General features: G+C 55.4%; 49 protein-coding genes and 1 riboswitch (2 of these 50 only partly in view). Of the genes, 15 read left to right on the top strand and 34 right to left on the bottom strand.

The window, feature by feature from the left end:
* Both J7382_RS04225 and gndA read left to right on the top strand, forming a co-directional pair.
* A protein-coding gene (locus J7382_RS04225; RefSeq protein WP_209067426.1) for a gluconokinase crosses the window boundary here: on the top strand, positions 1–433 show its 3' portion. It extends 104 nt beyond the left edge of the window; 433 of the gene's 537 nt are visible here — the last part of the coding sequence; its start codon lies beyond the left edge, outside the window; its stop codon occupies positions 431–433.
* 145 nt (positions 434–578) lie between these two features.
* Positions 579–1,979: an NADP-dependent phosphogluconate dehydrogenase gene (gene gndA, locus J7382_RS04220; protein WP_209067425.1), complete on the top strand. Its 1,401-nt coding sequence runs from the start codon at positions 579–581 to the stop codon at positions 1,977–1,979.
* A 6-nt stretch (positions 1,980–1,985) separates the two neighbouring features.
* On the opposite strand, the gene J7382_RS04215 is transcribed toward gndA, so the two are convergent.
* Entirely contained in the window at positions 1,986–4,451 is a 2,466-nt protein-coding gene (locus J7382_RS04215) for a PAS domain-containing hybrid sensor histidine kinase/response regulator (RefSeq protein ID WP_209067424.1), read from the bottom strand.
* A 78-nt stretch (positions 4,452–4,529) separates the two neighbouring features.
* Positions 4,530–5,027 (bottom strand): molybdopterin-dependent oxidoreductase, encoded by a 498-nt coding sequence (locus J7382_RS04210; protein ID WP_209067423.1) that lies wholly within the window; start codon positions 5,025–5,027, stop codon positions 4,530–4,532.
* Positions 5,028–5,372: 345 nt separating this feature from the next.
* On the opposite strand from J7382_RS04210, the gene J7382_RS04205 reads away from it, so the two are divergent.
* The gene (locus tag J7382_RS04205) at positions 5,373–5,987 is read left to right on the top strand and encodes a response regulator transcription factor (protein WP_209067422.1); all 615 of its coding nucleotides are present in this window, start codon (positions 5,373–5,375) and stop codon (positions 5,985–5,987) included.
* Positions 5,988–6,005: 18 nt separating this feature from the next.
* Here J7382_RS04205 and J7382_RS04200 read toward each other — a convergent pair whose 3' ends face one another.
* The 16 genes from J7382_RS04200 to J7382_RS04125 all read right to left on the bottom strand — a co-directional run bounded on the left by J7382_RS04200 (position 6,006) and on the right by J7382_RS04125 (position 27,892).
* Complete coding sequence (locus J7382_RS04200; protein ID WP_209067420.1) at positions 6,006–8,732, bottom strand: calcium-binding protein; 2,727 nt, start codon at positions 8,730–8,732, stop codon at positions 6,006–6,008.
* 47 nt (positions 8,733–8,779) lie between these two features.
* On the bottom strand, positions 8,780–10,174 hold the full coding sequence (locus J7382_RS04195) for a nucleotide sugar dehydrogenase (protein WP_209067417.1): 1,395 nt from the start codon (positions 10,172–10,174) through the stop codon (positions 8,780–8,782).
* 244 nt (positions 10,175–10,418) lie between these two features.
* Positions 10,419–11,834, bottom strand: coding sequence for a mannose-1-phosphate guanylyltransferase/mannose-6-phosphate isomerase (locus J7382_RS04190; RefSeq protein WP_209067414.1), 1,416 nt, complete (start codon positions 11,832–11,834; stop codon positions 10,419–10,421).
* Between the two features lie 98 nt (positions 11,835–11,932).
* Positions 11,933–13,519 carry a glycosyltransferase gene (locus J7382_RS04185; protein ID WP_209067411.1) on the bottom strand — a complete coding sequence of 529 codons (1,587 nt, stop codon included), beginning with the start codon at positions 13,517–13,519 and terminating at the stop codon, positions 11,933–11,935.
* Entirely contained in the window at positions 13,512–14,903 is a 1,392-nt protein-coding gene (locus J7382_RS04180; RefSeq protein WP_209067409.1) for an HlyD family efflux transporter periplasmic adaptor subunit, read from the bottom strand. The genes J7382_RS04185 and J7382_RS04180 overlap by 8 nt, the downstream gene beginning before the upstream one ends.
* 205 nt (positions 14,904–15,108) lie before the next feature.
* Positions 15,109–16,443, bottom strand: coding sequence for a hypothetical protein (locus J7382_RS04175; RefSeq protein WP_209067407.1), 1,335 nt, complete (start codon positions 16,441–16,443; stop codon positions 15,109–15,111).
* A complete protein-coding gene (locus J7382_RS04170) occupies positions 16,440–17,465 on the bottom strand; it encodes a hypothetical protein (RefSeq protein ID WP_209067405.1) in 1,026 nt (341 codons plus the stop codon). Before J7382_RS04170 ends, J7382_RS04175 begins: the two co-directional genes overlap by 4 nt.
* A 9-nt stretch (positions 17,466–17,474) precedes the next feature.
* Complete coding sequence (locus tag J7382_RS04165) at positions 17,475–18,905, bottom strand: MBOAT family protein (protein WP_209067402.1); 1,431 nt, start codon at positions 18,903–18,905, stop codon at positions 17,475–17,477.
* A gap of 10 nt (positions 18,906–18,915) precedes the next feature.
* Positions 18,916–19,530 carry an alginate O-acetyltransferase AlgF gene (locus J7382_RS04160; protein ID WP_209067399.1) on the bottom strand — a complete coding sequence of 205 codons (615 nt, stop codon included), beginning with the start codon at positions 19,528–19,530 and terminating at the stop codon, positions 18,916–18,918.
* Positions 19,531–19,790: 260 nt separating this feature from the next.
* Positions 19,791–20,603: a helix-turn-helix domain-containing protein gene (locus tag J7382_RS04155; protein ID WP_348540000.1), complete on the bottom strand. Its 813-nt coding sequence runs from the start codon at positions 20,601–20,603 to the stop codon at positions 19,791–19,793.
* Positions 20,604–20,705: 102 nt separating this feature from the next.
* Complete coding sequence (locus tag J7382_RS04150; protein WP_209067394.1) at positions 20,706–21,662, bottom strand: substrate-binding domain-containing protein; 957 nt, start codon at positions 21,660–21,662, stop codon at positions 20,706–20,708.
* Positions 21,663–21,744: 82 nt separating this feature from the next.
* Entirely contained in the window at positions 21,745–23,016 is a 1,272-nt protein-coding gene (locus J7382_RS04145; protein WP_209067390.1) for an ABC transporter permease, read from the bottom strand.
* A 12-nt stretch (positions 23,017–23,028) separates the two neighbouring features.
* Positions 23,029–24,588: a sugar ABC transporter ATP-binding protein gene (locus tag J7382_RS04140; RefSeq protein WP_209067386.1), complete on the bottom strand. Its 1,560-nt coding sequence runs from the start codon at positions 24,586–24,588 to the stop codon at positions 23,029–23,031.
* Between the two features lie 498 nt (positions 24,589–25,086).
* Positions 25,087–26,085, bottom strand: a complete 999-nt coding sequence (locus J7382_RS04135; RefSeq protein ID WP_209067383.1) for a DUF1254 domain-containing protein — start codon at positions 26,083–26,085, stop codon at positions 25,087–25,089.
* Between the two features lie 10 nt (positions 26,086–26,095).
* Positions 26,096–27,136 carry a DUF1214 domain-containing protein gene (locus J7382_RS04130; protein ID WP_209067380.1) on the bottom strand — a complete coding sequence of 347 codons (1,041 nt, stop codon included), beginning with the start codon at positions 27,134–27,136 and terminating at the stop codon, positions 26,096–26,098.
* Between the two features lie 45 nt (positions 27,137–27,181).
* Positions 27,182–27,892, bottom strand: a complete 711-nt coding sequence (locus J7382_RS04125) for a hypothetical protein (protein WP_209067377.1) — start codon at positions 27,890–27,892, stop codon at positions 27,182–27,184.
* Positions 27,893–27,986: 94 nt separating this feature from the next.
* Here J7382_RS04125 and J7382_RS04120 point away from each other — a divergent pair, with 94 nt between their 5' ends.
* Positions 27,987–29,006, top strand: a complete 1,020-nt coding sequence (locus J7382_RS04120; protein ID WP_209067373.1) for an AraC family transcriptional regulator — start codon at positions 27,987–27,989, stop codon at positions 29,004–29,006.
* A 55-nt stretch (positions 29,007–29,061) separates the two neighbouring features.
* On the opposite strand, the gene J7382_RS04115 is transcribed toward J7382_RS04120, so the two are convergent.
* From J7382_RS04115 to J7382_RS04075, 9 genes are all read right to left on the bottom strand, one after another.
* Positions 29,062–29,994, bottom strand: coding sequence for a sterol desaturase family protein (locus J7382_RS04115; protein ID WP_209067370.1), 933 nt, complete (start codon positions 29,992–29,994; stop codon positions 29,062–29,064).
* Positions 29,991–30,383, bottom strand: a complete 393-nt coding sequence (locus J7382_RS04110; protein ID WP_209067368.1) for a hypothetical protein — start codon at positions 30,381–30,383, stop codon at positions 29,991–29,993. The genes J7382_RS04115 and J7382_RS04110 overlap by 4 nt, the downstream gene beginning before the upstream one ends.
* A gap of 105 nt (positions 30,384–30,488) precedes the next feature.
* A complete protein-coding gene (locus tag J7382_RS04105) occupies positions 30,489–32,678 on the bottom strand; it encodes a hybrid sensor histidine kinase/response regulator (protein WP_209067366.1) in 2,190 nt (729 codons plus the stop codon).
* Between the two features lie 365 nt (positions 32,679–33,043).
* Positions 33,044–34,498: a globin-coupled sensor protein gene (locus tag J7382_RS04100; protein WP_209067360.1), complete on the bottom strand. Its 1,455-nt coding sequence runs from the start codon at positions 34,496–34,498 to the stop codon at positions 33,044–33,046.
* Between the two features lie 355 nt (positions 34,499–34,853).
* Positions 34,854–35,504, bottom strand: coding sequence for an ABC transporter ATP-binding protein (locus J7382_RS04095; RefSeq protein WP_209067358.1), 651 nt, complete (start codon positions 35,502–35,504; stop codon positions 34,854–34,856).
* Complete coding sequence (cbiQ, locus tag J7382_RS04090) at positions 35,501–36,283, bottom strand: cobalt ECF transporter T component CbiQ (RefSeq protein ID WP_209067355.1); 783 nt, start codon at positions 36,281–36,283, stop codon at positions 35,501–35,503. The genes J7382_RS04095 and cbiQ overlap by 4 nt, the downstream gene beginning before the upstream one ends.
* On the bottom strand, positions 36,283–36,864 hold the full coding sequence (locus J7382_RS04085; protein ID WP_209067353.1) for a cobalt ABC transporter permease: 582 nt from the start codon (positions 36,862–36,864) through the stop codon (positions 36,283–36,285). Before J7382_RS04085 ends, cbiQ begins: the two co-directional genes overlap by 1 nt.
* Positions 36,861–37,472 (bottom strand): cobalt transporter CbiM, encoded by a 612-nt coding sequence (gene cbiM / locus J7382_RS04080; RefSeq protein ID WP_209067351.1) that lies wholly within the window; start codon positions 37,470–37,472, stop codon positions 36,861–36,863. Before cbiM ends, J7382_RS04085 begins: the two co-directional genes overlap by 4 nt.
* Before the next feature lie 7 nt (positions 37,473–37,479).
* A complete protein-coding gene (locus tag J7382_RS04075) occupies positions 37,480–38,265 on the bottom strand; it encodes a DUF4198 domain-containing protein (protein WP_058238255.1) in 786 nt (261 codons plus the stop codon).
* A 129-nt stretch (positions 38,266–38,394) separates the two neighbouring features.
* Positions 38,395–38,598: riboswitch (cobalamin riboswitch) on the bottom strand.
* A 245-nt stretch (positions 38,599–38,843) separates the two neighbouring features.
* Here J7382_RS04075 and J7382_RS04070 point away from each other — a divergent pair.
* The 10 genes from J7382_RS04070 (at position 38,844) to J7382_RS04025 (ending at position 48,737) form a co-directional block, all read left to right on the top strand.
* Positions 38,844–41,054, top strand: a complete 2,211-nt coding sequence (locus J7382_RS04070; RefSeq protein ID WP_209067349.1) for a TonB-dependent siderophore receptor — start codon at positions 38,844–38,846, stop codon at positions 41,052–41,054.
* Between the two features lie 204 nt (positions 41,055–41,258).
* A complete protein-coding gene (locus J7382_RS04065; protein ID WP_348539999.1) occupies positions 41,259–42,251 on the top strand; it encodes an ABC transporter substrate-binding protein in 993 nt (330 codons plus the stop codon).
* A complete protein-coding gene (locus J7382_RS04060) occupies positions 42,248–43,276 on the top strand; it encodes an iron ABC transporter permease (protein ID WP_209067345.1) in 1,029 nt (342 codons plus the stop codon). The genes J7382_RS04065 and J7382_RS04060 overlap by 4 nt, the downstream gene beginning before the upstream one ends.
* The gene (locus J7382_RS04055; RefSeq protein ID WP_209067343.1) at positions 43,273–44,289 is read left to right on the top strand and encodes an iron chelate uptake ABC transporter family permease subunit; all 1,017 of its coding nucleotides are present in this window, start codon (positions 43,273–43,275) and stop codon (positions 44,287–44,289) included. The genes J7382_RS04060 and J7382_RS04055 overlap by 4 nt, the downstream gene beginning before the upstream one ends.
* Positions 44,289–45,071 carry an ABC transporter ATP-binding protein gene (locus J7382_RS04050; RefSeq protein ID WP_209067341.1) on the top strand — a complete coding sequence of 261 codons (783 nt, stop codon included), beginning with the start codon at positions 44,289–44,291 and terminating at the stop codon, positions 45,069–45,071. The genes J7382_RS04055 and J7382_RS04050 overlap by 1 nt, the downstream gene beginning before the upstream one ends.
* An 11-nt stretch (positions 45,072–45,082) precedes the next feature.
* Positions 45,083–46,123, top strand: a complete 1,041-nt coding sequence (locus J7382_RS04045) for a siderophore-interacting protein (RefSeq protein ID WP_209067339.1) — start codon at positions 45,083–45,085, stop codon at positions 46,121–46,123.
* On the top strand, positions 46,120–47,130 hold the full coding sequence (locus tag J7382_RS04040) for a MotA/TolQ/ExbB proton channel family protein (RefSeq protein WP_209067338.1): 1,011 nt from the start codon (positions 46,120–46,122) through the stop codon (positions 47,128–47,130). The genes J7382_RS04045 and J7382_RS04040 overlap by 4 nt, the downstream gene beginning before the upstream one ends.
* Positions 47,131–47,135: 5 nt before the next feature.
* Positions 47,136–47,507, top strand: a complete 372-nt coding sequence (locus J7382_RS04035) for a biopolymer transporter ExbD (protein WP_058238248.1) — start codon at positions 47,136–47,138, stop codon at positions 47,505–47,507.
* Positions 47,508–47,511: 4 nt separating this feature from the next.
* A complete protein-coding gene (locus J7382_RS04030; protein ID WP_209067337.1) occupies positions 47,512–47,895 on the top strand; it encodes a biopolymer transporter ExbD in 384 nt (127 codons plus the stop codon).
* Positions 47,892–48,737, top strand: a complete 846-nt coding sequence (locus J7382_RS04025) for an energy transducer TonB (protein WP_209067336.1) — start codon at positions 47,892–47,894, stop codon at positions 48,735–48,737. The genes J7382_RS04030 and J7382_RS04025 overlap by 4 nt, the downstream gene beginning before the upstream one ends.
* Positions 48,738–48,842: 105 nt before the next feature.
* On the opposite strand, the gene J7382_RS04020 is transcribed toward J7382_RS04025, so the two are convergent.
* Together J7382_RS04020 and J7382_RS04015 are read right to left on the bottom strand one after the other, a co-directional pair.
* Positions 48,843–50,357 carry an aldehyde dehydrogenase (NADP(+)) gene (locus J7382_RS04020; protein ID WP_209067335.1) on the bottom strand — a complete coding sequence of 505 codons (1,515 nt, stop codon included), beginning with the start codon at positions 50,355–50,357 and terminating at the stop codon, positions 48,843–48,845.
* A 126-nt stretch (positions 50,358–50,483) separates the two neighbouring features.
* Complete coding sequence (locus J7382_RS04015) at positions 50,484–51,164, bottom strand: GntR family transcriptional regulator (protein WP_209067334.1); 681 nt, start codon at positions 51,162–51,164, stop codon at positions 50,484–50,486.
* Between the two features lie 163 nt (positions 51,165–51,327).
* Here J7382_RS04015 and J7382_RS04010 point away from each other — a divergent pair, with 163 nt between their 5' ends.
* Complete coding sequence (locus J7382_RS04010; RefSeq protein ID WP_209067333.1) at positions 51,328–52,344, top strand: Ldh family oxidoreductase; 1,017 nt, start codon at positions 51,328–51,330, stop codon at positions 52,342–52,344.
* A gap of 58 nt (positions 52,345–52,402) precedes the next feature.
* Here J7382_RS04010 and J7382_RS04005 read toward each other — a convergent pair whose 3' ends face one another.
* From J7382_RS04005 to J7382_RS03985, 5 genes are all read right to left on the bottom strand, one after another.
* A complete protein-coding gene (locus tag J7382_RS04005; protein ID WP_209067331.1) occupies positions 52,403–53,428 on the bottom strand; it encodes a proline racemase family protein in 1,026 nt (341 codons plus the stop codon).
* A 32-nt stretch (positions 53,429–53,460) separates the two neighbouring features.
* A complete protein-coding gene (locus tag J7382_RS04000) occupies positions 53,461–54,705 on the bottom strand; it encodes an FAD-dependent oxidoreductase (protein ID WP_209067329.1) in 1,245 nt (414 codons plus the stop codon).
* A gap of 104 nt (positions 54,706–54,809) precedes the next feature.
* Positions 54,810–55,739: a proline racemase family protein gene (locus J7382_RS03995; RefSeq protein ID WP_209067326.1), complete on the bottom strand. Its 930-nt coding sequence runs from the start codon at positions 55,737–55,739 to the stop codon at positions 54,810–54,812.
* On the bottom strand, positions 55,730–56,689 hold the full coding sequence (locus tag J7382_RS03990) for a dihydrodipicolinate synthase family protein (protein WP_209067323.1): 960 nt from the start codon (positions 56,687–56,689) through the stop codon (positions 55,730–55,732). The genes J7382_RS03995 and J7382_RS03990 overlap by 10 nt, the downstream gene beginning before the upstream one ends.
* A 533-nt stretch (positions 56,690–57,222) precedes the next feature.
* A protein-coding gene (locus J7382_RS03985; RefSeq protein ID WP_209067320.1) for a TRAP transporter large permease crosses the window boundary here: on the bottom strand, positions 57,223–57,671 show its 3' portion. Its footprint extends 841 nt past the window's final position; only the last 449 of its 1,290 coding nucleotides appear in the window; the start codon falls outside the window, past its right edge; its stop codon occupies positions 57,223–57,225.

The raw sequence follows: 57,671 nt of genomic DNA, 5'->3' as shown, positions 1-57,671 counted from the left end.
TCTTGAGGCAGACGACCTACATCCTAAATCCAACATCGACAGAATGGCGCAAGGTCTACCGCTGACCGATGAGATGCGCATTCCCTGGCTACAGGCTCTTCGGAGTGCCATATCAGAGCACCATCACCACCACCCGGACAAAGATTTGGTCGCGACCTGCTCCGCCCTGAAACGTCAATATCGCGACCTCCTAAAAACCAACAATCCACAAACGACCTTTCTGCACCTTACGGCCCCGAAGGACGTCATTTTGCATCGGATCTCCAAGAGGCAGGATCACTTCATGCCCGCCAGCCTCCTATCCAGTCAGTTTGCAGCGCTAGAGCCGCTCACCAAAGACGAAGATCATCTGCTGATTGATGGCACTTTGCCACCAGACACCATCATTGAGCGGGTTCTATCTCAGCTGCCCACTTCCGCGCATATAACATGAAGGATGTGCGGCACTGTTCTTTGCGACATCCGCCGCATTGACACTTGCCCCAGATGCAGGTCACACAAGATCAACGCAAGGTCCAAGCCGCTACCGCCAGGCACATCATCCGCGCGCCGCGCGCACTCGCAAATAGGAATGCTTCATGGAAATCGCGAACTTTGGCCTTTACGGGCTTGGGACAATGGGCGGCGCGCTGGCACAGAATATCGCAGACAAGGGCTTCCATCTGCACGTCGCCTCATACAAGCCCGAAGACACAGAACGTTTTGTTGCCAATGCAGGCGCTCAAAAACCGATGTTTACGGGGCACCGCACCCTTGCCGAAATGACTGAGACCATGCCCGGTCCCCGCGCTATCATCATGTTGATCCCTGCGGGCGCTGCCATTGATGACAGCATCGCGCAGGCCAAGCCGCATATGCGGCCCGGCGACGTTCTGATCGACGCGGGCAACTCAGATTTTCACGACACACGCCGTCGGGCGCAGGCACTGGAGGCCGAAGGGCTTGGCTACATGGGCATGGGGGTCTCCGGAGGGGAAGAAGGGGCTCGCAAAGGCCCGGCCATGATGGTGGGCGGAACAGAATCCGTTTGGAAGACCTTGCGTCCTATGCTTGAGGCGATTGCCGCGGATTTTGAAGGTACGCCCTGCGTCGATCGCGTGGGTCCAGATGGAGCAGGGCATTTTGTAAAGACTGTCCACAACGGCATCGAATATGCCGACATGCAGATACTGGCAGAAACCTACGGGCTTATGCGCAACGGCATGTCCATGACACCGCCCCAAATTGGGGACGTGTTTGCCACGTGGAACGAAGGCCGATTGCAAAGCTATCTCGTGGAAATCTCCGCAGAGGTTCTGCGCGCTATAGATCCAGCCACCGACAAACCAATTCTCGATATGATTGTGGACACGGCGGGCCAAAAAGGCACAGGGCGCTGGACGGCAATTGAAGCGCAAAAGCTTGGTGTCTCAGCCTCAACAATCGAAGCTGCAGTTGGTGCGCGTATCTGGTCGGCACATCCAGAGGCGCGCCATACCGGCCAAGCCCTGTTTGAGGTCCAGCGGGGCGAGGTCGCTTTGGATACGGCGCAGCTTGAACAGGCGATCTTGGCCGCGCGCATATTGAGCCACAGTCAGGGGTTCGGTTTGCTCTCAACTGCCTCGCAGGAATTCGACTGGTCTCTCAAACTGGCACGCTGTGCAGAAATCTGGCGCGCGGGCTGCATCATTCGCTCTCGGTTGCTCTCGGAAATAGCGCAGACCTATGAGGCCGTACCCTCGACCCAAATTCTGGCTTTTGCCCCGGCAATGGTGCCTCTTCTGGAAACAACCTTACCGGCGCTCCGGACGGTGGTTGCCGAAAGCATCAAGGCCGGACACCCTATCCCCGTTATGACAGCTGCGCTGGCTTGGTTTGACGGCATGACACAGGCCCGAGGCACCGCCGACCTTATTCAGGGACAAAGGGATTTCTTTGGCCGTCATGGTTTTGCCCGCTTGGATGGCGGCACCGGGCATCACGGCCCTTGGGACAGCTAAAACCAGCTAGGCCTCTTCTGACGCGATCCAGGAAGACCGCGCATGCCTGAGCTCTGTTCTGACCGTCTCAAGCAAATTGCTGCGCGCATCTGACCAGTCTGTCTGCGCTACATTTTGAATGTCTTGCAGCGCGCGCCACAGCGCCTGCTGCCCAAGGATCGCCGCAGAACCGGAAAGCCGATGCGCCTCCTCACGTAACCCCTCGGTCAAACCTTCAGCCACCACAAGCGCCTCAACAAAAGACTCGGCTTCCTCCAGAGCCTCTTCCAAAGCGGCCTCAAAACGCGCAACCCCAAACCTTTGCAAGAACTCTGGCATATCGCTTTGCTCGTTCTCAGCCCCCAGCGTATCATCCATGAGGTCAAAGAGCACAGCCAAACGCTGATGCACCCCCGCCTTGCTGAGCGGCTTTACCAGTATGCTATGAAAATCGGCTTGAAGAATATTCTCATGGTCCCGCGCCGCAGCATGGGCAGTCACTGCTATGGCCGGCGTCGCGCAAGACGCTCCGCCCCCCGCTCTGATCCGCGCCAATGTCTCGATACCATCTATTTCCGGCATGCTGATATCGAGCAACAACAAATCAAAACCCTTGTTTTCAGCCAGCGCAATAGCCTCAAAGCCACCGCTGGCTTCGTCCACAGCAACACCCAGATCTTCCAGAATGGCCGTCAGGATATCTCTGTTGATCTGATTGTCATCCACCACCAAACAGCTGATCCCGTCAGGCAAGTCCGGAAGGGTCTGTTCGGTATTGCGCGGGGTCATTACACGTTGTTTTTGGACAACGGGCATGGGCACACGAATGGTAAACAGGCTTCCTTCCTCCAGCTCGCTATCGGCGAAAATATCCCCGCCCATCTCCTGCACCAAGCCCTTGGTGATCGCGAGCCCGAGACCCGTCCCTGCATTCTCGCGATCATAGGCCGTATCCACCGTGACGAATTCTTCAAAGATACGATCCAAATCCTCTTGGGCAATGCCCACGCCGGTGTCCGCCACCCTGATCTCAACCATTTCCTCAGAGGCCAAACGCTCGGTTTCCACAATAACGGCGCCGTCCTCTGTGAATTTGATTGCATTGCCAACGAGATTTATCAGACATCTCTGTAAGGCTGCCTGATTGCCAGAAACATATCCGAGGTCCGGCGTTAAAACCTCGACAATCAGATCGTTCCCGCGGGCCTTTGCATGCGCACGAAGACTATCACATATATTGTTGACCAAAGCCCCAAGGTCAAAAATGCTGTCATGTGTATCGCCATTTTGGGCGCTGGCACGTGACAGATCCAACACATCGTTGACATGTGACAGGAGTAACTCCCCGGATACCGCAATAGAATTTAGGTGATGTCGCTGCTTATCACTCAAACCAGCCTGATCGATCATTTCCAAAGAGCCTAAGATACCATTGAGCGGCGTGCGCATTTCATGGCTCATCACCGTGAGAAGATCAGATTTGGCCTTTTCCCCCTCCTGCGCCTTCAAAAGGGCGTTTTGCAATTCTTCTTCCGCCTGCAATTCGCTGGTGATATCGCGCAGATAAGATACGAAGACTTTCTCTCCGCTCGCCTCTGAAATCGCAATTGAAAGTTCAACCGGGAACACCTCCCCCGATTTTCGCAGCCCTTCCAAGCGAATACGGCCTGCCCCAAGAACTTTTGCATTCCCAGTCCTCAGAAACCGTCTCATGCCTGCGCGATGCGCCTTACGCATATTATGAGGAATAACGAGTTCCACCATATCGGCGCCCAGCGCTTCCTCACGCCTGTAGCCAAACACGGTCTCGGCCGCGCCGTTAAACTCAATGATATGGCCGTTCACATCCACAACAAGGACGGCATCCAACGAGGAGGCAATCGCAGATTCAAATCGGGCGCGCGCAATCTCGCTGACATGAACAAAACGCTGCCCCTGCCGAAAAAGCGCCACCAGAATTCCAACCGCAAAGAACAATAGCACAATCAAGCATATCAACCCGATCGCAGAGGCTGAAAGCGTGGATGACAACGCCTCCCGGCGCTCTGCCTCCTGCGTTGTAAAGATACCAACGCCAGCCAGAGCCAACCCGCGCACAGCTGGTGCGATCTCTTTGATCGACACATGCAGGACATCAAGCTTTGCCATCAACGTTGCATCATCGGAGTCGATCAGAACCGCTGTATCTTCAAGAAATGTCACAACCTGCGCCAGTTGCGCGCGCGCCCTTGGGCTCGGCTCTAAGGACTGAAAAAACGACGCCTCACGGAATGTCGTGATGCGGCTATAGAAGATATCAAAGCGTTTTCTAACGATGGCAAGATCGCCGCCCTCCTTCAATTGGGCCTGTTGCGTTGCATTTTGCAGACGCAATAGTTCCACTTCCAGCTGAGACATCGTCCAGCTGATATCGTCATTTTGGGCGGTGGAAAGCGCCCGCAAGTCTGCAAAAACCGTGCGCCCCAACCCACCGATGGCAAATAGACTTGCCACCACTAGGCCCGCAAACAGAACGAAGGGCCAACGGCCAATCATAATCGGTTTGCCTACTTGTCTTATACCAACCTCAAATCACTCACCTGCAACAACCTCAATACGGTTCAGTTGCCATATACTCCGAGAATAATACTCTTCAGACTTGTATATTACATTATCATCAAATGGGTAAACGATCCACAAAGGGCCCTTATCACGCAGCGACATTTCCTGCCCGTTGCGCAGATAGGCCACAATAGGGCCACCCGAAACGGCATCCCCCGACGGAATGGTAATCGCATAATCGTTAGCAGCTGTCGCGCGAATGGTCTCTCCCTGCGCACCAACATGATCCAGCAGAACGTCCAAAGACACGCCTTCAAAGACCTGAACACCATCCGTCCAGATCGTCTCGGTTTCAAAGGTTGTTTTAGGCATCTCACGCAGGTCTTCGACCGTGAAGCTCCATGCCTGCCCCTGCTCCGTCGCGGCAACTTCGCCCGAAACCGTCAACAATGTGTCCTCCGCACTTGCCAAAGTGGGCAAGCCGACTGCGAAGACTAGGGCGATGACAAACTTTTTCACTTGGAACATAGCAAAACACTCCTGCTTTCAAAAACTGCGTTGCTTGGAGTTGTGACACAACACGCTCACAACGCCTGTGGTGCATTGGGTCACCGAACTAACCTTTGGTATAGTTTGCGTAACCGATCGCTGCAGCAGCACATCCCTTGCGTGCCCACTGTCGCAGCCAACTATGCGAACTTACCGTGAGCTATACGGTTACAGCACATGCTCTCAAAAGGCGCTGTCTGAATTCTGAAAGAGAGGTTCGCAATGCAATTTTCACACTCTTCGGGTAAGGTTGACAGTACTGGCAGTGCAACCATCGAGCCAGTAAACTCATATGATGATCGCCATATAGGACGCCCGGTATCAATGCGCATTTTATTGGCAGATGACCACGGCATGGTTCGTGAAACCATTTCGGCCTACCTCACAACAGAAGGTCGCGCAGCCGTCGTTGCCGCCTCTGACTATTTTGAAGCCATGAAGACACTTGAGCAAAAGGGGCCTTTTGACTTGGTGCTCTTGGATTTCAGCATGCCCGGAATGAACGGCCTTCAGGGGTTGACTGACGCTATTCAAAAGCATCCTGAACAAGCCTTCGCTATTGTCAGTGGCACCGCCCCCAACAAGATCGCACATGAAGCTCTTGAAATAGGAGCGATTGGGTTCCTGCCAAAAACAATGGGCGCCAAATCTCTGGTAAACGCGGTGCGCTTCATGATTGCTGGAGAGACCTTTGTACCTGCAACCGTACTTGCGGATGGTGGGGCGACTGAGGAAAGCGATTTTGCCAAACAATTCAGTCAACGCGAAAAGCAAGTGTTGTCTGGCTTGTGCAAAGGAGCCTCCAACAAGGAGATCGCTCGAGATCTGGATCTTCAGGAAGTGACAATCAAACTCCACGTCCGCACCGTATGCAAAAAGCTGAACGCAAAAAACCGCACTCAGGCGGCTTTGGTGGCAAAAGAAGCAGGCTTTGAGTAAGCCTGCTTCTCACGACAATCATCCAAAAAGAATGTTGTCATAAATAGAGAGGGCGTCATCCCCGCCATCTCTGAGGACAAGTGTTGTGCTATTGCCAAGTGCCAGATGGAGATCCTCGCCGACAACCAGAGCGTTGGAGCTAAACCAGGTGGAAAAATCCGCTTCGTCATCTGCCAGCCCCAGAGCACGCAGATCCAGCCGGTCACCCTGAGTGACATCGAAATCTGTGATGATGTCCGTTGAGCCATCCAAATCATCACTACGGAAAATGAACCGATCTGCACCAGCTCCCCCAGCAGCTTGATCTGCGCCTGCGCCCAGATAAAGGCGATCATTGCCTGATCCCCCATCCAGCGTGTCGCTGCCGGAGGCACCGGACAAATAGTCATTGTCTCTGCCGCCCTCGATCAGGTCATCCCCTCGATCGCCGCGCAAATAGTCCCGGCCATCGCCGCCGCGCAACACATCGTCATCAACGCCACCACGGAGATTATCGGCCCCCGCACCACCCTCCAAGACATCGTTGCCGTTGCCACCGGAGAGCGTATCGGCGCCCTCGCCGCCAAAAAGCGCGTCCTCACCAGACCCTCCGATAAGACGGTCAGCATCGTCTCCGCCATCCAGCGTATCATTGCCGCTTCCGCCATTCAGCGAGTCTGCGCCACTGCCCCCGTTCAAGACATCATTGCCAGAACTGCCGGAAAGCGAGTCCGCTCCCTCATCCCCATCGAGGCGGTCATCGCCAGTACCGCCACCAAGGACATCGTCGCCTTCCCCGCCGTTCAGCGTGTCTGCACCAGAGCCGCCCGCAAGCACATCATTCCCAGCGTCGCCAGACAGCTGATCATCACCCGTACCCCCGGTCAGATCATCGTCATCCGCGCCGCCGGACAGGATGTCATCCTGCCCACCTCCCACAAGCGTGTCATTGCCCGCGCTCCCAAACAGAAGATCAGAGCCGGAGCCGCCACTCAGTTGGTCATTGGCCTCACCACCATCAAGCGTGTCATGCCCTGCAGAACCGCGCAGCGTGTCGTCTCCGGCCCCGCCTAGCAGCACATCGTCATTTTCAGGAAGTGGATTGCCAAATTGGTCAAACCGCAAACCATTGCTATCATACACGGAAATCAGGTCACTTTCCCAACCAGGCCCAGCTCCTCCGTCCAGATAGTCATCGCCACTGCCGCCAAGCAGCGTGTCGCCAGCTCCGCCACCAATCAGTTCATCGTCGCCAATGCCGCCATCAAGCGTATCATTACCCGCTTCTCCGATTAGGGAGTCATCATAGGTCAGGGCCCCCTCGGTGGTTGCCACAAGTTCCAAATCGCGGATCAACACGGAAGAATTGAGATCTACCTCTACAAAGGGACTCTCTGCGGTTGGATCAGCAGCCCCGTCATTCGAATAGGATCCAGGTGCAGCCGTGATCAGATGCAAGCTCGCTTCTCCGGTATCCGGATCGATGATGACCTGATAAATACCGCCAGAGTTGCCGGTCGCATTGTTCATATCGTGGTCACCAGAGTTGCCCCCTACAAAAAGGTTGCCCTCCGCATCCATGATTGCGGCTCCAAAGGTCACCAAAGGCGCCCCATCAAGTGTGACACCCTCCACAACGGTGGAGGTCACAGGCACGGTGGTAAACTCGGGAGAACTGCTGGAAATATCCACAACCAAAAGGATCGTATCGGCCCCCTCAGCAGATGGCCGCGCGACACCGTAAAAGCTCTGTGTATTGGCATCGAAGGCTACATCGTACACCCGGTGTTGCACCAATTCATTTGGCAAGCGGTATACAGTGGCAACAGGGTTGCCCTCCGCATCAAACTGATCAACATCGATCACAGAAATACGATCCATGCTGGAGTGGAACGACCAAAGATTGCCCTGATCATCAAAATCCCCGGTCCACGCCCGATACGGCGTCTCACCAATGCGATAACTGTTCCCCTCGGCATCCAACATAATAAGATCTGAACGTGCGACTGTCTGACCCAGAGAGTCCACACCATCGCTAACGGCAATAGCATAGAGCAAATCGTCTTCAGCATTGTAGCCCATCGAGTTGACGTTCACGGTGCCTGCGACCCCTGCCAACTCATAGGTCTGCGTTTCTACATCAAAGACATGCAGCGTGCCATTCAGCACTTGATAGAGGTTAGCCTGACCATCGGCGAAGGCCGCCACCTCAACGGTCTGACCACCAATCTCCATGTCCCTTGCATAGTGAAACACCGGCCCAGTTGTATCAATTATTGGCCCACTGCCTTCGGCTTGAACCGATTGAAGCGTGATTTCAGACGTCTCATCGTCAGCGGTAAAAGACACATCAAAAGTGGAGTAGGCGCCGCTGTCAGAGGCAAATGTGCCCACAACCACACCATCAACCAACACCTCAATCGCAGCGTTTGCATGCCCCGCTGCAAAGTTCGCGGCCAGATCAAAGCTCATATTGTAGACGCCGCCCGCTTCGGTCTCGACGGTCTGCGTCATCGCTTGATGCCCGCCTTCTAATGCGGTGATGGTCCAGCTGCCGCTGTCCGCATAATCCTGAAAACCGGTGGCGCTGGACGTGCCTTCAAGCAGGTTTGCTTCGGCATAGTCGCCATAAATCTCGTCATTTCCTGCACCACCAGACAAAGTATCGTCGCCAGCCAGACCGATGATCACATCATCGGCGCTGGTTCCCGTCCTGTTGTCTGAAAGACCCGTGCCCATGATGGCAGATAGGTTACTGTTGGACATGTCGTACCCTCACTTATTCTCAAAAGTCATTGGAAATTGGCAACGGCTCACCAGCCGATGCCATCGATTGCAACGTCGCGAGGGGCGCTGCCAAACAGACGGACAACGTCAATCACTGGCACATCGCTGTGTTCTGCCACCGCAACGCGATATTCATCACTGGCGTGACACACGATCACGGCATCGGCTTCTGCCATCACCGCATCCACATCCTCACGCAGCATGTCCTTCAGCCCCGCGGCCAATTTGGCCAATCCCTGACTGCCGTATTTTGTGTAGCTGGCCAGCCCACCAAGCGGCGTGTCTTTGGTCACGGCCGCGTCATGCGCGATCAGCTCGACGCCATCCCGCTGCAGCTCGGCCATCGCTTCAAGAATTGGGCTTTCACGCAGATCATCTGTGCCGGGTTTGAACGCCAGCCCCAGAATACCCACCCGCTTTGCATTGGTCTTGCGTACCATTTCGACAGCCTGCTGGATTTGCTCGTTATTGGAGGTTTCCAGACTGCCAATCATGGGCAGGTTGACGCCCAGCGTGCTGGCAACATGCTGTACAGCGCGCACCTCCTTGGGCAGGCAGGAGCCACCATAGGCAAAGCCGGGCTTCAGATAATAAGCGGACAGATTGAGCTTCTGATCTTGTGTGAAAATATCCATCACAGCGTGGCTATCGACACCCAAAGGTTTGCAAAGGCGGCCAACCTCATTGGCAAAGCAGACCTTGGTCGCGTGCCAAACATTGTCCACATACTTGATGGTTTCAGCCACTTCGATGGTCGTCAGGATGGGATCTGCATCAACAGGCTCGTAAATGCGCCGCATGATTTCAGCAGTGGCAAAATCAGTGGTTCCGATGACGGTTTTGGGCGGATTGCGAAAATCATCAATCGCGACGCCTTCGCGCAGGAATTCAGGATTGAAGCAGATCCCAAAATCACGGCCAGCCACTTTGCCAGAGATACGTTCCAGGATTGGTGCCATAACCCCCATAGTAGTGCCCGGAGGAATGGAGCAGCGCATCGCAAAGACATGGAAGCCCTTTTTGCCGCGCAATCCCTCGGCCATCGCTTCACTTGCCTGTTCAATGTAGGTGTAATCACATCCACCATCTGCCGCCGTAGGCGTGCCAACGGATACGAAGGTCACATCCGTATCCCGCACGGCTTGCCGCAGATCCTGCGTCGCGCTGATCAGCCCGCCGGCAACACCGTCCTGCAATGTCTCGGCCAGGTCGGCCTCATGAATAGGGCTTTGACCGCGCCCGATCTGATCCACCTTCTGCTGATCCAGATCAACGCCAATCACCTCATGGCCAAGTGCCGCAAGGCACGCAGTTGAGACGGCACCAACATACCCCAGACCAACAATGCTAATGCTTGGCTTTACACGCGGGGCTGGGATGATGATTTCCGCGTCTTGAGTAGAAAACTTCCGGTATTCCATGTGTCTGTCCTCCTGATTAAGGAGAATTTAACTGAATGTTTTCATTAAACTTTAAGGCGAAGGATCAGCATTACCTCGCGAAGGGGCATGCACCTATACCTTGGGTCATAAGCTTTCGCCTTTCCCGCCCCAAAGCTCTGCTAAGCGCCGTCGCCAAATGCGAAAACCTGCATGGTTTCCCATGCAGGTTCGCCGTATCCACTGAACCGGGTAAGCAAGAAGACAACAGTGAATACGAATTTCGTCAGAGCACCTCGTCTCTTTGATAGTCGTCCTCATAGCGCACGATATCGTCCTCCCCGAGGTAGCAGCCAGATTGGACCTCAATCAGATGCAAAGGCAGTTTTCCTGGATTTTCCAAACGATGCACTGCGCCAAGCGGAATATACGTGCTCTCGTTTTCGCCAAGCAGCCGCACATCCTCGTTCACCGTCACACGTGCCGCACCACTGACAACAACCCAATGCTCCGCGCGATGTACGTGGCTTTGCAAAGACAGCTTCGCACCAGGTTCCACCATTATGCGCTTCACCTGAAACCGCTCCCCCAGAGAGAGCGTTTCATAATACCCCCATGGGCGATAACAGCGCCGGAACCCATCTGCCTGCACGGCACCTTCCGCGCGCAGCGTGTCAACCATCTCGCCCACGTCAGAACTATGGGACAGGTCAGCAACCAGAATTCCATCATCTGTCGCGACCGCCACAATATCTTTCAGTCCCATACCAACGATCTTTGTGTCTGGATCGGCGGATTTCAAAATACTCCCTGTGCATTCAAATGCGGAGGCATTGCCCGCGACAAGGTTGTCAGCGCCATCGGTCTCACACACTTCTTTCAAAGCATGCCAATCAGCCAGGTCAGCCCACCCACAGGCAAGGTGCAAAGCGGTACATTCGTCGAGGTTTTCCATCACCGCTTTGCCAAAAGGCAGATCGGCGCAGCGACCAAATGCCTTCCGATCCAACCTCCGAAACCCCAAATCCTCCCCACTCAAAGCAAGCGCTGCTTCGGCCGGACCGATTAAATCCGGAGCGTGGCTTTCAAACGCGCGCAAAATTGTATCCACGCGAAACAAATAGATGCCCGTATTCCAAAGCCAGTTCCCTTCAGCAACCATCGCTTCAGCATGGCGAGATTCTGGCTTTTCAGCATAGCGAGAGATGACAAGCGCATCGTCGTTGCCACCTTCGACCTTTAGGTAGCCGTATTCCGTTGATGCCTTGGCTGGCTGTACACCCAATGCCGCAATCAATCCTTTGCGTGCCACGCCTGCCGCCTTATTGACCGTACGCAAAAAAAGGCGTTCATCCTCTACGTGATGATCACTTGGCAAAATCAAAAGCACCGCGTCTGGCGTGTCTTTATGTGCCAGCGCCGCAACCAAAATGGCAGCCGCTGTATTGCGCGCAACCGGCTCCACGATCAACTGCCCCAAAGGTGCTTGAATGTCAGCGACCTGCTTTTGCGCCAGAAAGCGATAGTCTTCGGCGGCAATCACTGTTGGGGCAGCGAACCCCGGTGCAATCACCCTTTCCACCGTACGCTGAAACAGGCTTGGCCCGTCCATCAAGCTTGCAAATTGTTTTGGAAAGCTGCGGCGAGATACGGGCCATAGACGCGCGCCCGCGCCGCCTGCAAGAATGACTGGATAGATCATTGAAACCTCTCATTTTCGTCTAACTTCACTCTACAAAGCCAGCAATCACCCAGGATTGGGCGGAGGGTCATCTGTTCACGAAAAAGGATAGGTCCCGATCAAAAGGGCATGTCAATCAGACCAATATAAATCATCAGCAGGGTCAAGAATCCTGAGACCGCTGTCACCAGCTGGAATTTGGCAAACCCATTCCGAAGTCTTTCCACAAGGCCCGTGCCTTCTCCAGAGCTCTGATTGCCCCGATTGGACCACTTCTGTTTGGACAGATGGAAAATCATGTAGATCTTCACCGACGCGTTGATCACCTGATTGAGGTACAGAATGAAGGGCCAGGTCATGTCGGCCCGTCGGCTGTAGCCAATCAAAAACAGGCACAGCACCACGCGGGAGAACAACACCCAGATCAGGCAATTCCAAAAATACCCCGGCGCAATCATGCTGCCCAAAACGGCCAAGATGGGGCTGACCATCATGGTCCACATGGCAAGCCGTTGGTCGACCACACACCACCAAATGAAGAACGGCATCCGGCGCGGGCCCAGCGCGATCGCACGGCTGCCATTACGCAGCATATTGCCCGACCAGCGGCGAAAGTTCTGGATCATCCGCAAGAGACCGTTCTCTTTGATCACTTCAATCGTGTAGACGGTCGCATCCGGCACATATGTCATTTTGGCACCGACACTGAGCAGACGATACCAGGTCGACTTGTCGTCACCCGAAAGAAAACGAAACCGCCCCCACAGCCAGTGATTGAGGTGATCCGCCTCGATGGTACGGATGAACTTGGGATCCAGAATATGCTGTGCGCGAAAAACACTCATCCGACCGGTGAGGGTCAGCACTCGATTGGACATCGCATGGCTCTGCATCGCCAGGCGGCGCTGTGCAAACCGCATATCAAGCCACTTTGCAATCCATGTTGGCCCATAACAGATGACCTCTTCATCTGTGGTCAGTGCCTGCAGCTCCGGATCGTAAGCAAACATCGACAGCGTCTTTTTGAGCACATCCCCCCCATAAAGCGCATCCCCATCCATAAAAATCACCATGTCATCGGGGTTCGCCGCGGTCCGGCAAATGGCCCGCAGGATCAGGCCAATCGCCATACGTTTGCCGGGCTGGTTTTGACGCACAAAAACCAGCTCTGCGAGATCATCTGGAATGTCCTGCGCATAGGTCTCCACAAACTCCCGTATGATGGTTTCATCATAGGAACTGCCTGTGCCGATGTAGAGGGTGGTAGGGATACGTTCACGGCGGATCTGGCCCAGAATAGAGCCGATGACCCGCTTGGTGATCGAAGGCTCCTCATAGTAAGTGGTCATCTGGATATGCAGCCGCTTAGGGCGCCAACCTGCATCCCAGAGCGCGTCCGCCTGACGGCGCATTTCCGGCCATTTGAAACGGGCATAGATCATTGCTCGAACCGCATGTGTAAACCACCAACCAAAGCGCCAGATGCCCAGCGTACCAAGCACCACGGTGATATGCGCCGCATTTGGATCCACAAATCGATTGGGCACGTTGGTCAAAAGCCAAAACAGCGCAACAAAAACAGCCATCAAAGCGATCAAATGGGGCGCAGTCCAACGTTCCCAATAGGGTTTGATGGGTGTCTGCAAATCTCGCAGCCGCTCTGTCAGATCCTTGTCAAAAGCGTATTCCGAAGACAGATCAGCCATTGCGTTTCACCCATTCATTCACACGGTTGATGATTTTCTGCGCAAAAGGACGACGCGTTTCCAAACTCACCGGAGCATCCATCCGCAGGACTGCTTTTGTCTCTTCCGCCTCCATGCCCAAGGGGGTGACGGTCACAATAATTCCGAATTCCCCGGGGCGACGCGGATCACTGCCGGCCCGCACATCGCTGACTTCTCCGGCGATACTTTGGCGTTCTCCGGCGACGTTCACACCGATCTGAGCAGGCATGCCAATAAAAAGCGTTTCTGCATAACGCTCACTGACCCAGCCCATGGCAACGCGGGGGGCATTGCTTTCAAACACCACGGCCAGATCTTTAGGACCATAGAACTGGCCTTTGCGCACCAGCACCTCATGCACAATACCGTCAGAAGGCGCACGCACATGATTGAGGGACAGACCTCTCTTTTGCCCATCCCGCGCCGCGCGCAGGCTGCGCACTTTTGCAAGCAATGCTGTTTCAATTTCGCGCAGGCGCGCAATGGCAAAGGCGAAAGGATCAATACCTTCAGCAGCCAGCGGGTCGCTGTCACGCAGCTTGAGCCAGCGCGCCCAAAGGGTGTCAAAGCCTCGATCCCCAACAAACCGGGCATAGGTCTGGGAAAACAATGCCCCGCGTGTTTCCAATGTGAGATCAGGGCGCTCTGTTTCCAATTGCGCAATGGCGGCCTGCACATCCAGATATTCTTTCTGCGCCAGCGTCAGCTTGGCCCGAGTTTCCGTCAAAGCACCTTGAGCAATTGGATCGGTCAAACGCACAAGGATCTGCCCGGCTTCAACAGCCTGCCCCGCCTCTACATGTATAGATTTTACGTAGCCCTCATTTGAAGGCAGCCGCTCAACAATAGGCGCAACCACGCGACCATGCTGCACATCAATGCGGGTCACGCTCTTGAACAATGACGCGCCCAAAATGCTCAAGATAAGGCCGGCCACCAAAACATACATCGTGACATTGATCGCAATGCGCAGTGGGGCGGGCAGCCCTTTCTGGGAGCTCGCAGCCACCTCTTCCTCTGTTTCCCCCATGGGCACCAGATCAACAGGTGTATCCAAACTCGTGATCACCTCACCGCTGCTGGCCATTTTCCCGGACAAGAGTGACCGATAGAAAATCGCCAGAGTTTCGCGTTGGCGCCCGCTCAACCCTTCAAAAGCCACCAGCGCGCCCGCTTCTTTTTGCACCAGACGCACAGGAAAGCGCACGTCTACGCCTTGAAACGGAACACTCAGAATGCCCGTTTGCGGGCACTCTCCAGCATCTTCCGGCCACTCCAATCCTGCCAAGGACCAAGCCGAGATGCCGACTTGCTCGCCCGTTGGGGTTTCCAACGTCAGCGGCGCTTGAACTGTCCAGCTCAAATCTGCACTTGGGTTTTGATGGCGAATCTTCACGGCAACCTCGATCACTAAACGCCTTCAACCTAACGGCCCTATCCGTTTGCGACCGTAACACGCAGGTATGTGCGCCACACAAAAAGCGTGCGACACTAACCCAAAGTATATAAATCATCCTGAAATCCCGTTTCAGGGCGCACTCATAAGGATAGGAGTGCGCCCTTTGGCGCTATTTATACAAAGACACCGTTGCGTCCTGTCCGGGTTTTCCGCCCTTAAAGCGCAGCTTCATCTGTTGAATTCCTTTACGGTCATACCCATCCAAACTGACCGCCCAGAGATCAGACCGCCGCTCCGCTGGCACTTTATCTTTGCGCAACAGCTGCAGCGTTTCCTTGCTGCCGTCAGCAAGACGTAGATCAATGGCCACACGTTGCAAATCGCTCTCAGGCAGTGACACCAGCACAGCGCCTGGAGTGCCGTCATGCGGTGTGACAGTCATGTCTTTGGCCTGCGGATCAATGCCAACTGTTGCAACTGGGGTGCCCAGCTCTTCGTGGCGCAATGCGCCGAGCAATTGACGCAGGAAATGCGTGCGGCTCAAGCTCTCCGTGTAGGGCAGCTCCCATACCACCAGATCATAGTGACCTGATGTGAGTGCGCCAGAAAGCACAAGGCTTTCCAGACCGCCAATCGCCCCGCCTCCGGACACGGAGTAGTTGTCGACCTCCGCCCCAAGTGCATGCGCCAGCGCATCCGCAACCTGATAAAAATCCCTCTGGTAGCGGTCGCTAAAACTTGACCCAGCCAAGGCAACACGCGGCTTTGAATTGTCTGCTTCATCCAACAAACCTCCTTCCTCTTGCGGAAACCGCAGTGTTGGCGCGGTTTCAGGCGGTAAAATCACGCCACAGACGTTCTTCGCCATGCCATTGAGTGATCCTTTTTCCGTAACTGTTTCGCTCAGCGTAAGATCGGTCACATCGGTGCTTCCAGCTTTAGGAAAAAGGCGGGGCAAAGTAAGTGCGACCTCATCCGCCAACGCCAAAGCGCTGACTGCGGCGCCTGCCGGCGTCCAGTGAGTATCCCGGCGAAAGTAGAACTCTGCAGGGAGGGCTTCTTTCCCTTGTGTCGCCAGCAGCAGATCCGGCGCAATCAATCCAGCACTGCGAATATCGGAGATCATCGCTGAAAAGCTCGCGCTCACCTCAGCAACATCCATTTCCGCACCATTGGGGAAGTCATCCATGACCTTCTGACCTGCGACCAGCGGACGGGGCGGTGGAATCATAATGGCCAAGGGCATTTCACGTCTCGCGAACTCCTCCGCAATACTGCGCAACAAGTCCGGCACCTCCGCATGAGGCGTATAATCAAGATCCATTTGGTCATTTGTGATCAACCAGCCATCGGCCCCATTCGACAAAACAGGCGCCAGTTTCGCATATTTCTTCGGCATAAGATCTGGCGCACGAAATTCCTGACAAACCGGGCTGGCCAGAGATGCTGTCGCCCCAAGACTTCCCGAAATGCCCCAGGCAACCGTCGCTAAAATCCGTTTCATTTCGTCCTCCATGGTGTGATGTAGCGCTCTGGGATTTCCCAGATCACCAGCTCTGGTTTCGATTCCATAGCTGGCAGGGCTTCCAAAAAGTCCCGCATCGGCGCAAAAGGCCCCCGTCCAACTTTCGAATGATTGAGCAAATCCGCCTGCAGGGCTGTCTTTAAAAACCCCTCAAAATGAAAGGCGTCTCGGGCGGAAAAGCTGGTGCCCACCAATGCAACAGGCACATACACATCTGCGAACAGATCCAAACCATCTTGTGCGCCTCGCGTTGTTGCGTATTCCGCGATGGTCTCAGAAAAATATCCATCGGCATCCAACCAGTCGCCAACATTGGCAAAGCTGGTCAAATCTCCCGTGAAGGCCCGTTCACCGACCTTTTCCGTGTGAAATACGGTCGAGGGCAGAGCTTTGGCAAACATATGTGTTGCCACCAACTGTGCCACGCCCTCAGCACCTTCCGGGCTCCAGTGCGTGTCCGTCCGTAAGAACATATGCGCCTCCGAGAGCGCTGGACGCACATCAATCGCCGGCCTCCCCAAAGCAGAAATTTCAGAGAGCGCCACGTCAAAACGCGCAGCGAAACGTTCTGAACGCGCATGCGGCAGAAGATGGGCTTGCATGCGCGCTTTGTCAGGAATGAGAACCGGTATGAAATCAATATCCGCGGCGTCCAGAACCGCTTGTGTCTCTTCCAACACCGCAGAAAAATCCACGCTCTCAACGGGGTCCAAGAACTCCTCTGCGGTGAACAGAGTATGGCCCGCCCCAAGGATTGCACCCTCTGAAACTTCACCAAATGCATGCAATTTGGCAGCGGTCCAGCCCTGCGAAATGACATCCGCCAGCGGGAACCCCCGCTCAAATCGCGCTTCATAAAGCCGTTGTGCCGCCCCGTTCCCGATTTGCCAATCCATGCCCTCAAACGATGTCTGTGAGACTGTCCAAGCACCGGGACAGACCGTTGCGGCAATGAGCGCAGCCGGAAGAATGTGTGAAAAAATGCGTGTATTTACAGACATCACAACCTCCTAGAACTGAAAATAGAGAAAGGGGGACTCTGTGCGCGCCAACATGATCGCAGCGCTGCAACAGAACAGGATCGCCGTGCGTAGAGGTGCCAAATGATGCCAGAGCTGCGAGGCGGGGCGAGCAATCGCTTCAGAGGCTGTCATCTCTCGCCACATCGGAAGCAGCGCGATCATTACACCCAACACCAAAAAGATGACTTCTGTAGGACGTAACAAGAGACGTGTTTCTCCACTCAGAACCACACCATTCATTCCCGCCATGCCTTCAAACATCGACATCGCCTGCGGCAGCGTTTCGGCACGGAACACGACCCATCCCATCAGCACAAAGGTCATTGTCAGTGGCCAAGCTAACAGCTTTGGCCAAACCGTCTCTTTGTGTTTGGCACCCAGAGCACGCTCCAGCGCCATAATGCCCCCGTGCCAAAGGCCCCAGATCACAAACGTCCAGTTGGCCCCATGCCATAGTCCGCCCAAAACCATGGTCAGGACCAAATTACGATAGGTCTTCCAGGCCGGGCCACGATTGCCGCCAAGCGGCACATAGAGATAATCCCGCAACCACGCGGACAGGCTGATGTGCCAACGCCGCCAAAACTCCGTGACAGATCTGCTGATATAAGGCGCATTGAAGTTCTCGATGAAGCGGAATCCCAACATGAGACCCAACCCGATCGCCATTGCGGAATAGCCGGCGAAATCAAAGAACAACTGGATCGCATAAGCCACAGCACCCAGCCAGGCTTCAGGCAGGCTTGGTGCTGCAAGCCCAAACATCCGGTCACTCAGAGGCGCGACACTGTCAGCAATCAACAGCTTCATGGCAAGGCCAGTGACAAATCTCTGGCACCCTTTGGTGAAGTTTTCCAAACTATGGCTACGAGTCTGAAATTGGTGCGCCAGATCCTTATACCGTAGGATTGGCCCTGCGATGAGCTGGGGAAACAGCGTTGAGAACGCTAGAAAATCCACAATGCGGCTGGCAGGCGGAGCGTCGCCCCGCGACACATCCAATATGTAGCTGATGGATTGAAACACCAGAAATGACAGCCCAATGGGCAAGATGATTTCTGGCAATGTCACGGTGCCATTCGTGTTAATCCCAATCCGCTCAAACCCGCTGGTAAATGTATCGGTCAGGAAATACGCATATTTGAACCAGCCAAGGATGAGCAGGTTGCACAAAACGCCAAGGCGCACTGCCCAGCGGCGCCCATAGTCCGAAGGCAGTTTCAGCGCGTAATCCGCAGCAACATAGCTCACAACAGCGATGCCCAGAACCAGAACAAGGTAGTTTGCCTGCCACCACCCGTAAAAGACGCAACTGGCCACAAGTAGCGTCGCCGTCCGGAAACGCTCAGGCACAGCATAGTAAAGCAACAGGAATGCCGGCAAAAACGCGAAAACAAAAATCGGCGAAGAGAATACCATAACCCTACCCTCATTCTGTCTTATGGTTTGGACCAAAACTGTTCTTCACCATTCTGGCCGTTCCGTTGGAAACCCAGAATGTGAGATCCTGACCTCTGTTCAAAGCCACATCAAAATCCCCGAGAACCTGCGCATCACTGACGCGTTCTACGGCCAGGCGCACCGCGACAGGATTGACTGCGCGTATGCCAGCATCGCCCGCTTCCACCGCGCTCACGACTTCCACACCGCGCTCCGCCACCGTTAACCGGACAGCAGAAACATCGGCGTTCAACAAAATCAGGTGCACTTTGCCAGCCCCCGAACGTGCAGGCTCCTCGATGATCCGGACAGTGCCCTCTGCATTGCGAAACGCACTCAAATAGTGACCCACAGACCCGTCAGTCAGTTTGGATGCGCTGATCGGGACGTAATGACCTTTGTTCGCGGCCTCCATAGAGAAGGTGGCTCCGCTGACTTCAATTGAGCCAGTATGATCTCCGCTCGTGTCAAAAACCCTCACAAAAGCAGCGTCATCCGGGATAGCCTCTTCATAGAGCGCGGCATCCTGCGCCATGCCTGTAAGTGGCATCGCCACACAACAAGCGGCAATCGTGGCGGCGAAAAAACTGTGTCGTCCCAACATGATCTGAAATCTCCTTGCTGCCTTTTCAATAACTGGGCAGGAGACATGATCTGGGAGAGCAAAAGCATCTGAGGCTGCGCAAAAGTATGGGGCAATCTAAAAAGTTTAGATAAATGCACGGCCGGACAGTCGCTTACTCACAAGGCCAACAGTAGGAAATAGACGCCCCGCCAAAGCGAAGGGCGCGCAAATCGCCATAGCCGGCCAAATCCTGTGGCGGCCTTCGGAGCCATTCGCAATCTAATCGAACAAAGGTGGCGTTACCCCTGCGCACCCATCTTGGTAAAACCGGCGGAGGCGAGGAGGCTCAGGCGCGCATTCAACGCGCCAACGACGTCCAAAAGCCTGTCCGTGACCTTGGAAATTTCATTGTCCTGATGGCGTGCGCCAATAATTGGAACGGTCACAGCGCCAATCACATCCGTAGATGAACCAATGCGCACAGGCGCGGAAATTTCCAGAATACCGTAGGCTTGGCGGCTGGGTTTCGCACTAAACCCCTGTTGTCGACAGTCTTCGATGTCTTGCCAAAATGCAGAAAACTCATTGTCTGGAACATACTCTCCCAAAGAATGCAGCAAGCGCATTTGGTCAGATGAAGTCTCGAGCGCGGATAAAAAACAGGCCCCCGCCGACGTCATGAAAAGCTCGCCTTTTTCCCCCTCATTGAGCTTCAAGCTATAAGATCCCTCCGCACCAGAGGAGAGTGCCACACGCATCGCGTCGCCAACAATGACCCACAGATGATTGGTCAACCCCGTTTCCTCACTCAACCGCGAAAGGAAGGGCTGCGCAATGCCGCGCATCTTCACCTCGTCATTCACAGAGGCCGAAAGCGCGCCTACTTTCGCAGAAAGCTTGAAATCATCATCCGCGCCTCGCTCAATGTATCCTCGCTCTTCCAAAACCACCATCATCCGAAAAATTTCGTTTTTGGACCGGCCGATGCCTTTGGCAATTTCGGCATGGCTTAGAGCACCACCAGCCTGCAGCGACAACAGCTCTAAAATGTCCAAGCCCTTCTCAAGCGCTGGCGCAGAGTATTTTTGCAATCTGGTTGGTTTGTCTGTCACGATTAGGGAAAGCCTGTCATCCTAGAAACCGAGCGCAGGAGCCCTAAGCCCCTGCGCACAAAAAGTCGACCCCTACGCGGAGGAGTTGAGGCCGACCCTAGTTTACTTAAGTCCGTTACGCATCAGGATTTCATCTGCATTTTCAGATGTAACGGTCTCTGTGCCCATCACAACTGATTTCTCAACGCTCTCGCCGGAGAGATAGGCCAAGGCTTGGCGCAGACCCTCGGCACCCGGCGTTGGATAAAGGAACGTCGCAGCAAGTTCACCATTGGCAACCCAAGTCACGCCTTCTCCCGGAAGCGCATCTACCCCAATGAAGAGAATGTCCTTCTCACGTCCCGCATCTTTGGCGGCAAGATACGCACCATATGCCATTGGATCATTGTGGCCGTACACCATGGAGATGTCTTCATAGTTGCGCAAAGCAGTGGACATAATGTCGTAGGCTTGGTCTTGCTTCCAATCACCCGATTGCTGATCCAGCAAGAAAGTTACACCTGCCTCTCCGTCAAACGCTTCGTGGAAGCCATTCGCGCGATCATGTGCAGCCTGGGTGCCAAGCCCGCCCCATATTTCTACAATGGTGCCTTTCGCGGTGCCTGCACCACCGAGCTTGTCCAGTGCGAACTGACCCGCTGCGCGGCCAATGAGCTCATTGTCGCCCCCAACCCACTGAATATACTTATCCGTGTCTACATTGCGGTCCAGAACGAAAACAGGAATCCCCGCGTCCGTCGCCTGCTCTACAACACCGGTCAATCCAGCGGATTCCTTTGGTGAAATCAGGATCGCATCCACTTCCTGACGAATGAAATTCTCTACGTCAGCAACTTGTTTTTCAGTGCGGTCATTGGCATCCGCAATCAACAGCTCCACGTTGTCGTGAAGCGCAGCTTCAGCCCGGAGGTCTTTGTTGAACTGGACGCGCCAAGGTTCAACCGTGGTCACCTGCGAAAACCCGATCACGTAGTTGTCGGCAGCCATCAAAGCTGTAGCGCTGGTAGTCACCGCCAGTGTCGCGGCAAAAAGACCCTTGCTGAAAGTACGTCGTTGCATATTCTTCTCCCTTGTCATGAACCAGCCAAATGGCTGAATGGCAAACCCTGGTCTCCGGTCCTCCAAAACTGCGAGGCCAGGGTTACTTCTCTCCCCGCATTTTCCGTTTTGCTGCGGAAAGAAAATCTTCAACACGCCCTTCCTGCAGCAAGACCGCTGCAACGATGATGACGCCCTTTAGAATGAGCTGCGTGTTACTATCGATATTGTTGAGTTGCAGAATGTTGCTCAGGAAACCAAAGATCAGCACGCCAACAAATGTTCCCAAGATGGCTCCGCGACCGCCCATCAGGCTGGTACCGCCAATGACCACAGCGGCGATGGCGTCCAACTCCAACCCAAGACCGGCATCGGGCTTGCCTTGGCGAAACTGAGCAACATAAAGGATACCAGCCAAGGCCGATAGCCCGCCGGCAATGGCGTAGGTTACAATGGTGTTGCGTTTAACATTGATGCCTGCCAGACGTGCCGCCTCCGTATTGCCGCCAATGGCAAGGAGATAGCTGCCAAAGGTGGTAAACCGCGTCAGTACGTAAAACAGCGCCAATACTGCGAGAAAGAACAATCCCGGCACGGGCACCACACCCCAGAGCAGGCTACGCAGAACATCAAACTCCTGGACCGCATTGCTTCCGGTGTAAACGGGGTAAACTGCTGTGTCCTGCCCCGCAATCACCCTTGCAAGCCCCAAAGCACCAACCATCATGGCCAGGGTCACGATAAATGGTTGCAGGCGCCCATAGACGATCAACACCCCATTCAAACTGCCCATAACAATGCCGACACATGGCACCGCGACCAACACAGCCATCACCCCAAACTTGCCTTCAACCTGCGTCACCATCCACAGCATCACCGCAAAAGACAGCACTGCACCAACAACAAGCGCGGGCATCTTGGAGGGCGCACCGCTACCTGAGGCACTCTTGGATCGACGCATTTGCACTTGGACAAAATAGAGCAACGCCGCAACAGCAACACACAACACCACGCCCGACGCCGGGATTGAGAACATGCTCGCTGCCGTCCAGCCCTGCTGCGTCAGGAGCATCGCGCAGATCACCGTGCCCAGTGCCATGATTGATCCAACAGACAGATCAATGCCTGCAATAAAAATCACCAATGTCATGCCAACAGCGACGATGCCTGTCACTGAAACCTGCCGCAGGATGTCTGTCAGATTGCCAAGTGACAGAAAGATATTATTTCCTTTGGATGACAAAGGAGAGGTCAGCGCACCAAAAACGATCAGCGCAGCAAGACCCCAATAGAGTTTTGTCTTGCCCAGAAGCTGCATGAGAACAGCTGCGCCGGAAGTGGCTTTGTTGCCAGGGGACGTTGTGACTTCGGTCATGATATGGCCCACTTAGTGTTGTTCAAATTGCATGGAGAGGTCTTTGATCACATCTAAAGACATCTCCTCTCTGCTCAGTGTCCCAGCGACACGCCCTTCACACAGAACGATCATTCGGTCGCAGACCGCCATGAATTCTGGAATTTCGGAGCTGGCGAGTACAACAGACAGCCCCTGATCAGCGAGCTTCCCGATCAAGTCGTAGATTTCATCCTTTGCGCCAATGTCGATGCCCCGCGTTGGCTCATCCAAAAGCAATATCTTGGGACCAGTGGCCAACCATTTGCCCAAAACAACTTTTTGCTGATTTCCTCCGCTCAATCGCCCAACCACATGCTCGATCCCGGTCGCGGCGACACGTAATGTCTCAAGCACCTGCAATGCCTCAGCGTCTCGATCTCTTCCCGACAAATGTCCGAAACGGGACTTACGCGGCAACAGTGGCAGGATCACATTGTCCGCGATGGAACGGTCGAGCAGTAGCCCGTTGCCTTTACGATCTTCAGTGATGAGTGCCAGACCATGCTCAACGCCATCTGCTGGCGTGCGCAAACTCACCGTTTGCCCCTCGATTTTTATCTCACCTTCATATGACGCACCGCGCGCACCAAAGATGGTTTCAAGCAACTCGGTGCGCCCTGCGCCCAACAATCCTCCCACACCGAGAACTTCGCCACGACGGAGATCAAAGGAAACATCCTCCAGAACGCGCTTGCCCATATGTGTGGCTGACATGTTGCGGACGGACAGAACCACATTGTCCTGCGCTGGTGACTGGCGCTGTACTGGTTTGATCTCAACAGAGCGTCCAACCATCATCTGGATCAGAGCATCCGATGTGGTCTCGCTGGCAAGCCGGGTGCCAATCAGATTACCATCACGCAACACAGACACACGGTCGGAAATTTCAAAGACCTCATCCATGCGATGTGAAATATAGACAACGGCAACGCCTTGGCGCGCCAAATCCCGCACAACCTCCATGAGAATGTCGGCCTCACTTTGCGAGAGCGCAGAAGTCGGCTCGTCCATGATCAACAGGCGCGCATCCATGATCAGCGCACGGGCGATTTCCACCAGTTGCTGCTCCCCAACGCGCAAGTCCTTCACAAGCGTGTCTACATCCAGCGAAAACCCGAATTTTCGCAGAGCTTCCTGAGCGGTATGTCTCAACGCCGCTGTATCTACAAACAGCCCCCCAACCATCGGCTCCTGACCCAGCATCACATTTTGCGCGACGGTCATTTCAGGAATAAGGCTGAGCTCTTGATGCATAATGACGATACCTGCATCGTTTGCTTCTGCAGGGGTACGAAAATCTACGGGAGTACCATCAATCTCCAAAGTGCCAGCGGATGGGGGCTGCACACCGCTGATGATTTTCACCAAGGTGCTTTTTCCGGCGCCATTTTCACCCATAAACGTGTGAATTTCTCCACCCGTTATATCCAAGTCTACGTCACGCAAAACGCTCACGCCGGAAAAAGACTTCCCAATGCCGGATAGGCGCATCTCAATTTTACTGTTCTTGGCCAGGTAATCTTCCCTCGCCAACGATGAAGCCGAAATCATCTTCCCCCTCCCAAGGTTGATGTCGCTTCATATATAAATCTCCTTTACATATAAACTGTCAACGACTTTAACTCCAAACTTCGCGAATTTTTATTTTTAGGAATTAAATCAAATACTTAAGCAAGCCAAAGAGGCTTCACTAAGAACTCCTCCATTCTTGCACCCATTAAAAGGCGAGGAGTGAAATCGTCTAGTGAGACTAAGATTCTCCCCTAACGTTCCCATATTGCGGCTCGACATCTGGAACCAACATGCGCAAATACGTAAAGGTCTCCCCCCCCAGAGGAGGTTGCACGCACATCCAGAGCAGGCGAAACTCAAGCTCCCCAACAGGGTTCAAAACCTGCCCGAAATCTACGGCAGAACCAAACGCGCTAAACGTCTATGAACGGCCGCTAACTTGAGATCCCGGCCGATTTTCTCGTATGCCCCGCACTACCTTTGGCATCACGCCCCACCTGAATCGCTCTATGCGGAGCTAGAATGGATGCTCTGTATCTAGGGGACGCTTCTAAACGTCGGAAACTGCCACGACCCTGCCAAAACCTCTGGGCGCGGTTCATATAAACGAATAGCATAGTTCCAACCGGATGTGATCGGAATGCAGTTTAACCGCCCATCAGCGCATCCGCCAAAATGCAGTGTGATCTGCCCATTATCGTCAGCTTTGGCCGTGTAGTTATTGAAACTATTGACCCCCAGATCGTTGGCTTCCAAAAATCCATCCGCGTTATAGACAGTGACTGACCAAAAGGCATCTACCGGTACATCACCAACTGTCACAGCGTGCGGCGTTTCCCCATCATTTTGCTCCACGGCCCCCAGCAGATAACTGGCAGACACCGCCGGTAAGCCACCCCAACCTGCCGCGGCGCCGATAAGGTGATCAATTGCAGAAACCTCCTCTTCGCGCCCAAATGCAGCACTCGCATCAAATCCAAGAACAGCAATCTGATTCAGGGCCTGCCGCGCGCTCTTCAAGGCAACCGCATCCCACTCCGGCGCATCGAAGGGCCCATCACCCCCACCACTGACGACAATCGCATCTTGCACCGCATGCGCGCGTTCAACATCCTCGGGATCCGTCACATCTGCAAAGGTCCGAAAAGCAATAAAAGCAAAACGCGTACCGACTTCTTCCTCAGTCAGCTGATAGTGGCCCGGCTTGGTCTCAGCGAACATAAAATGGTCCTGACTGATCACATGCATTGAGACATACCGACCATCCGCCTCCGGAAGGGTCACCTCAACAGGCGCGCTCAAATCCACAACCACCGATGAATAGAGCGTGTCTTGATTCATGCGGATCACAGGCTGATTACTCGGAGTGGTAGGATCTCGCAAATGCGCAAGTTCTCCCACTTCAATGCCCATATTGGCCATATTGCTGCGGAACATATGGTCTGACTCCGCTCGCACGAAAGTCTCCACTGTGACTGTCTGCGCCAGACAAAGCGACGGCAGCATTGCCATCGCAAAACACAAGGTTTTCCGCATCACGCCCTCCTCAATTCACCTTTGCCACGCTTGGAAACACCCAACGACCATCATTCACTTCAGGGCCGGGCTGATAGAGCCGCACGGTGTAGTTCCACCCGTCCATCAACGGCAGACAGTTGAGCCTTCCATCCTCACAACCACCAAGATGAACCGTGAAACTTCCGTCATCATTGGCAACACCAGACACCGAGTTGACCACATATGCATCAAGATCGTTGGCCTCGAAAAAACCCTCAGCGTTGTAGAGACTCACAGACCAGAAGGCGCCAACGGGCACATCGGCTGGCACATCAATTTTATATGCACCAACCGGCAAGCCCGGATCGACATTCAAATAGAAGGCCTCGTCTTCCGGCAGCCCCCCAAAGCCAACTGCGGTCCCAAGAAAATGCCGCAATGGTTCTACATGCGACTTCGAGCCAAAAGTACGCAGACTGTCGGTGGCAAACCGGCCAAGTTCGATCGCGGCACGTAACACGCGCTCAAACCCCTCGCGATCATAATTAGGGGCCACAAAAGGCTCAGCAGAGCGGCTATCAATCTCAAAACCACGCTGAATCTCGTTAACTGCAGCGATATCTTCTGGGTCATTTGCGTCCACCAAAATCCGCATAAAGACCAATACATACGGCGTGTCGAACGTCTCCATATTCAGCTCGAAACGACCACCACCGTGAAACACCTCATTGATGAAATGGTTCTGATTGACGACCATGGTCGTCATATACCGGTCCCCCACGTCTGGCAGCGACAAAGTGGCACCATCACGAATATCGACCACTGCAGAGCTATAAAGTGTGTCGCGGTTCATGCGAATGGTGGGCTGGTTGTCAATTGGCGTGGGTGTCAGAAAGTGAAAGAACGTGTTCACGCCGTTGGCCAACCCTGCATAGCTTTCAAATTCATAGGCTGTCGCGGCCTGCACAAAGTTATCCACGGTGACGGCAACTGGCGCTTCCTGCGCGATCGCAGGCACCGCAGTTGCCCCCATGGCGCAAGCGGCGGTTGATACGCTTACAACCAACCGGATCAAGTGTTGCAGGTTCATGTTTTTCTCCTGATCGTTACACATCGCAAAACCAGCGCCGCATCTTCAAAACCGAAACGTCGCACCCAATACGGGACCAGATTGCACCGTGCTATATACATAGTTGTTTTCTTGGTACTTTACATCCAAATGCCGCCAGCCAAGCGTCGCCGAAAACCAATCGTTTAACGCATAGTGCCCCCCAAACAGGAGCGACCACTCATGATCAGCACCGCCAAATCCGCCACCGATTTCCAATGCTGAAAAAACCGTCCACGTTTCAGATATCTGCAAAGATCCAGTGACACCCAGAAGCGGATCAACCCAGTCCTTTTGGTCTGTAACAATGGTGATCTGGCCGTCAGTACGCACCCGCTTGACAGCATTGTCCAAATGCCAAGCGCGCAGTCCGACATAACCATCCACAAACGCATCGCTGCGCTCCATCAACCGATGGCCAAGTGCAAGTGAATACGTCGTGGTCTTTGTGTCTACGACCAGTTCTGAAAACACTGGACCATTCAACGGTTCTCGTGAGGACAAATCCGAGAATGTTGTATCAAAGAATACACTCCACGGCCCATTCTGCACTGAGGCCAGTAACATCCCAGATGACTTGAGATCCTTAAGGACATCGCCGAATGACAAATCCACATCCAACGGTAGAACGCCCACTTCCCCTTTGAGCCCCGTCAGCCATGAATAGGGGGTGATCTGCACCTCCCACACTTCAGCCTGCACCGATGATACGCTCCCCAGCAGGAGTACCAGCACCAAATTGTATGTCTTATGGAACACTTTTTGGGCCTTACCTCATGTCAGGCTCTACCTTAAACTGAGTGAACCAATCATTTTACGACAAAGTCGTCTCATGCGCAGACCAATGGTCAACGTGCTCGAATTGAAGCACATCGTCGAAGTTCTCGACACACTGGCCCCCAGATCAGTGGTCAACCGTTCCCTTGGGCAAGCAGGTTTAGATCGTGAAATGTGGCACGCGGGGCCAAGGTTCATCCCTTATGCGCCACTTGCTGTGCTGGTGGAAAACGTGGCGCGCACCCTTGGGGATCGCCATTTGGGCATTCGGATTGGCCAGCAATTCAAATACGATGCCTATGATGGCTATGCAGAATATGTGCTCGCAGCACCTTATTTAGCTGCTGCTCTTGTACGGGCCCGAAAAGCCCTGCCCCTGATACATCAGGGATCTTCTTTGATCCTCAAGCCCGAGGGCGATCAACTGGTCATTGGCTTTCTCGGAAGGATCGACACTGTCTTGGGATACCACCACATTGAACAGGCTGCTCCCTTTGTGCTGTCTCAGGTCTTCCTGCATTTTATCGGCAAAGACTGGCACCCAACTCGCATTGACCTGCCCGCCGCACCAGACAGCGCTCAACACCTCTTGGAAGACATGATCAAAAGCCCTCTGCGCACGGGCGCGCCCTACACGGCCATATCAGTAGACCGCGAGATATTGAAAACGCCCAATCCAAACCGACTGCTCGTTCAAAAAGCCATTCCTTTCGCGGAATTGGCCACCCGCATGGGCCTAAACCGGACCCCATCGATGCGTGCAGACGTACTGCAGTGTCTGTCCACACGCGGCGATGGCACAGGCATGTCCCAAGACTATGTTGCAGCCACACTTGGGATAGGTACCCGCAACTTGCAACGGCATCTACAGCAAGAAAACACCAGCTTTCGCGAGTTGAAGACAGAGTTTCTCTCACAGAAAGCAAAATCTCTGATGAGGGAGACGTCTCTTCCGATCAACACAATCGCAAGCCGGTTGGGATATGAAGAACCAAACAGCTTCCGACGTGCCTTTCAACAATGGACAGGTATGTCTCCCTCACAGTTCCGCGCCCAACATACCACGCAGAATTAATCCATTTGCCGCGCAACGGAAAAGGGCGGGAAATCTAAAGCAACTCAAGATGCGATCAAGAGATGTTCTCAAAGCCCGGCGTCCCCCTTTTCTCAGGATGCCGCTTTAGGTGCTTGGCTTTAATGGCATCTGCCATGTCCCGACTGTTATCATGTGTCCACCCCGGCGGGGCGACGCAGTACATCAACCGATCCCGAAATCGCAGCCCGGGACGTGAAGCGTCTTTCCAGATCGCCACCCACTCGTGAAATGCCACCCGCAAAGGATTGAACGTCCCAATGTTATGAACCAAGCCGTAATCGGGCTTTTCTTCATCCAGTTCGGGAACAAACGTACCAAACAGCTTGTCCCAGACAATAAACACACCCGCATAGTTGCAATCCAGATAGCGCGCATTGCGCCCATGGTGCGCCCGATGATGACTGGGGGTGTTCATCACGGCTTCAAACCAGCGCGGCGTTTTATTGATAGCCTCCGTGTGGATCCAAAACTGATAAATAAGATTCAAACCGCCACAAAAGAGCACCATGGCCGGGTGAAACCCCACCAGAATAAGCGGCGCGCGCACCACCATCATAAAGGTGAATGTGTAGGTCCAACTCTGCCTAAGTGCCGTCGTGAGGTTATAGTGCTGGCTGGAGTGATGATTGACATGACTGGCCCAAACCCACCGCACCTTATGTCCAAACCGATGCACCCAATAATAACGCAAATCATCCAGCACAAAACAAATGGCAATGATCCACCAGCTGTGCCCAAGATCAAACGGGGTGATCTCCCACAAAACCATGAAAAACCCGTAGGCCACAAAGCCCAGCGCAATGCCAGATGCAACATTGCCTGCCCCCATGATCAGGGACGTCACCGCATCGCGGGTTTCGTAACGGCCTCCTCTCTTTGTGACCGTGATCCATGCAAGCTCAATCAAAATGAGCACTATGAACAACGGCACAGCATAGGAGACCACGTCAGGGTAGCTGATACTCATGTCTGCCCCTCAATCTGCGCGGCCCAACGCGCTTGCTCAGCCCCGGACAACGGCAATCGGATCACCGGGGCGGTAAAATCATTCAATTTCAAACGAAGACCTTGTGCGTGCCTCTCAACTTTTGCATGGCGCAAAATGCGGGCACAGCTGTCATCTCCCATGGTCCAGACGACGCCAATGCTGCGTTTGGTCCGCACCAAAGCAACATAGCCGTTCTGACTCAATTCGACCTCGACAACCTCGCTGAGCGGATACTCTCGCACCCAAGCTGCGCGTGCGTCTTCCACAGTCTGAAACGCGCGGCGGCGCGACATTCCCAACACATAGGTCAGTCCAGCAATCCCGGCGATTCCTCCAATCACCAGAACCAAAAGCACATTCAACGGCATAGCTCCTCCTGTCACAAAGCTGAGCCGATTGTGCGGGATTGTCAAAACGGGATTTAAGTTCCCTTACGGCAAGAAAGCCAAGTATCTGGAGGAATTGCAGCGCCGCTACACCCTATTCGTCAAGAGCTTTGCAATCTCGGCGAATAGGGTCTTTTGCCGAATTGGCTTGGCAATATGGGCGTTACATCCAGCCTGCAAAGCTTCTTGCACATTGTGCACCATGGCATTGGCCGAGACCATCACAATAGGCGTTGGCACAAGATCCTGTCTGGCTTCAAAGGCGCGAATGAGTTTCACGGCCTCATGCCCATTCATCTTAGGCATGCGCATGTCCATCAACACCAGATCAAAAGCCCCATCGGCCTTTTGAAAAGCCTCAATCGCCTCTTCGCCATTTTCTACAAAAACAAGGTTGCATTGTGTCGGGCGCAATACCAATCGAAGTACCTTCTGGTTCACCACACTGTCTTCCGCCACCAAGACGGTTTTGCCGGAAAGATCAGGCACCAAACTTCCTGACGGCGCAGTCTGTACAGTGTTTGTTGTTGATTTCGCCGCAGGAAACGGGATGCTCAAATCAAATCGCGTGCCAGCACCGGGCGTGGAATGCACACGCAAACTGCCCCCCATGTCACGCGCGAGGGACGAACTGATCGCCAGTCCTAAACCCGTGCCTCCAAACACCCGCGTGTCGCTACTCCGGCTTTGCTCAAATCTCTCAAAAACTTCGCCCGCTGTTTCGACCGGAAACCCAATGCCAGTGTCTTGGATATAAAGCTCCAAGATCGGCAAAGCTTCATTCATCTTGACGGCGGCATGCACTTGAATGCTGCCCTTTTCGGTGAACTTCACAGCATTGGAGGCCAGATTGGAAATGATCTGACGTAGCCGCAGCGGATCCCCCACAAGCTGCACGCCCTCAGCCATATCCTCGGTACAAGCAAAGAACACTCCATGCTCTTGGGCCCTGAGCATATGCAGACGCAATGCCGACCGCACCTCTTCCATCGGCAAGAACGTGGTTTCTTCAAGCTTCAGTTTACCGGCTTCAATCTTAGAAAGATCCAAAATATCCGTCAGCAAGCCTTCCAGCATGCTGCCAGCATCATAGATCATATCCACCAATTCTCGCTGATGCTTCTCCAAGTGCTGATCCCTGGAAAGCACATCAGCCACGCCAATAATCGCATTGAGTGGCGTGCGAATTTCATGGCTCATATTTGCAAGAAATGCGGACTTGGACTGATTGGCCTCGATCGCCGCCTGCTTTGCTTGTTGGAGAGACTTCTTGCGCTCAAATTCCTCAGTGACATCAACAGCAGATCCAAAAACCTGCCCTTCAAACCGATTGGCACGGAAGGTTAAAACCCTCTCAGCTCCACTGGCATGCAAACAGGTAAACTCAAGACTGGCCCCTGGCCGCCCAACCACAATCTTTCGGAACGCATCGGTCGCCGCATGACGTTCTTCTGGCTTGATCAGGTTCAGCAGAGGCGTGTGCATCAAATCGCTCGAAGAGTACCCCAACGAGCCGCAGAAGGCCTCATTGACTCTGCGCAGGTAGCCCCGGCCATCCAAAACAAAACTCGGAGAGTTTGACACATCAAAAAATTCCGAGACAAGATGCGAGGATTGCACTTTCTCCGTAATATCCAAACGAAGCGATAAAAACCGATCAGGTTGCCCGTTTTGATCAAGCACGGGATAGATGATGGTATCAAACCACAACAAATCACCAGATTTGTTCTTGTTGCAAATCTCGCCGCGCCACACCTCACCCGAAGCGATCTTTTCCCACATCCGTGCAAAAAACTCAGGACCATGAAATCCAGAATTCATGATGTTATGACTGTGCCCCAGTAGCTCGTCTTCCGAATAGCCAGATATCTCGATCAGGTTCTGATTGGCGCTCAGAATCTTGCCATGTTTGTCTGATACTGAGAAAATCGCGGCCTCATCAATGATTGCGCGTAACTCAAACAATTCTCGCATGCGCGCTTCAATGGCAACCGGAGTTGCGGCGGAACACAGAGGGAAATTCGCCTGCGCGTCGAGTTCTTCAAAACAGCCCATGAAGGCCGTAACATGCCCACCCTCAACAATGGGTCGCCCCTCCGCCTTCACCCGCTTTCGGGATCCATCACTCAGTTGAACATCGAACTTGCATTGCCACTCATTGCCCTGATCTATGGCTTGCAACAGGCTTGATTTTAGCGCATCGCGATACTCAGGTAGGCAATACTCAAAAGCATTCTCAAAGGTTGGCTGATAAGCTGCATCAACCCCATGAAGCATTTGCGCTTCACGGCTCCACCAGACCGATTTTGAAACAAAATCGACCTGCCAAATGCCCGCAAAAGCACCCCCAGGAGCCCTTTCCACACGAATCCGACCGTCTGTATATTTTGCAAACACATTTTGTGTAGCCGTAACCACATTTCACCCCAGAGTTTTTCAGCGCGCACCAAAGCCTTTCCCACTTGAGCACACAATTTTCCATTAATGAGCGGCACATCATCCGCCATCATTCACCCACTGAACATACATTCATAGAACTTTGGCACGAAGCCGCTTCGCAACCAAAAGTTGATACATTCACTCGGAAAATTTAATAGAGCGTGCCGAAAAGACACGATCCTCCAACACACACCGGCACCGGACTATGCCACACTGGCACTGGGATGCCACTCTGACGTGCCGTCCAGTTTCTGAAGCTGAAATTCACTTACAATCTGAGACATGGCGGCGCTATCTTCACGCATTCCCGTCATGGCTGTTGCCGTTTGATCGACCATCGCAGCGTTCTTTTGCGTAACAACATCCAGATGTGAAACGCTTTCCGCAATCTCGGAAAGGGCTACGGATTGCTCTTGAGATGCTGTAGACACCTCTCCCGTCAGTTGAGCCGCATTTTCAACCTCCTTGAGGATTGTTTCCAATGCCTGCCCCGCCCGCTGTGATAAAACAACACCCTGCTCCACCATGGAGGAGGAGCGCTGTATCAAGGCATCAATTTCTTTGGCCGCATCAGAAGCCTTCTGTGCCAGCCCGCGCACTTCAGAGGCCACGACCGCAAAACCACGTCCCGCGTCACCTGCGCGCGCAGCTTCCACGCCGGCATTCAAGGCCAAGAGATTGGTCTGAAAGGCAATATCATCAATTACCCCCGTGACTTCCGCGATCTGTTTGGACGCAGTGGCAATATTTCCGATCTGATCAATACTCTCACGCGCAACACTGACCCCAAGCTCCGCCGCATCTCTTGCAGCAGTAACCGCAATGTTGGTCTGCTCTGTGGCTTTGCTAGAAGCTTTGGCATGGGTATTGATCTCTTCCACTGCGGAAGCTGTCTGTTCCAGCGTCGCCGCCTGCGCCTCAGTACGCCGGGCCAAATCATTGCTGGCCACCTTTACATGGTCTGCTGTCTGATCGAGACCACGGGAGGTTTCTGCAATAGTCTGCACCATCTCTCGCATCGCGCCAGACAGTAAATTGAAAGCTTCACGAATGTCGTCGTAGCGGGCGGGGTAATCACTTTGATCTGGTGACGGAATATCCTGAGAGAGGTCTTTGGCAGACACACGTTCCATGCCACGCTGCAAATGCCCGAAGGCGCGACGCTGTTCTTCATTCTGGGCCCGGAAATACGCTGCAATCACCAAAGTCGTGTCCATTGCGAAGGCCCGCGACAGCGCAGGCACAAGCCGCGCCAATTTCAGTCGCACACGTTGTCCATATCTCTTTGACCATGCTCGAACCAATGCATCTTGCATGAAGGTCGTCGCACGGGCGTAACCAGACAAATACAACTCAAACGGAAGCTGAATACGAAAATGCACTTTACCGATTGCCTCGGCTGAAGCGAGATATGCCTCGGAAAAGTCCCCATTGATCATCATCGCCCAATGGGCCTTCTGCCGCCCGCGCGCATGCTCCAGAACACCATCTTGCGTGAAAAACGCCGCCATCGTTTCATCCTGCAAAGCAAATGCGTAGAAATCATCCAGCGCCTCATCCAACATTGGGGTCAAAAAAACCCCAGCTTCTTGGAGGTCCTCCAGACTTTCATTGGTCAGAGAAAATCGTTCGGGGAGGTTGTCGATGACATTGCTCATATCGGGCGGCCCTTGTTACTGTTCGCGCCTGAGCCTGTGTTTTCAGCCCTTAAATTTGCGTTTACAGGTACGAAAAACGACACTTGACGTGTCGCAAGGCAAAAACCCTAGGTTGTTCATCCCCATCATGAAGAGACAACGATAGATACAGAAAACGCCTATATGTTATTATAATTCATATAGTTGCAGATCCGCACGAAAAAGCAATCTGAGAGCCACGCAAAATCTACGAACGTCGCAACGCAATCATGAAGTGAGCCGCCACACCTCCCCCAAAACCTGGCTTTCAGGTGTATGTGATCGCCCGCAAAGAGGTGTTTTCCGTAAAAACTCCCTCTGCCCACCACCGTTCAGCTCACGCCGAGATCAGCTGCCCATCTTCTAGAATCAGTGAGTCCGGAGCCAAAGCCTGCCGGAAAGCAGGAGAGTGGCTCACCAGCAAAATCGCCTGCGGAAGCGCTCGCAAAATCTCCAGCAAACGCGCTTCATTTTTTGTATCCAGCGCATTGGTCGGCTCATCCAACAGCAACGCCTCAGGCTCCATGGCCAAAACGGTTGCCAAGGTCACCAAACGCTTCTCCCCGCCAGACAGCTTATGCGTGATCCGGTCTCTCAGGTGCATCAAATCCAGATCCATGAGAACACGATCAACAATCTGCAAGGCGTCTTCCTTGCTACGCCCTAAATTCAGCGGACCAAAGGCAATGTCTTCCGCAACCGTGGGACAGAAAAGCTGATCATCAGGATCCTGAAACACCAGACCAACACGACGACGGACCTCCAAAAAATCCGCCTCTACATGTCGGGGTTTGCCAAAAATCGTGACCTGCCCTGCAATCGGGCTCTGCAAGCCAAGAGCGATGCGAAACAATGTCGATTTACCAGCACCATTCGGTCCCGTAATAGACAGCCGCTGCCCTGCCTCAAGCTGCATTGAAGCCCCGGCCAAAATCGGTGCCTGCCCTGGATAGGCAAAATGGATGTCGTCGAGCTGCAAGATCGTCATGCAAAATCCACAATCAGTAGTCCGATGCAGGCAGCTCCCAAGAGAGCGGCAAACACATGGTCGCGCCTGCTCATAGAGAACTCTTGTAGCAACATCAGCCTCCCGGAGAAACCTCTACACTTCATGGCCCCCAGAATGCGCTCGGATCGCTCAATCGCCCGCACCATCATCATACCGACGAGATAGCCAAAACTGCGATATGTGTGCCAGTTTGTACCGGGCCGAAATCCGCGAATTTTCATCGCGCTGCGCAGCCGTAAATACTCTTCCCGTAGCACCTCAATGTAGCGGATGGTGAACATCATCAAATGCACCAGAACTTCCGGACACCGCAGCCGATGTAACGCATGGCCAAGTGTTACGGGCTCCATCGTGCCCACCAGAACCATCAGGGTCAGAATAACGGCGTTGGCCGTCAATGCGATCTCGACAGCTTTCCAAAGCCCCTGCCAACTTGCAGGGAAGCCAAACACCGTGAACATCACGTCTCCGGGCATGGAAAACGGCATTAAAACCAGCATAAAAATGATGAAACCATCCATCATGGCCATACGCTTCAACGTGCGCCGGATCGGCAAACGCGACAGAAGAAGCAACCCAATCGCGATGCTCAACGCGGCGAGCAAGCCCGGCACGGAGCCCAGCGCAACCGTCACAACAGCAAACACACAGGCCATAACAATACGCATACGCGGATCAATATCCGCAATCAGGCCATAAGGCGCATCTTGCTCTGCCTCAGCCAGCGTCTTGGCTTGGGGTTCCAGCACATGTGCCATCAGCCAGCCAACTTCTTGCGGGCCGCGATGTAAAATCCAATCCCAAACAGACCAAGGATATACCCAATACCCCCAAGGATGGTCTGAAGATCATTCTGTTCCCGGTAGGCCGCAATCTCACGTCGCAAAGGGCGCAGCTCATCACGCACGGCCTTGGCAATTGCGGCGCGCTCTTCATCCGATAGCCCAGCGACGATAACCGCCTCAGGTCCTGCTACAGCGGCCTGAACCTCGGAGGTTGCGACAACCTCCGCTGCAACGCCCATAATTTTGGCAACCTCCTGCGCAGCCATGGTGACATTGGCCACATGCCCTGCCCCCAGATCCGCCGTGAACCTATGCGCGACAGGCTGTGTGGGGACATAAAGGAAAAAACCATCGGCATCCGTCACAGTACGGCCGAGCTCGGCCCCATCAGGACCATAGACAATCACTTCCTGATCCACAGCCATATCGCCATTAGAAAACCCAAGCTCTCCCTCAATGGCATCGCCGGCGGGAAACACGCCGGCAATCACTTTATGCGCCAAGGCTGGCAAAGGTGCACAGATGAGACAGGCAATCACGATCCACGGCTTCATGCGGAAGGCCCTTTCACAAAAAGCTCCGGCTTGACCTTCCGTGCGAGCAGAACGGCAAATCCCGTCAACACCGCTTCGATCGCCATCACCGGGATATGGGCAAAAAAGACAAGTTTGGCAGCAGGCAGGAATTCATCACCGGACAAGGCGAGCGAAATCGCCACAAATCCCGTGGTCGCGGCGATGGCAAAAGCGCCACCAATCCCGCCCCAGATGGCACCATGAACCGGCGAACCCCGTCCAATCAGGCGCCCAAAAATCATCCAGGCCAAGACAGCAGGCAAGGCAATATTCACGGTGTTGACCCCAAGCACGGTCAGGCCACCAAAGCCAAAGAACACAGCCTGCAACAGAAGACCGACAAACAAGGCCGGAAAGGCGGCCCAGCCAAGCAAAAGCCCGGCCAGACCGTTGAGTATCAAATGCACAGAGGACGGGCCAATTGGCACATGGATCAAAGAGGCCACAAAGAAACTGGCAGACAGCACACCCGCTGTGGGAATGCGGTCAAGATCCAGCGATCTCAGGCCCATAGCGATCCCCCCGACCGCGGCGACAGCGCCACCAATCACGACAAGGTTTGACAAGGCTCCGTCAACAATGTGCATTTTAGCCTTACTCCAGATCCCAGGCGCGGATCCAGATCACAGCATCCTGGCTGAGTTCCTTGCCTTCGTGCTCGGTCGCAGGACCAGAGCCCAGCGCCGCAAAGCCCCAGTAGCCTGCTTTTGGCACGCCAAAGGAGAAATAGCCGTTGTCATCGGAAATTGCCACGATGGCCCCACCCGGCAGCGCTCCAACGGTTGCCGCCTTGGCACCGGTGCCCGCCAGATCAGGTTCTGCGGCCATATACTCGATTTCGATTTCCGCGCCTGCAACGGGCTTCCCTTCGCTCAGCACACGACCGGTGAAGGTGGAGCCTGCCACAATGTTGTAAGGCTTGTTCAGCGGCAGGATTTCCGTGGCCAGCCCCTGAGGCTGATCCCAGTCGGTCGGCAGCGCATTGCGGTTCAGATAGGTTTTGGTGATCTGCTGAATGAAGATGTCTTCAGACTCTTCATAGTAAGGCGCAGGCACAGTCACGACCACATAGTCACCGGAGCGTTTCACAGGCACGGAGCCGAGAAAGGCTTTGGCACTGTTGTCTGGGCCATCAAAAGTGGTCTCTTCCAGCGTGTCCATCAGATCGGTTTTTTCGCCATTGTGGATGACAAAAAACTCTTCGGGCTTTTCAAGCGTCATCACGTGACCGGCTTCATGCGGATGCCAGAAGATCAGCTTCACAGGAACATCCCCCGGACGCTCGATCATAGTATTTTCTGTGTACTCAAGCAGAAAATGCGCCTGCGCCATTGCCGGGATCGACAAAGCAGCAGTGGCCGCTAAAAGCAGTTTTTTCATAAATCAGGTCCTTATCACGTCGCGCCTTCCCCGGCGCATTCCTAAAATACCGCCAAGACGCGCGCCCCAATGTGCCCCAAGGACAGACATGGATCTGGCGCGCACCCCGTCGCCAATGATGAACGCCCCTTCCGAGGGCGCATGTCTGGCAGGTCTCCTGACTTGCGGGTCAAAACACTCAGGCTGGCCTTCCCGGGCACTCCCAGTGGCATGTATCAGCCGTGCTCGCCGCCTACAGTTGCGGGGGCAGTTGCAGAATTGGCGTCAAGACACCGCACTGCATTCCCTATTGCTTCTGAGATTCCTCCCAGAACCGGACATGAGGGGTAGATGCCAGAAGTCGAATTACACGGTCAATACTCGATTGCGACATCACGCTCCCTGAACACGAAACCTGTGCAGATATCGCGCCGCCCCCAACTGCCCCAACGACACGTCACAAAGATGTGCCTACAAAGCAACATTTCACATTCGTTCACATGTGAGCAAATTGACGTTCCCCCCCTATATTCCTATCGCGCCTTAACAACCCAGCGCATCGCCAGGCATCACACACCAACAGGAATGGGAAACGTGTCATGCTCTTGCGGCGTACGACTGTGTCCCTGTGCGCGCTGGTTGCGGCCCTCCCGGCCTTTGCACAGGACATCGATCTCGAAGATATCAATGTAAGCGGAGCCAATACCGAAGGCTTCTTTGGCGAAACCATCTCTCTGCAGACCGGTACAGTCGCGAAAACCGGCGATGCGATTGCGGAAACACCCCGCTCGGTCAGCGTTATCACCGCAGATCAGATCCAAGAACGCGGCGCACGCGATCTCGAAGAAGTGCTCGCCTACACGCCCGGCGTACGCGCCGGTGCCTTTGGCATGGATAACCGCGCAGACTGGTCCTACGTCCGTGGCTTCAATCCAAGCTTCCTGCGGGATGGTCTCCCAACTCGCTATGGCTTCTACAACAGCCCACGTCCCGAAACCTTCCTCCTGAACAGTGTTGAAGTACTGCGCGGCCCGGCATCTGGCCTTTATGGCGATAGCTCCGTGGGTGGCGTGATCAACACAACCTCCAAAACCTCCGCACAAGACGCACCCAATATTGTTCAAGCACAGATTGGAACCAATAAGCGCAAGCAGGTTGCAGTAGACTTCAGTGGTGAAGGGAATGAAGACGGAACGCTCAAATACCGCTTTGTCGGCTTGCTCCGCGATTCAGACGATGTTCTAGCCTACTCTCAAGACGATGCCATCGCGATTGCGCCCTCGCTCACCTGGAAGCTTGGCGCAGATACCGAGGTCACTATCCTTGCTGAGTATCAAAAAAACAACGCAACTCCTGCGTCTCAGTTCGCATCCTACATTGGCACCTTGCAGCCGGTACCAGACCAATTTGTCATTCCGGGTTTCGGTGCTGTCCCCTCCCCCCACGCTGGTCGCCAGTTTGACTCAGATCTATATGTCGGTGAGCCCGGGTTTGATCGTTATGATGCGAGATCTGGCAGCATCTCCGCCAACTTCCAACATCGCTTTAATGAGGTTTGGTCTCTGAATGCGAATGCACGCTACAGCGATTCTAAAGGTGATTATGATCACGCCTACTGGTACGGTGCGACAGACCTGATCGCAGCGGGCAACATACCTGCAGTTGCGCAATATCTTTATCTTGGCCGCTACAATGCGGACGGCACGATCAACAGAACGTTCTACAAATCCCGGAATACGCTCAAAACCGCAGCTGCTGATGCCTACGCCACCGCAGAATACCGTTTAGGCGGCGTCGAAATGCGCAGCGTTGTGGGCTTCAACTACAACCGGGCCAAGTTTGACAAAGACTCTTCTGCCAACACAGATCCAGCCAACCATGGCGCTCCGATCAACCCTTTTGATCCCAACTATGGCACGATCATCAATCCAACCATCATCGACACGCCTGCGGTCAAGGTAACGGAATGGGGCGTCTACAACCAAAACCGCGCAGCCATTGAGGATAGGCTTTTTCTCGATTTTGGTTTGCGCTTCAGCCAGATTGAGCGTAGCCAAAGCACTGACCCCAACAACAATAGCGTCGACCCTGCGGCCAAAGACAGCGATTGGACTGGCAACGCAGCGATCATGTATGTTTTGGACAATGGTCTTGCTCCCTATGCAAGTTGGGCCACGAGCTTTCAGCAAGAGACGCTTGGAGCACAAGCAGACGGCACAGCCTTTGAACCCACCAAAGGGCGACAGTATGAGATCGGTGTAAAGTATCAGCCTAAAGGCACCAATACGCTGCTGTCGGCTGCCGCATTCGACATCACAAAGTCTAATCTACTGCAAACTGATCCCAACGATCCATCCCAACGCATTCAGACGGGCGAAGCCTCTTCCAAAGGCATCGAGCTGGAAGCTTTCCACAACTTCGGTGAAGTGTCCGTGCAAGCTTCCTATACACTCCTCGATACGGAGACAGAAACACAGGACTACATTGATCTGGTGCCTGAACAAATGGCTTCGGCATGGATCAACTATGCACCCAAATCCCTCGATGGATGGAACTTCGGATTGGGAGCGCGCTTCACAGGCAAAACCAAAGGCTCTGCTGGCTTTGCAGTGCCAGGCCTTCCAACGGAATTCGAAACCGAGTCCTATACATTGCTCGACGCAGCCATCAGCTACCAAAAGAACGACTGGCGTGTGGCTTTGAATGTCAGCAACTTGACCGACAAACGTGTCATTACCGGCTGCGCCACCTTCACATGCTACTTCGGCGAAGGACGCAATGTGCAGCTATCGGTCACCAAAGCCTTCTGATCTTCAAAAACAAGCTCAGCCGGGACTTTCCCGGCTGAGTTGAATATGTGAAAACTTGACAGAAACCATCTGAAAAGTTAATCGAACCCACCTAGCCACTGTCGTGTTGAGACCCTTTCAACATCGCAGCCAGCCCAAAGGTTTCCAAGATTGCTCCTCCCACATAGGGGCCACACATGGGGCAATGAGACAGGGACAGCACTGGTGCGCGCGCTACGTTCATTGATCATTTCGGCGGGATTGCTCTGCCCGTTTGGCCTATCAGCCGAACCATTTCCGGTTGAAATAACCCATCGCTACGGCACAGCCCACATCCCTGAAGAACCGAAGAATATCGTCTCTCTGAGCTTCATCGGCCATGACTTTTTACTGTCTCTTGGCATCATCCCTCAAGCGCTACGCAAGTGGTACGGCCCGCACCCCTACGGCGTCTGGCCATGGGCACAAGAGGCTCTTGGGGACGGCACCCCCGTTGTGATGTGGGGTGAGATCAATATTGAACAGATCGCCACACTCAAACCTGACCTGATTGTTGGCCAGTGGAGCGGCATGAGTGCAAGCGACTATGCCCTGCTCAGTCAGATTGCCCCCACCATCGCCCCCCAAGAAGACTGGGGAGACTATGGCGCACCCTGGGCGGACATGCTGCGCACCCTCGGCCTTGCCACCGGGCGACAGGAACTGGCCGAAGCGCATATCTCCAGAATTGAGGGACGCTTCGAAGCCATCCGCGAGGCCCATCCAGAATGGCAGGGCGCCAGCGCCGTCGTGGTCTGGTCAGGCAGCACCGGTGCCTACACGCAAGGCGACATCCGCGGTCGCTTCATGGCTGAACTCGGCTTTCAGGAACCTGAAGGCCTTAAGGATATTGGTATCTTTGACAGCCTCTACAAGATTATTCCCGAAGAGGTCACAGCCCCAATTGATGCCGACGCTTTGATCTGGATTGACGCGGGCAACAATGTCGAGCGGCTGAATACACTGCCGCTGCGCCACACCATGCGCGCCTATAAAGAAGGTCGGGAAATCTACCTGGGCCTCGACACAACCGCTGCCATGTCGCACTCCAGCCCGCTCAGTATTGAGTACACGCTGGACGCTTTGGTGCCTCTGCTCGAAGCCGCCATGGACGGCGATCCACACACCGAAGTCGCCACCTCACGCGCAGCGGGCATCCTGCCGGAGATCACGCCATGAGCCTACAGGCCGAAACCAACGTTCTCCCCATGCCCAAGGACATGCGACTGCTTCATTTGCTCATCACGCTGCTTGGCGTCACCTGCCTCGCTGTGCTCGCCCTGCGATTTGGCATGCGTGACCTGACGTGGGCAGATATCGGCGCGGCCTTTGGCGCTTATGACCCGTCGGTCCCGGAACAGATCGTCATTCGGGACATTCGCCTGCCGCGTCTTCTGGCCGCGATTTTGACAGGGGCTGCGCTTGGCGTGGCCGGGGCGCTTATCCAAGGCATGACCCGCAACCCGCTTGCCGATCCGGGGCTCCTTGGCATCAATGCGGGCGCAGGTCTTGGCGTGGTCATTGTGGTCTTTGCCCTACGCTGGTCTGACCCGAGCCAGTTCATCTGGGTGGCCATGCTCGGAAGCGCCATCGGCGCGGTATTGGTGTTCAGCCTTGGCGGCGGCGCACAGGCCAGCCCTGTGCGTCTGCTTTTGGCAGGCGCCGCAATCAGCGCTTTCTTCATTGCAATCACACGGGGCGTCCTGCTCATGAGCCGCCAGAGTTTGGACGTCTATCGCTTCTGGGTTCTGGGCGGTTTGGATGGCATCAGCGTTGCGGACATCACCGCCTTGACGCCCTTCTTCGCAGGAGGGTTTCTGGTGGCCCTTGTCGCGGCATTTCTACTGAACGCGCTTATGCTTGGCGAAGACACCGCCCGCAGCCTCGGCGTCAATGTTGGAGCCGCCAAACTCATCAGCGGCCTTGCCATTGTCTTGCTGGCGGCTTCCACCGTGGCCCTCGCCGGACCCATCGCCTTCATAGGCCTGATGGTCCCCCACATCGCGCGCCCACTGGCACAGCAGAACATGCGCTGGATGGTGGCATTCAGCGCTCTGATGGGCGCTGGCCTCTTGCTGAGCGCGGATCTCATCGGACGCCTTCCCATTCTGGGCGGCAACATGCAGGCGGGCGTCATGGCGGCTTTGATCGGCGGTCCCGCGCTGATTGTGATGGTGCGTAAGGGTGGAGGGCGCCGCCTGTGAATGTAACCCTGCAAACCAAGGCCCTGTCTTTTCAAACCACCCGGCGCGCGGTTGTCGCCTGCCTGCTCCTGCTCACAATAACTTTGGCAGTTGCGTTCCTCTCTTTGAAAGCAGGAGCATATCCGCTGAGTGTGAGCGACCTCTTCCGGGGCCTGATCGGGCACCTTGATGATCTGGAAAACATGATCGTGCGCGAACATCGCCTGCCCCGTATTCTAGTCGCCATTGGCGCAGGGGCGGCTTTCGGCATGGCAGGGGCCATGATGCAGAGCATGCTGCGCAACCCGCTCGCTTCCCCCGATGTCATTGGCTTCACCGCAGGCGCCAATTTTGGCGCACTTCTTTGCGTGCTGATAACAGGTGGCATGGTGGTCATGGGGGCATTGCTTGGCGGCTTGGGTGCCGCCATCCTTGTGACCCTGCTGGCCTGGCAAAATGGGCTGAACACCACACGTTTGATCCTCGTAGGCATCGGCATAAACCTCACCTTGGGCGCGGGGGCTGATCTGCTGCTCAGCTGGACCGACGAACGCATTGCTGCCGATATGGCGCGTTGGCTCACAGGCTCTCTGAATACGCGTTCTTATGACGACGTGGCTCTGATCTGGGGCGGCATCGCGTTGCTGACACCGCTTCTGGCGTGGCTGCAATTCCCCCTCGCGCGGCTGGCCATGAATGACGACACCGTAACAGGTCTCGGCATTGCGCTCACCCCAACCCGGCTTGCCGTTGCTGGCACGTCAGTCGCTCTGGTTGCCCTAAGCGTTAGCGTTGCTGGCCCCCTGCCCTTTGTGGCCTTTGTCGCCGGCCCGATTGCGCGGCGCATCATCCGGGGAGGGCGACCCGCGATTTTCGCAGCCGCCTTGGTTGGCGCAGCCGTCACCCTGATTGCCGATCTGGCTGCCCGCTCTGTTCCTCTCATCCAATTGCCTGCCGGTGTCTTTACCGCCTTGATTGGCGCACCGGTCCTCCTGTGGCTTTTGGTGGTTCAATTCCGCAAAGGAAACTTCTGATGCGCTCCTCCAATCGCTTGCAAGCCAACACTGTCTCCGTTGCTTTTCAAAAGCAGGCCGTGCTGAACGCGCTGTCCCTGTCCCTGCCGGATGGGAAGATGACAGTCATCGTCGGCCCCAACGCCTGCGGCAAATCCACCCTGCTGCGCGCCCTGTCACGTCTGCAAAAACTCGACAGCGGACAGATCGTGCTCGATGGCAAATCCATTTCGTCGCAACGCTCCAAACAGGTTGCGCGAGAGCTTGCTGTGCTCCCGCAATCCCCTGCCGCCCCCGAAGGACTATCCGTGCATGATCTGGTCCGCAGGGGCCGCACCCCACACCAATCTGTACTTCAGCAATGGTCCACAATCGATCAGGCGGCCGTTGCGCGCGCGCTTGAGCTGACCGGCATGACCGCCAATGCCCATCGGGCACTTGAAACCCTCTCTGGAGGACAGCGCCAGCGCGCATGGATCGCCATGGCTTTGGCACAGGACACAGATATTCTGCTGCTGGATGAGCCAACAACCTATCTGGATCTTCCTCATCAGATCGAACTTTTGACGCTGGTGCAAAAGCTCAATCAGGACACCGGTCGCACTGTGGCCATGGTGCTGCATGACATCAACCTGGCCGCGCGCTTTGCCGACCACATCGTCGCTCTCAAAAATGGCACCGTTCACATCCAGGGCTCTCCTGAGGACGTTGTGACCGAAGACATGATGTCCAAGATCTTCAATCTGCCTTCCACCGTGATCAAAGACCCGGTGCACGGGCACCCGCACGTCATTCCGAAGTAAAGGCGCTCTTTATGAACGAGCAAACAAAATTCCCATTTCGCGCGGAGACGCGCCTGATTGGTCTGGCTTTTCCGGCCATCCGCGCATTGCTGGTGCATGAAGCCCAAGAGCACGGTCTGGAGTTGCCAGAAAATAGCGATACCCGTGTCACGATGGAGTCTGAATACGGTCATCTGACATTTGATGCACTGGAAAATGGCGTGCACGCCTGTGTCATGGCGGATCAGACAGACAAGCTTTTCATCCTGAAGGAAAGCCTTGTTGAGAGCATCGAGCACTTTGCCCCTCAATTGGCCGAAAGCCTGACATGGTCCGATGCCGCGCAGCACAAAGGCCACCCGCCAAACTTCCAGCTGGCCACAGTGACCGCAGTTACCCCAATCGGCAAAAGCTTTCTACGCGTGACCCTGTCAGCCCAAGATCTGAGCAGCTACGCACAAAACGCCATTCATTTCCGTATCATTCTGCCCCCAAAGGGGGATCAGGCCCCACAATGGCCGCGTCTCAACGACAAGGGTGTTACGATCTGGCCCAAAGGTGACAAAGCCCTACATCGCCCTGTGTACACCATTCGCAGCGTCGACACCCATCGCAATGAACTGGTGTTTGACGTCTTTGTTCACGAGGGCGGTCGCACCACGGAGTGGGCGCAGAACGTCACAATCGGCACGCAAATTGGCATCACAGGCCCCGGAGGCGGTGGCATACCCGACACCAAGGCGATCACAATCTACGCCGATGAAACGGCCTTTCCCGCCACTGCACGACTGCTGGAAGCACTGCCACATACCGTAGGGGGCCGCGTGGTGCTGCAGGCAGGCACTCAAGACTATCCACTTCCGGATCACCCCAACCTAAAGGTGATTTGGCACAGCCCGTACTCTGACCAGACACTCCCTGATGTCGCCATCGCAGATCGCATCTCTTTTCCAGAGCATATGCTCTGGTTTGCTTCTGAAAAAGAAGATACGCAGAGGATGCGCGCATTCTGCAAAAGCCAGAACATCGACATTAAAAATCACTACATCGCGACATATTGGAGCCGCACATGAAATCGCTCACCCTGATGACCTGCGCCCTTTGTTTGCCGGTCATGGCATTTGCCCAAACCACCGCAGAAACCGCCCCTCTGACAGCGCCAGAAGCACCCGCCTTGGTTGCACCCCAAGTCGAACTGGAAACACCAACTCTGGCCACGCCTGCGGCACCTGAGGCCGAAGATGTCAACACGCCGACGTCCACCTCACCGGCCCTCCAACCTGAGCAACCAGACACAGCAGAAGCAACAGACGCAGGCGTCGTTTCTCCCAGCGCAGAGGCTGTGTCAGACCCGGCCACCGCTTTTGATGAGATCACCGACGCAGAAATCGCGCCGGTCACCACCCAAGAACAGCTTACTGCCATGGCGCAGACTGCGGCCTCTGATGCCCACGCTTTCCTGCGCGACGGCGGCCCAAGCATTTGGGCCATTGCCGCATTGTCCGTCATCACGCTCGCATTGATCCTCTGGAAGATCTGGCAATTGGCCTTGATGGGAGCATGGTCACGCGGCAAGGCAGGCAAGGCCGTGCGCGCCTTTGAGAACGGCGATCTGCAGACCGCCATGCAGACCGTAGAAAAGCGCCGTGGCATCCGCTCCAAGGTGATTACGGCAGCGCTCAGAGCCATGCAGAAATGGGATGAGGAGCGCGCGCGCGAAGATGCCGCGCGGGTGGCCAAAAACCAGCTCGCCGAAGCGCGCATTGGCCTGTCCGCCTTGGAACTGATTGCAACGATTGCCCCTCTTTTGGGTTTGTTGGGAACAGTCTTGGGGATGATTGCCGCCTTCCAGGCTCTGCAATCTGCCGGGTCTAATGCGGATCCGTCCCAGTTGGCAGGCGGTATTTGGGAAGCGCTCTTGACCACTGCTGCCGGCATGGCTGTAGCGATCCCCGCATCGGCGGCCCTGACGTGGTTTGAAAGCGTGATCGATCGTGTTCACCGCGACGTCGAAGATGGCGTTACACGGCTTTTCCTGGCTCAGGAGCCAAAGCCGGCCCTGCATCTCGTCGCTGAGTAAGCGCGATGTTGCTCGCTCCTCCCACGCGCCCTCGGCGCAAACCCAGCCTGACCCCCATGATTGATGTGGTGTTTCTGCTTCTGGTGTTTTTCATGCTGGCTTCTCGCTTTGGCTCTGACGCTATGTTGACGCTCCCTTTGGCAGCCGGAGGCGGTGAATACTCCGGTCCTCCCCGCCTGATTCAAGTGGAACCCGACAGCCTCAAACTCAATGGCATTGTGGTCATCGACATCGCAGCCGCCGTTGCCCCTCTGACAGAGAGCCCAACGGACACGCTCATCCTGCGCGGCGGGCCGGAAACCCCTCTGCAACGCATTGTCGATGTGACACAACAATTGCAATCGGCCGGTTTCACCTCGGTCGTTTTGGTGGAGTGACGCCATGCAGATCGACAAACCCCACAAACGCCCCAAGGGCGAAAGCATCGTTCCGATGATCAATGTGGTGTTTCTGCTTTTGATCTTCTTCTTGATGACGTCCCGCTTGGTGGAGCCAGCGCCATTTAAGGTCACGCCACCAACCGCCGCGTCAGAGAAAAAACCAGAAGCAGAACCGGTGATGTTTCTGGACAAGGACGGAACGCTTTCCTTTGAAGGTGCCGAGGCAGAGGCCGCCATTGCAAACGTCAAGGCCATCAGTGGCACCTCCGCTGTCATCCGCCTTCGCGCCGACCAACGTGTGCCCTCGTCGCTGGCGGCGAAAGTTCTCTCTGACCTCGCGGTTGCAGGCTTGTCCAACGTCGAACTGATCGTGGTGCCACAATGAGGCGCGCCATTGAAATAGGTATCGCTGGCGGCATCGCCGTTCTCGCGCATGTTGTGCTCTTTGCCTCCGCTCCAAGAACAGGTGCTGAGGCCGGGGGACAAGGGGGAGACGCCATGGCCGCCATGCAAGGCGCCACCCCAACCATCACGGAAATGGTGCAAACCTGGGAACGTCCGCCAGAAACTCAGGCCGCTGTAGAAACAGATTTGCCACCACCGGACACGGTGCCAGATCTTCCGGAGACACCACAACTGGACACAGTGGCGCCAAGAGCCGCCGTGCGTATTTCATCACTGCAAGAGCCTCCACCAGAGAGCTTTGAGCTGGCCGCTGACATCACCACGCCGCCTCCACCACCACCCGAAGAAAAAAAGCCGGAGCCTGAAACTCCGCCGCCACCGGTGGTACCGCCAAAGCCCGAAAAAGAGGTCACCCAAGCCAAAGTCGCGCAAAAATCTTCCGCAGGTCGGCAGGAAAAACAAGCCGCAGGCAGTGGTGGGAGCACGCAGGCAGGCGACAACGCAAGCGCCGCAGTCGCCACCGCCTCAAAGGGCAAACAGGCGAAGCTAAAAGCGATCTGGGGCGCAAAAATCCGCAGCAGAATTGCGCGCCATCAAAAGTTTCCGCGCGGCGAAACTGGCACGTGGCGGGTGACGCTGAAGCTGAAAATTCACCGCGATGGCAGAATTCTGAGTGCGAAAATCATACGGTCTTCCGGCAACCCCAACATTGACCGGGCCGCCATCGCAGCTGTGAAGAACGCCCGCAAAATGCCCAAAGCTCCTAAGAAACTCTCAGGAGAAAGCTTTGGCTTCAACCAGCCGCTGAATTTCACACCTTAACGCGCAGACATCCTCCGCTGCGCCTATAAAAACTGTGGCGGCCCCTGAAACCTCACCAAGTGAGATCTCCGAGACCGCCACAGCCGTCAGACAAAAGCGCTAAAATCAGGCACCCATTTCCGGCACAAGCGCGTCAGGCAGATTCTGATAGCACACAGGCCGCAGGAAGCGGCGGATCGAAAGCGTGCCCACAGAGGTGGCGCCGAAGTTGGTGGAGGCCGGGTATGGGCCGCCGTGTACCATAGTGTCTGCCACTTCAACGCCAGTCGGGAACCCATTGGCCAGCAAACGCCCGGCTTTGCGCTCCAGGATCGGCATCAAGCTTTGCGCATCGGCCATATCCGCGTCATCCATATGCAACGTGCAGGTCAACTGCCCCTGCAGGCTCATCGCTACCGCGCGCGCCTCGTCCATGTCCGCGACCTCAACGACCACGCCAAGCGGGCCAAAGACCTCCTCGGCCAGTGCCTCATTGGCCAACCAGTTCTGAGCCGTGGTCTTATAGAGATATGGCGTCGCATCCCGCAGATCACAGACGGAGGTCAGCACTTCCTGCACACCGCTGGTGCCCGCAATGCGGCGCTGCCCATCGCGATAAGCTGCGGCAATGCCATCCGTCAGCATGGTCTGCGCGCCCACTTGGCCAAGCGCCTCCTGCGCAGCTGCAACAAATGCGTCAGCCTCGGCACCCGCTTTCACAATAGCAATGCCCGGATTGGTGCAGAACTGCCCCGCCCCCATGGACAGCGAACCGGCCCAGCCCGCACCAATCTCGGCACCGCGATTGCTCAGGGCGTGATCGAGGATGAACATCGGGTTGACCGACCCCAATTCACCGAAGAACGGAATTGGTTCTGGGCGCTGTGCGCAAAGGTCAAACAACGCACGGCCACCCGCCAGCGAGCCGGTGAAGCCCACAGCTTTGATCAAAGGATGTTGCACCAGCGCGGAGCCAACCGCGCGATTGCCACCTTGGATCAGGCTGAAGACGCCGGGATCAACATTACAGCGCGCAATCGCTGCATGGATCGCTTCTGCGATGATTTCCCCCGTGCCGGGATGCGCAGAGTGACCTTTGACAACAACAGGACAACCCGCCGCCAGCGCGGCAGCCGTATCACCACCGGCGGTGGAGAAGGCCAGCGGGAAGTTGGACGCGCCAAAAACAGCCACAGGGCCAATCGGGCGCTGCACCATTTTCAGATCAGGCCGCGGCAGAGGTGCGCGCTCCGGCAGAGCTTCGTCGTGACGGCGATCCAGATAGTCTCCCTCCAGGATGTGGCTGGCAAACAAGCGCAGCTGCCCAGTGGTGCGGCCCCGTTCACCCTGCAACCGCGCTTCTGGCAGGCCAGTTTCCTGCGTGCCAATCTCCGTAATGGCATCCGCACGGGCTTCAATTTCATCTGCGATCGCATTGAGGAAATCCGCGCGGGCTTCACGAGAAGAATAGCCATAGCTCCAGAAGGCTTTTTCCGCCGCCTGCACAGCCGCATCAACATCCTCCACGCTGCCCGCTGCATACTCATGGCTGGGGCCATGCGCCGGGCTGGATGCGAAGCTTTGTGCACCGGCCACCCAATTGCCGGCGATCAGGTGTTTTCCGTGAGGTTTGAAAGACATAGACTTGGTTCCATTGGTAAGGATCTCAGTTGTGGATATTGTATCCAATTCAGGGGGGCCTGACAAGCATGTCAGATGTCCCATCCGCTCCTTTGGCGCCGGCGCTAAAACATTAATGCCCCGAGCCTAAGCCTCTTCGGCCTTGCGTTGCGCCGCAATCATCTCAAGCAATTCTGACTTGGTACGCGTGATATGATGCACCAGAAGATCACAGGCCCCCTCCACATCACCGGCCCGCGCGAGATTCAACAAATTGCGATGCTCCACCTGTGCCGGTTCGCGTTGCTCCATCACGCTGAGATGGATACGCACATAGCGATCCGAATGCACATTCAACCGCGCCAGCATCTCTTCCGAAAGCCGCCGTCCTGCCGCACTGTAAAGCGCACAATGATAATCATAGTTGAGCTTACCCCAGCGTGACACGTCATCCTCTTGATAGGATTCATCCATCGCCGCAATAATCTCTTCACAGCGCTGAAACTCCGCCTCCCCCATCTCCGGGATGGCATGCCGGAACAAATCCACTTCCAGCAGCACCCTGAGATCAAAGATCTCGCCAATCTCGCGCAGGGAATGCTTCATCACATAGCCGCCGCGATTGTTCTCCCAATGCACAAGCCCTTCCGCACTCAGCCGCTTGAGCGCCTCGCGCACCGGCATGCGAGACACATCGTACTCATCCGCCAAAAGTTCCTGACGAATGGCTTCGCCCTCTTTGAGATCCCCACTGAGAATGCGTTCGCGCAAATCATTGGTGATCAGTTCGGGCAAGCTTTGTTTTACGACGGCGCGTTTGGCTGGCATGCAAGTTTTCGCTTTTGTATTTTGGATGCAATATGCTCGGCTAAAGTGATACACTGATAACATTGGCAAAAAAACCTGAAATCTGGATTGCCGTAACAGACTGGCTTTTGTATCCAATATCCTAAGTGACCAACCCTTTGCAAAACATGACCGGGGATTCCTGATGAGCGCGATGAAACAACTCAAATTGGACGACATAAAAACGCTCTGTCAGGACGTCCTGACATCTGTGGGCTACGGCCCTGAGCACGCCGAAGCCATCACAGACATGCTCTACCGCTGCCAACTTGATGATTGCCAGTCCCACGGCCTTTTCCGTCTGTTTATGTGCGCCCAGACCATGCAGGCCGGACAGATTGACGGCCATGTCCTGCCCACCCTCACAGAAACAGACAATGCCATCGTGCGCGTAGATGCCAAGGGCGGCATGTCTCTTCTCGCTTTCGAAAAGGCCCTGCCCGCGCTGATCGAGAAAACCCGCAAACATGGCATGGCCGCCATGGCGATCAACAACTGCTTCCACTTCTCCGCGCTCTGGCCCGAAGTAGAACACCTCTCGAATGCGGGCCTCGCCGGTCTGGCCATGGTGCCAAGCCACGCATGGGTGGCCCCTGCGGGCGGCAAGCGCGGCAGCCTTGGCACCAATCCAATCGCCTTTTCCTGGCCCCGCATGGGCAAAGATCCGTTTACATTTGATTTCGCCACAAGCGGCTTCGCACGGGGTGAGATAGAACTCTATCGCCGCGCAGGGAAACCACTGCCCGAAGGTGTGGCCATCGACAAAGACGGCAAGCCGACCACCGATGCGCAGGCCGCCATGGATGGCGCCATGCTCACCTTTGGCAGCTACAAAGGCTCTGCCTTGTCGATCATGGTCGAATTGCTTGCCGGCCCGTTGATTGATGATCTGACCAGCATGGAAAGCATGGCCTTCGCCAATGGCGCTGGCGGCGCCCCCTATCACGGGGAAATCCTGCTCGCCTTTGACCCAGAGCATTTCAGCGACGGCCGCATGGCCGACAATGACGCGCGCGCCGAACGCCTGTTTGCGGACATCGTCGATCAGGGCGCGCGCCTGCCCTCGCAACGCCGCTTTGCCGCTCGCGCCCGCAATCTGGAGCGTGGCTATGTCGAGGTGCCAGAGGCGCTGTATGAAGACCTCTTGAAGCTAAAATCCTGATCCCAAAACAAAAACGCCCGGCCAAAAAGCCGGGCGTTTTCTTTATCTGCTCTTTTACTTACGCACCCCATGTGTCGCGCAGACGGTATCCACCGGGCCAGGGATCGGAAGGATCCAGCATATGCTGGTGAATACCCGTGACCCAACCACGCCCGGAAATCTCCGGAATGATCGCTGGCTGATCGCCCACGGTTGTTGTGTCCAAAATGCGCCCGGTGAACCGCGATCCGATGATGGACACAGCCTCAAAGGTTTGCCCCTGCTGCATCTGCCCACGCGCAGCCATCAAGGCCATCCGCGCCGACACCGCCGTGCCCGTTGGCGACCGGTCCACCTTGCCCGGCTGAATGGCCACCGCCGACTTACCGGTCAGCCCAGTTTCTGTCTCACTCAGAGGGCCGCAGAACGCACAGAAGGAAATATGCTTCCAATCCGGGTTTTCAGGATGATGGAACCCAAGCTGTTCATTGGCGGCATTGGTGATCTTCACCCCAAGCTGCGCAATGTCCTTGGCTTCGCTTTCCACAATATCAAACCCCAGCACCTTGGCATCGACCACCACAAAGCTGTCACCGCCATAGGCCGTGTCCACCGTGATTTTACCCAGCCCTTCCACATCCAGAGACATATCAAGCTGCCCTGCAAAACTGGGAAGGTTCTGCACAAAAATGCGCTCTGCCTTGCCATCCTTGCATTCGGCACGCACCCGCACCAGACCGCCCGGCGCTTCCAGAGTCATATGGGTGACAGGCTCCTGCATCGGGATCAGCCCGCCGTCCAAAAGCACTGTGGACACACAGATCGAGTTAGACCCGGACATGGGTGGCGTATCCTCCGGCTCCATAATGATCCATGCGGCATCCGCCTCAGGATGCTTTGGTGGCACAAGCAGGTTCACATGCCGGAACACCCCGCCGCGCGGCTCATTCAGTACAAAGTTGCGCAAAGTCTGATCTTCGGCAATGAGCCGGCGCTGCTCCCACAGCGTCTCCCCCGGAGGCGGCATCACGCCCCCTACGATCACATCGCCAACCTCTCCCTCTGCATGAGCGGAAATCACGTGGATTGTCTTGCTGCTGCGCATGCTGCGTCCTCTAGTTCCTTGGTGGTTTGCGCTTAAAACCGCGTCGCGGCAAAAGCGGACATGTCAATTTTCGCGGGGCTGTCACTCAACAGATCAGCCACAAGCTCTGCCGTCCCCGCCGACTGGGTCAGCCCCAGATGCCCATGCCCAAAGGCATAGACCACCTGCGGTGCCTGTGGCGCACGATCAATCACCGGCAAGCTGTCTGGCAAGGACGGACGGAAGCCCATCCACTGCGTGCCGCCAGAGGTCTCAAGCGCAGGCGCAAATTGTTTCGCCTTCGCCAAAAGCGTATCCGCCCGCTTATAATTCGGGGCCAGTTCCAGACCGCCAAGCTCCACCGCGCCGCCAACACGCACGCCGCCATTGATCCGCGTCATCACAAACCCATGCCCGCCAAAGGTCACATGGGTGCGCAGATCAAAGGCCCCTTCCGGAAGAGTCGTATTGTAGCCACGCTCCGTTTCCAGCGGGATCTTATCGCCAAGCTGCGCTGCCAGTTTGTGAGACCAGGCCCCGGCACAGATCACAAGCGTTCCCGCCATGATCTCCCCCGCCGCAGTGCTCAGGCGCAGCCGACCATCCAGCGGCGTGACCTGCGTGATGTCAGCTCGTTGAATTTTGCCGCCCCCCGCCTCAAACTCGGCCGCCAGATGGCGTGTCCACGCCGCCGGATCCACGGTATTCATCCACGTCGGCGTATAGCCTGCATGGGTAAACTGACGGCTCAGGCCCGGTTGAATCTCCGCAATCTCCTCAGGACTCTTGAGCAGATCATAGGGAATGCCATGGTCTTTGCGCAGTTGCCATGACGGCAGGCTCGCCCGAAACTCAGCCTCAGATTCATAGAGCATGATCTGACCATCACGCTGCATCATCGGCTCACCATCTACCGCCGCAATCTGCCGCTCCAGCGCCGCGCGGCTAAAATCCATCATGGCGGACTGCGCCGACAGTGACGCCATATAACGGTCTTTCCAGCTCGCCCTCCAGAACCGCAGCATCCAGGGCGCAATCTTCAGCGCATAGCTTGGCGGGATCGACAGCGGCCCCAAAGGATCAAACAGCCATTTGGGCGCCTTGCGCATAATGCCCGGCGTGGCCAGCGGCACGATGTCGGTATAGGCAAACGCGCCCGCATTACCCCTGGAGGTTTCTTCAGCCACCCCCACGCGGTCAATCACGGTGACAGAGCGCCCACGGCTCTGCAATTCCAGCGCCGTACTGACGCCCACAATCCCCGCACCAATGACCACAATGTCCAAAACGTCCGACATCTCATCCCCCTGAAGGTCGCTCCCTCGTGCCAAAAGAGGGTCGCTTACATAAAATCAGGCGCATTGCGCCTTATCGCTGCATCGCAACAATAAGGCGAAACGCTTTAGTAAATACCCAGCTTGAAAGGGTCTTCTGCCCCAAAGATCAACTGACCTTCGGCCATGACATACGCCTGCCCAGTGATGGTCGGGATCACGCCCCCACGCGGGCCGGGTTGGTAAGACAAGCGATAGGGGCTGCCAATGACGCTTTCCTGAACGATCTCTTCGCCCGGGGCCAGTCGCCCCGCCGCCGCCAGACAGGCCAGCCGCGCCGAACTGCCGGTGCCGCAGGGCGACCGATCATATTCATCATCCGGACAGAGCACAAAGTTGCGGCTGTGGACATCGGCATTGGGCGATGTGCCCTGAAAGATCACATGATCCACAAGCTCCCCATTTTCGCCACACACCCCCTGCGCCACACAGGCCTCACGCACCGCGATGGTCATATCCGTCAACGCACGGATATTGGCACTGTCCACCGCCATCGGGCTGGGATCCACGATGAAGAACCAGTTGCCACCATAGGCAAGGTCGCCCGTCACAGAGCCATAGCCTGCCACATCCACAGTGACATCGGCCCTGATACGGCGGCTTTCCACATTGGTGACACGCACCGTATTGGCATCCAGCACATCAATGGAGATCACGCCAACCGGCGTTTCAATCCGATGGGTGCCCACGCCGATCCGCCCCATATGGGCCAGCGTCACACCCAAGCCAATGGTGCCATGACCACACATGCCAAGCACCGCATCGGCATCAAAATAGATCACACCCACTTCACAGGTCGGATCCTGTGGCGCAACAAGCAGCGCCCCCACCATCCCCGGTTGGCCACGCGGCTCCAGAAGAATGGATTTGTAAAAGCCTTCATGATCCGTCGCCAAAGCACGCGCCTGATCGGCCAACGGCCCAGACCCAAGGTCCGGACCGCCATCAAGGATCACCCGTGTGGGCATCCCACCTGTGTGACTGTCAATCACATGCATTCAGCGATCACTCCGCCCTGCTTGCTCCAGTCCGCAAACCAGTTGCGGAACAGGCTGTACTGTTGTTCGCAATAGTTGCGCTGCGCATCAGACAAAACATCGGTTTCGTTGAAGTGCAGACGGTATTCTTCCTCACCATTCAGAACGAGAAGATACTTGTAGTAGAGCACCAGATCGGTGCCTTCGTCAAAGCTTGAAAGCACACCAAAGGCTTCTTCCAGCTCCTGTGCACGCTTCCGCGCTTCCGCATGGCCCTGCGCGGCTTTCTGCGACAGCGCCGCCAACAGAAGCGCTTCTTTTGGCAGGGCCGTACCGATGCCCGTGATAGAGCCGGTCGCGCCACAGTTTACGAAACCATGGTACACTTCCGTATCCACACCCACCATCAGGGTCACCTGATCGTCCTGGCTTGTGATGTGCTCCGCCGCATAGCGCAGATCGTCTTTGCCGCCAAATTCTTTGAAGCCAACAAGGTTCTTATGCTCCGCACGCAGCGCAAAGAACAATTCCGCGCGGGTGGCAAAACCGTAAACCGGGCTGTTGTAGATGATCGCAGGCACATCTGGTGCCGCTTCCAGAATGGCTTTGAAGTGGTTCTTCTGCGCCGCAATGGACGTGCCGCGAGACAACACGCGCGGGATCACCATGAGACCCGCCGCACCCACTTTCTGCGCATGCGCCGCATGAGCCGCTGCCGATTTGGAGTTGATCGCGCCCGTGCCGACCACGACCGGAATACCTGCCTCCACCAGACGCGCCACGCCGGTCATGCGCTCTTCGTCAGACAGCAGAGGCCAGTCGCCCATCGAGCCACAATACACCACTGCAGACATGCCCGCGGCGATCATTTCATGCCCCTTCTTCACCAGCGCATCATAGTCTGGCGTACGGTCTTCCCTACAAGGGGTCATCAGGGCTGGCATCGTGCCCGCGAAAATGGTGTTCGACATGGGAACTCCTGTCTAAAGGGGGCACATGGCCCTGAACATGATCGGATAAGGAGGAGAGCCCTCCGAGGGTGACCTCTAAAAAACCGCGCAAAACTTTACACTTAGAGCAGAGGGCACCCTACTTCTCCTTTCAAGTACAATAATTGGATCCAAAATCCAATAAGATTTTTGAGCAGACCGCAGAAAGTTTATCAGGCCCACACCATCGCCATACCCGAGCCAAGGAGCCAACACGCACACGCATAGCGGAGATGCAGACTATCATCTTCTCGCGCTCAAAAATTGGGCGTAGTGGGTCCCCTCGGGCCCACCGATGATATCAAGCAAGGAGAATCACAATGGCCAAGAAAATGCTCAGCGCACTGGAATACGCAGGCTTTGTCGCCGCAGGCATGGCCATGATCGCGGCGGTCACCATTCTGACCCATTCATGACAGACACCTCCACGACAGCCCCACAAACACCGCTCCCAAAACGATAAAAGCCGGCGCATAAACGCCGGCTTTTGTTATTTTTAGATCAGGTCTCGACCCTTAGCCCAAAAGCAACTCCGGCAACCACAACGCCAGAGAGGGCACAAATGTGGTCAGCATCAGCGTCGGCAGCCAGGCAAAAACGATGAAAATCAGAGTGGGCCAGAGCATCTTCGCCACCGGCGTGTCCGTCACCTGCGACCCCAGATAGAGCAAAGGCGCGGTGGGCGGCGTGATGTTTGCCATACCAAGGTTCACCCCAATCACAGCGGCAAAATGGATCGGATCCATCCCCACGCTCTGTGCAATTGGCAGCAAGATCGGCGTGGAGAGCAGCAGACCGGAAATATCATCCATCAGCATGCCAATCAAGATCATCACCACGTTGATCATCAACAGGATCACAATCGGATTGTCAGAAACCGAATACACCATATCCTTGGCAATCTGCGGCGCGCCCTGCGCGATCAGATTGTCAGAGACAATCACAACCATGAAAATCATGACCA

It is taken from the genome of Shimia sp. R11_0 (assembly GCF_017744035.1).
Classification (GTDB): domain Bacteria; phylum Pseudomonadota; class Alphaproteobacteria; order Rhodobacterales; family Rhodobacteraceae; genus Shimia; species Shimia marina.
This window is presented reverse-complemented; position numbering and strand designations above follow the sequence as displayed.

Excerpts from the sequence above, each read along its gene's own strand:
- J7382_RS04075 (WP_058238255.1), bottom strand. The coding sequence starts at position 38,265 with ATGAAAAAACTGCTTTTAGCGGCCACTGCTGCTTTGTCGATCCCGGCA.
- J7382_RS04210 (WP_209067423.1), bottom strand. The coding sequence starts at position 5,027 with ATGTTCCAAGTGAAAAAGTTTGTCATCGCCCTAGTCTTCGCAGTCGGC.
- J7382_RS03995 (WP_209067326.1), bottom strand. The coding sequence starts at position 55,739 with ATGCATGTGATTGACAGTCACACAGGTGGGATGCCCACACGGGTGATC.
- J7382_RS04000 (WP_209067329.1), bottom strand. The coding sequence starts at position 54,705 with ATGTCGGACGTTTTGGACATTGTGGTCATTGGTGCGGGGATTGTGGGC.
- J7382_RS04150 (WP_209067394.1), bottom strand. The coding sequence starts at position 21,662 with ATGCAACGACGTACTTTCAGCAAGGGTCTTTTTGCCGCGACACTGGCG.
- J7382_RS04135 (WP_209067383.1), bottom strand. The coding sequence starts at position 26,085 with ATGCGGAAAACCTTGTGTTTTGCGATGGCAATGCTGCCGTCGCTTTGT.
- J7382_RS04025 (WP_209067336.1), top strand. The coding sequence starts at position 47,892 with ATGAGGCGCGCCATTGAAATAGGTATCGCTGGCGGCATCGCCGTTCTC.
- J7382_RS04200 (WP_209067420.1), bottom strand. The coding sequence starts at position 8,732 with ATGTCCAACAGTAACCTATCTGCCATCATGGGCACGGGTCTTTCAGAC.
- J7382_RS04040 (WP_209067338.1), top strand. The coding sequence starts at position 46,120 with ATGAAATCGCTCACCCTGATGACCTGCGCCCTTTGTTTGCCGGTCATG.
- J7382_RS04115 (WP_209067370.1), bottom strand. The coding sequence starts at position 29,994 with ATGAGTATCAGCTACCCTGACGTGGTCTCCTATGCTGTGCCGTTGTTC.
- J7382_RS04165 (WP_209067402.1), bottom strand. The coding sequence starts at position 18,905 with ATGGTATTCTCTTCGCCGATTTTTGTTTTCGCGTTTTTGCCGGCATTC.
- J7382_RS04010 (WP_209067333.1), top strand. The coding sequence starts at position 51,328 with ATGAGCGCGATGAAACAACTCAAATTGGACGACATAAAAACGCTCTGT.
- J7382_RS04170 (WP_209067405.1), bottom strand. The coding sequence starts at position 17,465 with ATGTCTGTAAATACACGCATTTTTTCACACATTCTTCCGGCTGCGCTC.
- cbiQ (WP_209067355.1), bottom strand. The coding sequence starts at position 36,283 with ATGGCACATGTGCTGGAACCCCAAGCCAAGACGCTGGCTGAGGCAGAG.
- J7382_RS04030 (WP_209067337.1), top strand. The coding sequence starts at position 47,512 with ATGCAGATCGACAAACCCCACAAACGCCCCAAGGGCGAAAGCATCGTT.
- J7382_RS04005 (WP_209067331.1), bottom strand. The coding sequence starts at position 53,428 with ATGCGCAGCAGCAAGACAATCCACGTGATTTCCGCTCATGCAGAGGGA.
- J7382_RS04045 (WP_209067339.1), top strand. The coding sequence starts at position 45,083 with ATGAACGAGCAAACAAAATTCCCATTTCGCGCGGAGACGCGCCTGATT.
- J7382_RS04060 (WP_209067345.1), top strand. The coding sequence starts at position 42,248 with ATGAGCCTACAGGCCGAAACCAACGTTCTCCCCATGCCCAAGGACATG.
- J7382_RS04160 (WP_209067399.1), bottom strand. The coding sequence starts at position 19,530 with ATGTTGGGACGACACAGTTTTTTCGCCGCCACGATTGCCGCTTGTTGT.
- J7382_RS04020 (WP_209067335.1), bottom strand. The coding sequence starts at position 50,357 with ATGTCTTTCAAACCTCACGGAAAACACCTGATCGCCGGCAATTGGGTG.
- J7382_RS04205 (WP_209067422.1), top strand. The coding sequence starts at position 5,373 with ATGCGCATTTTATTGGCAGATGACCACGGCATGGTTCGTGAAACCATT.
- J7382_RS04070 (WP_209067349.1), top strand. The coding sequence starts at position 38,844 with ATGCTCTTGCGGCGTACGACTGTGTCCCTGTGCGCGCTGGTTGCGGCC.
- J7382_RS03990 (WP_209067323.1), bottom strand. The coding sequence starts at position 56,689 with ATGTCGAACACCATTTTCGCGGGCACGATGCCAGCCCTGATGACCCCT.
- J7382_RS04015 (WP_209067334.1), bottom strand. The coding sequence starts at position 51,164 with ATGCCAGCCAAACGCGCCGTCGTAAAACAAAGCTTGCCCGAACTGATC.
- J7382_RS04130 (WP_209067380.1), bottom strand. The coding sequence starts at position 27,136 with ATGAACCTGCAACACTTGATCCGGTTGGTTGTAAGCGTATCAACCGCC.
- J7382_RS04190 (WP_209067414.1), bottom strand. The coding sequence starts at position 11,834 with ATGATCTATCCAGTCATTCTTGCAGGCGGCGCGGGCGCGCGTCTATGG.
- J7382_RS04085 (WP_209067353.1), bottom strand. The coding sequence starts at position 36,864 with ATGAAGCCGTGGATCGTGATTGCCTGTCTCATCTGTGCACCTTTGCCA.
- J7382_RS04140 (WP_209067386.1), bottom strand. The coding sequence starts at position 24,588 with ATGATTTCGGCTTCATCGTTGGCGAGGGAAGATTACCTGGCCAAGAAC.
- J7382_RS04035 (WP_058238248.1), top strand. The coding sequence starts at position 47,136 with ATGTTGCTCGCTCCTCCCACGCGCCCTCGGCGCAAACCCAGCCTGACC.
- J7382_RS04050 (WP_209067341.1), top strand. The coding sequence starts at position 44,289 with ATGCGCTCCTCCAATCGCTTGCAAGCCAACACTGTCTCCGTTGCTTTT.
- J7382_RS04145 (WP_209067390.1), bottom strand. The coding sequence starts at position 23,016 with ATGACCGAAGTCACAACGTCCCCTGGCAACAAAGCCACTTCCGGCGCA.
- cbiM (WP_209067351.1), bottom strand. The coding sequence starts at position 37,472 with ATGCACATTGTTGACGGAGCCTTGTCAAACCTTGTCGTGATTGGTGGC.
- J7382_RS04185 (WP_209067411.1), bottom strand. The coding sequence starts at position 13,519 with ATGGCTGATCTGTCTTCGGAATACGCTTTTGACAAGGATCTGACAGAG.
- gndA (WP_209067425.1), top strand. The coding sequence starts at position 579 with ATGGAAATCGCGAACTTTGGCCTTTACGGGCTTGGGACAATGGGCGGC.
- J7382_RS04120 (WP_209067373.1), top strand. The coding sequence starts at position 27,987 with ATGCGCAGACCAATGGTCAACGTGCTCGAATTGAAGCACATCGTCGAA.
- J7382_RS04095 (WP_209067358.1), bottom strand. The coding sequence starts at position 35,504 with ATGACGATCTTGCAGCTCGACGACATCCATTTTGCCTATCCAGGGCAG.
- J7382_RS04110 (WP_209067368.1), bottom strand. The coding sequence starts at position 30,383 with ATGCCGTTGAATGTGCTTTTGGTTCTGGTGATTGGAGGAATCGCCGGG.
- J7382_RS04195 (WP_209067417.1), bottom strand. The coding sequence starts at position 10,174 with ATGGAATACCGGAAGTTTTCTACTCAAGACGCGGAAATCATCATCCCA.
- J7382_RS04100 (WP_209067360.1), bottom strand. The coding sequence starts at position 34,498 with ATGAGCAATGTCATCGACAACCTCCCCGAACGATTTTCTCTGACCAAT.
- J7382_RS04175 (WP_209067407.1), bottom strand. The coding sequence starts at position 16,443 with ATGAAACGGATTTTAGCGACGGTTGCCTGGGGCATTTCGGGAAGTCTT.
- J7382_RS04105 (WP_209067366.1), bottom strand. The coding sequence starts at position 32,678 with ATGCTTCATGGGGTTGATGCAGCTTATCAGCCAACCTTTGAGAATGCT.